The sequence below is a fragment of the Vallitalea okinawensis genome (assembly GCF_002964605.1).
Classification (GTDB): Bacteria; Bacillota; Clostridia; order Lachnospirales; family PQDH01; genus Vallitalea_A; species Vallitalea_A okinawensis.
Genome location: NZ_PQDH01000013.1, coordinates 1 through 57,671 on the forward strand (window position 1 = coordinate 1; position 57,671 = coordinate 57,671).

Genomic DNA, 57,671 nt, shown 5'->3' on the forward strand with positions numbered 1-57,671 from the left:
GTCCAACCTTCTTCCTCTAGGAATTCCTCTAGTTCTTCTTCGGTCCAACCTTCTTCCTCTAGGAATTCCTCTAGATCTTCTTCTGTCCAACCTTCTTCCTCTAGGAATTCCTCTAGATCTTCTTCTGTCCAATCTTCTTCCTCCATGAACTCCTCTAGATCTTCTTCTGTCCAATCTTCTTCCTCCATGAACTCCTCTAGATCTTCTTCTGTCCAATCTTCTTCCTCCATGAACTCCTCTAGATCTTCTTCTGTCCAATCTTCTTCCTCCATGAACTCCTCTAGATCTTCTTCTGTCCACTCCTCTACCTCTATCAATTCCTCCAGTTCTTCTTCTGTCCAACCTTCTTCCTCTAAGAATTCCTCTAGATCATCTTCTGTCCAATCCTCTTCCTCTATGAACTCCTCTAGATCTTCTTCTGTCCAATCTTCTTCCTCTATCCAACCTTCTTCTTCAATCAAATCGTCTTCTTCATATGACTCTTCTAAATTCTCTGCTAATGCTTCTTCTGCTATATTTATCAGTTGATATAACTCATCTAGTACTATTTGGATTTCATTAAATTCGTTCTCCTCATTTATAAGTCCATTATCCATTAATTGAATATAATCAAAGATATCTTTAGTTCTTTCATAGTCTCTTCTATCTAATGCATCTTCTACTTGTTCTACTCTGTTTTTAAGCCTCTCAATCTCTTTATCAATTTCATTAAGCCTCTGTAAAACTTCAGCATCAATAATTTCAATAGCCTCGTTATCTTCTAGATTTTCTTTAATCTCTTCTTCCTCGATTAAAGTTGTTACCCTTTCTTTTTCAATTGTACTTTTGTCAATCTTATTATTACTTAACTCTATTAATCGATACTTTCCTATACTTAATCCTAATTCTTCTGCTGTTTTAAGATCTTCCTCATCTGCATCGATGAATATAACTTTAGTATTTTCATAAATTGGTTCTTCTTCTATTGCAATGAGGACTCCGTCTGTAATCCCTTTATGTATAGTTTCATCTTTATTATTCTTTAAGTTAACAGTTGATATTAACAAGGCATTATCTGATTCTAATGCATAACCTGATTCTTCTACATCTGATAAAATCTCTGAAACAGCAACTGTTAGTGGTTGACCAATCAGATTAGTATTCAGGATTGATTTGCTTTCTTCATTTTTTGCATTGATCTGAACTACATTATATGACTCATTAATTCCTAATTCAAAACTAGGGTTTATATCAATACTAATTATGGCATATAACGATTTAGTATCTCTCATAAATGAGCTATTTAGAATTATTGCAATTACTATACATGCTGCCAGAGTAGCTATTACCTTCAAATAATTTGGCCTTCTCTTACCTTCTTGTACTGAGTAAATAATATCTTCTTCTAGGACAAATATTTTTTGCCCAACATACATGCCTTCTCTATATTTAATCTTAATAAATTCAGCGTCATCAGTTGCAATGAGTGCATAATTATGATTCAGTTTCAAGACCATACCTTGTCTCATCATGATGAACACCTCTCTCTATCTTTGTATATCCATTGCTTTAGCAGCACTAAGTTCTTCGTTAAAATAACCACTGAGGCTATTATAAATTTTTTACTTCTAGTAATAATTTTTTTTGTTGTTTTAAATTTAAGGGTAACTTTGGCGATCGGTAATCTATATTTTTTATACATATGATTAACAATTTCGCTATCATCACTTATTTTTTTAGATAAATCTATGGCATTATTTCTGGTGTCAGTATGTTTAGGTAATTCATCAACTAATTGCTCCAAATCAAACCCAAATTTCCTTAAAATCGATTCCCATCTATTTATTTCATTTGCTACTTCGTTTTCAAAATTTACTTCACTTATTCCAATTCCTTTTCCATTTACCTCTGTCATTTGTTCAAGAGAAATTACCTTAGCCCTGTTACGTTCTTTGTTTATGAAATCTTTTATTCGACTAGATATTACTAGTCTTGCAAAACTTAAGAATGTACTACCACGATCCTTATGATATTTTGACATTGCCTCATCAAATGCAATAAGCCCAATACTTAATTCTTCACTGTTTTCTATTTCTACATAGCGTCCTGTGACTTGGGTTATCGTGTGAATGATAAATGGTAAATGATCCTCTATTACTTTGCTTTTGTACGCATTTTCTTCCTCAGGATTAGTACGTATATATTCAATGACGTCTTCTACTTTTTCTACTTTTACTTTTACTGTCATATAAACCCCTCCAGCAAGAATTGGGATGCCAAAAAACAGGCATCCCATACACTGTACTTATTTACGATTTTTATTTATCGTCATAGTCTTCCCAATCACCTTCATACTCTTCGTCTTCGTAGTCTTCCCAATCACCTTCATACTCTTCATCTTCGTAGTCTTCCCAATCACCCTTCATACTCTTCGTCTTCGTAGTCTTCCCAATCACCTTCGTACTCTTCATCTTCGTAGTCTTCCCAGTCACCTTCGTACTCTTCGTCTTCGTAGTCTTCCCAGTCACCTTCGTACTCTTCGTCTTCGTACTCTTCGTCTTCGTAGTCTTCCCAGTCACCTTCGTACTCTTCGTCTTCGTACTCTTCGTCTTCGTAGTCTTCCCAGTCACCTTCGTACTCTTCGTCTTCGTACTCTTCGTCTTCGTAGTCTTCCCAGTCACCTTCGTACTCTTCGTCTTCGTAGTCTTCCCAATCACCATCATACTCTTCGTCTTCGTAGTCTTCCCAGTCATCTTCGTACTCTTCCCAGTCACCTTCAAATTCTCTAAAATAGTCATCTAAGACTTGATATAATTCATCGATCTGTTCTTCTAGCTCCGAGATTCTATCATAAAGGTATTCATTTTCATCAGACGTTTCTTCATCTAATTCTACTTCATTTTCTTGCCATTCATCTTTGTCGTACCACTCTTCTTCGAATTCTTCATATAATATGTATAACTCTTCATATAATTCCTCTAATTTGCCTTTAATATTATTAGCTTCTTCTTCGCTGAGTTCCTCATTATTAAGTTTTTCTTCTAGTTGAGTAATCTGCTCTAGTAGTATTTCACCTTCTTCAATCATTTCATTTCCTATGACTTCTTCATGATTTACCAGAATTGTCTCCAATGATCCAATGCTACTTTCCATTTCATCTTTATTGTTATTAGCATAAAGAAGCGTCATGAAGCTTTTTTCCAAATTCTCTTCTAATTCATCGATAAGCTCTTCATCGGCATTATCATCAAGTGAAAGATACAATTCCATAGAATCGTTGATTAGTATACCTAATTCTTCTTTTAGATTAATTTCTTCAACAATAGCCTCATCATTTTGAGCGTTAACTACCTCAGCTGCTGATACCGGTTTACTAGCAAAAGTTATCATGGCACTAAACATTAACAGTAATACTAAAATCTTTTTCATATTTCTCATCCTTTCTTTGATTATAATACTATATACGACCCAAATATCTTTTTTTGGGATCCATTTGATAAGAAATATAAAAAATTTTATTTATTTGTAAAAGTCTATATATTTTTGTCATTTCATTAAGTAACTTAAGTACGCTATTAAATTTATCGACAAAAATATATCTTTTAATAAACTTTGATATATGTTAATATTTTAACCAATTTTTATCTTAGTACATTCTTTGCTCAAAAAAATCTTAGCTTAGAGATAAGGAATACAGTATAATGTATACAATAATTAGTGTTTTGGTAGTGTTGCATAAAAATAAATGAAGTTTTCCCTACTATTCGTCAAATTATATATTGACAATTATTTAACAAGAATATAAAATAGACTTGTAAGATAGTTAAATTATTAACGATATTTAAGGAGGTTTCATCTATGAGCAAAAAAGCTGAAACAGTAAAAGCTAAAAATAACGAAGTAGATGTTAACGTAATGATAGATACAATGGTAACTAAAGCACAGAAAGCTTTAGAAGAGTACATGGAACTTAATCAAGAAGCAATTGATAATATTGTTAAAGAAATGGCTCTTGCTGGACTTGATGAGCATATGTATCTAGCTAAGTTAGCAGTTGAAGAAACACAACGTGGTATTTATGAAGATAAGATTACTAAGAACATGTTTGCAACTGAGTATGTATACCACAGTATTAAGTACGACAAGACTGTTGGGATCATCAATAACAATGATGAAGAGGATTATATGGAAGTTGCGGAACCTGTTGGTGTTGTTGCAGGTATTACACCAGTAACTAACCCAACTTCAACAACAATGTTTAAGGCACTTATTTCTGCTAAAACACGAAATCCTATCATCTTTGCTTTCCATCCATCAGCACAAAAATGTTCTGCTGAATCTGCACGAATATTAAGAGATGCTGCGATTAAAGCTGGTGCTCCTGAGAACTGCATTCAATGGATCGAGTTACCATCAATCGAAGCTACTAATGGATTAATGAATCATCCAGGTGTTGCATTAATCTTAGCCACTGGTGGTTCAGGCATGGTAAAATCAGCATATTCAGCTGGTAAGCCTGCTTTAGGCGTTGGTCCTGGTAACGTACCGTGTTTTATTGAAAAGACTGCTCGTTTAGAGAGATCATTAACTGATCTAATTCTTTCTAAGTCATTCGATAACGGTATGATTTGTGCATCAGAACAAGCAGCTATAATCGAAGAACCTATTTATGATGCTGCAATTAAATTCTTTAAAGAAAACAATTGCTATGTGGCATCTAAAGCAGAAACTAAGAAACTTGAATCTGTTGTAATGAATTTAGAAAAAGGTGCTGTTAATGCAGCTATCGTTGGTAAAAGTCCTTATGAGATTGCTAAATTGGCTGGTGTCAAAGTTCCTGAAGACACAAAAATCTTATGTTGTGAAATTGATGGTGTAGGCCATGAATATCCATTATCAAAAGAAAAATTATCACCTGTACTTGCTATTATTAAAGCTAAGAATGCGGATGAAGGTATTGCACTATCAGAAAAAATGGTTGAGATCGGTGGTTTAGGTCACTCATCAGTATTACACACTGAAGATGATCAAGTTATTAAAGATTTTAGCGATCGATTAAAAACTGGACGTATCATCATCAACTCACCTTCAACTCATGGTGCCATTGGTGATATTTATAATACAAACATGCCATCACTTACTTTAGGATGCGGATCATATGGTAAAAACTCAACTACTTCTAATGTAACTGCTGTTAACTTAATCAATAAGAAAAGGGTGGCGAAGAGACGCGTGAATATGCAATGGTTTAAAATCCCAGAAAGAATCTACTTTGAGCCAGGTTCAATACAATATTTAAGCAAGATGCCAAATATCACTCGCGCATTCATTGTTACTGACCCTTTCATGGTTAAATTAGGTTTTGTAGATAAAATTCTCTATCATTTAAGAAATCGTTTAGATTATGTTCATTGTGAAATTTTTAGTGATGTTGAACCTGATCCATCATTAGATACTGTTATGCGTGGTGCTGAAGCAATGAATAAATTTAAGCCTGATGTGATTATTGCTCTTGGTGGTGGTTCACCAATGGATGCTGCTAAAGGTATGTGGATGTTCTATGAGCATCCAGAGGCTGATTTCAAAGAAATGGCTCTTAAATTCATGGATATCCGCAAAAGAGTTTATAAATTCCCTAAAATGGGTGATAAATCTAAGTTTGTTGCAATCCCAACAACTTCAGGTACAGGTTCAGAAGTAACATCTTTTGCTGTTATTACAGATAAATCTAAAGGCATCAAGTATCCTTTAGCAGACTATGAATTAACTCCAGATGTAGCGATTCTTGATCCTGAATTAGTTATGACTGTACCAGCTGGTGTAACAGCTAATACTGGTATGGATGTTCTTACTCATGCAATTGAAGCATATGTGTCTGTTCTAGCTTCTGATTATACAGATGCCTTAGCAATGAAAGCAATAGAACTTGTTTTCGAGTATCTACCAGGTGCTTATAAAAACGGTTCAAATGCTGTTGCTCGTGAAAAAATGCATAATGCTTCATGTATAGCTGGTATGGCTTTCACAAATGCATTCTTAGGAATCAATCATTCATTAGCTCATAAATTAGGTGGTGAATTCCATATTCCTCATGGTGCTGCTAATGCTGTATTATTACCATACGTAATTTCTTATAACGGTGAAAGCTCTCCGACCAAGTTTGCTTCATTCCCTAAATATGAGAAATTTGTAGCTCATGAAAAATATGCAGAAATTGCTAAGCATTTAGGCTTACCAGCTACTACTCCAGAAGAAGGTGTAGCATCACTAGTGAAGGCAGTAAGAGACTTAATGAAACAACTTGATATGCCAATGACTATTAGAGAGTGCGGCATTGAAGAAAAAGCTTTCTTAGCTAAAGTTGATTATCTTGCTGATAAAGCATTTGAAGATCAGTGTACCACAGCTAATCCAAGATTACCATTAGTAAAAGAATTAGCTGATATTTATAAAGTAGCATACTATGGTGAAGAAAAATAGTTAATAATTACTCCGGAGCAAAAGCCACCTAAGGGTGGCTTTTGCTTCATACTTCTTTAGACATAATAAATTTTTCAATAACTTCTTCTATAGCATGTTCATTATTACTTCTTGATGTTATATATTGAGCAATTTGCTTCACTTCATCTCTACCATTAGAAACAGTAATACCAAGACCTGCCATCTCAATCATGTAGAAATCATTATAGCTGTCTCCAACGGCTATTACATCTTCTTTTTTGATATTTAATCTCTCAGCTAATTTCATAACTGCTATTCCTTTATTAGTCTCCAAACTTATGAATTCTAGTAGATGGTCACGTGAAAAGAACATATGTAAATGCTCATCTAAATGATTATGTTCTTCTTCATAGAGTACTTTAAGACGTTCATGGTCATCATTCATCAACAGTTTTAATGCTCCCTGTCCTATATGCTCCTTTAGGTCATCTACTATTATTGCTTTTACTCCTGTTAGCTCTTCATACTCTTTTATCCTATCAGTGAATTTTTCTACAAACATGTCATCACCTATATACAGTTGAATCCCTAAATCATACTTTCTTCCATACTCAATAATCCTTTTCGTAAGATCAGGATCAAGATTTGCCTCATAGATTTTGCTATCATCATGAGCCTTCCTTATTAGTGCTCCATTAAATGATATATAGTACTCTCCTTCTTTATCTAACCCTAAGCTATTTATGGTTTTATGCATCCCTAGACTTGGGCGCCCAGAGCATAAAACTATGGCTACACCCTCTTCTCTAGCTTTTTCTATTGCACATATGTTTTCTTTGCTGACATCGCCTTCTTCATTCAAAAGTGTATCATCTAAATCTATTGCAATCATTTTATACATAGTAATTCACCCCTAATCAATATTAACTTCATCTTTAGCGTGCTCGTGAAATCATTAGGATATTCATTCAATAGGATTCATTTTATACTTGTCGATCAATCAGTCATTTTTTCTGATCTATCTATAATAAGTCTAATTTACTATAGCATCTACTGTTTATAATATATTCAATATCCTTAACATTTTTTCCTCTTGCATTAATCATAAGCATCCCATGGGAGTCACCATAACAATTGCCATAAGAATTGGTTGGTCCACAATCTACCTGTTGAAGTAACCCTTCAACCTTATTACTACTATAAATATATACGTCTACATGATTTATATAATTATCCATAACTTTCACAGGATATCCTTTTGATTGAAGTTCAGCCATTAGTTCTTCTAGACCACTTTGTATACCTATAATCATAAAACTACCTCCTTAGCAATATTGTTACCAAGTGAAGTAGTTTTTATAAAAGTGTTAGATTGCTTTGCTTAAAGATTCCATTTCTTCTTCTGATAGTTTGTATTTACTCTTCCCTTCTTCTACAGGTTTTGCGTATATGTATGACCCTTCACGACTATGTAATCCGTTTAAGATAATACCATTATTATATGCATCCAGTAGAGTAAGTACAAAGCAAAAATCACCACCCATATTTTCAAATGGATTATAGCGTGTCACATTGACTTTTTGAATGCAAAGTTCCTGATTTTGTCTTAATTTACTTAGATCATGCTTCAGTTGATTTTTATCGACCTCTAGCATTTTTAATTTATCAACCCACTCACTCAGAATATCTTCTACATTGTCACCACTACTTCCTTTCATAAAACGCTCATACTTTTTTGAAAGGATTTTAATTTTACGGTTAATCACAATGATGTAAATCATTAAGATCATCAATAGTATAGCCATTGCAAGTATAATATATATACTATAAGGTTGCATTATACTTACTATATCATTCATTTTTCCCACAGAAATCATCGCTCCTCATTTTGAATCTCCTGTAGCAAATTAGAGATTTCAATGTTATTTCTATTGTTCTATTAAGTGAATAATACGTTCTAAGTCGTCTACGCTATAATATTCTATTTCAATTTTACCACCTTTACTCCCCTTATGAACGATGTTGATTTTAGTACCCATAACTTCTCTAATTCGTTCTTCGAGTTCTTTAAAGATTGGCTCTAGGCTATTATTCTTAGTGTTCTCATTAACCTTCTTGGGTTCTTCTTTTAGCTTCTTAATAATTGCTTCTATTTGTCTTACACTTATATCTTCATCCATGATTTTAATTGCCAAATCATACTGTAACTGTGGATCATCTAATGCTAATAAAGCCCTTGCATGTCCACTAGTTATTGATCCTTGAATGATCAACTGCTGTACTCTTGCATCCAAATTGAGTAATCTCAATGTGTTGGCAATTGCAGACCGACTTTTAGATATCTTTTTAGCTAACTCTTCTTGTTTCAACTTGAATTCATTTAATAAGCGATCATATGCTTTAGCTTCTTCTATCGGATTCAAATCTTCACGTTGAATGTTTTCGATTAAAGATACCTCGAGTATTTCTTGACTAGTGAGGTCACTAATTATTACTGGAACTTCTTTTAAAGATGCTTTTTTGGCTGCTCGCCATCGTCTTTCTCCAGCAATAATCTCATAATAATCCCCTTTTTTTGTGACAATAAGAGGCTGAATAATACCATATTGAGTAATTGATTCTGATAACTCTTCTAATTTATCATCATCAAACATTTTTCTTGGTTGGAATTTATTCGGTTCAATATCATTGATTTTTACCTTTAATACACTACCTTCATTTAGTTGTTCTTCTTTTGCTTCGACTTTAGGTAAATCTACAACATTTTCAGATATTAATGCATTTAGCCCTTTACCTAATCCTCTACTCTTCATGCTCTAACCTCTTTCTATAAATTCCTTAGCAAGTTCCATATAACTCTCTGCTCCTTTTGAGCGGTTATCATATTTTATTATCGGCAACCCATAACTTGGTGCTTCTCCTAAACGAATATTTCTTGGAATCATTGCATCGTAAATCTTATCGCCTAAATGATTTCTGACTTCTTCAACAACTTGTAAAGATAAGTTCGTACGACTGTCATACATTGTAAAAACAATTCCTTCCAGCTCCAAATTGGGGTTCAATCTTTGTTTAACCAGATTAACAGTATTAATTAATTGTGTTAATCCTTCTAAAGCGTAAAACTCACATTGTAAGGGTACCATAACAGAATCAGCTGCTGCTAACGCATTGATAGTCAGCATATTGAGAGATGGTGGACAATCAATTATTATGTAATCGTAATAATCCTTAATGGGATCTAGAACTTTTTTTAAAAGAAATTCCCTATGCTCCACACCGATAAGTTCTATTTCTGCTCCTGCTAAATCCATACTTGACGGTATTATATCCATTTCGCAACACTTTACAGGCATCTTACATTCGAATATATCTACTTTTCCTAAAAGCAGTTCATAAACCGTATTATCTAGCTCTGTCTTGTCTATTCCTAGCCCACTTGAAGTGTTGCCCTGAGGATCAATATCAATTGTCAATACCATTTTCCCTAATTCCGCCAAGCATGCAGATAGATTTATAGCAGTTGTAGTTTTTCCTACTCCACCCTTTTGATTAGCGACAGCTATTATCTTCGCCATATTGACACCCCTTTATCCTTTCTCTTCTACAAGTCCTATACCATAGTTAAATATTTCGTAACAAAAAGTTACTTAATATCTGGGACAAGTATATTCATTATATCATACTCTTATCTATTCTGAAATAGAATACAGCTAAAAATGTTTCACGTGAAACATTTTTAGTGTCCAATTCATAAGATGTGGAGTATGTATCTTTCATTATACTTTGCTTTATATGATAATACCTGAATATTAATACACCTTTTTTCTCTTTTAACATCATAAAAAAATTTATACTCACTTAAATACTCTCAGTTATATTTAGATGTTTCACGTGAAACATCTTATAAGTATGATACTATATATAGAAACAATCAGAAAGTTTATCAAATCACTTAAAATAATTAAGTCATTAAATACAAAAGTACCAGGTGTGTAAACTAGCGATTTACATACCTGGTATTCACAATAAACTCATTTCTTATTTTCTATTTGAAAAAACCTTTATTCCTTTATGAATGACTTTAATATCAATAGGTAGATCCGGTCCACTTTCACCATCCATATCTGTTTCATTAAATATCTCACCGAAATTATCTGATTTAATTTGAATTCTATTGCACTGCTTATAAAGAATACTACGATCATTAAGATGATCCCCTTTTATCAACTTCATTAGCATCCTAGGAAAATCTTTAATCGATGTTGAAGCTTTAATAGCAATCAACTCCATAAGTCCATCTTTTATATCAGCAGTCGGATTAATATGATAAAAACCGCCAGCTCCAACAGAATTCATTACAAGGAATAGATAAAAATCATCATCAAATGACTCATTATCAATATCTATACTTAGATGAACAGGCTTGATGTTGTATATCTGCTCTGCACCTTTTAGATAATAAGCCATTTTCCCCAGTGTGTTTTTTAGATCTATATCAATATTCTGTGAAACAGTAGTAAATAAACCACCACAACATATATTGATAAAATAACGATCATCAGCTTTTCCAATATCAATTTCTTCAATATGCATATTGGATAAAGCCTTTACACACTCTTCATAGTCATTTGGAATATTTAATGCTTTAGCGAAATCATTAGCCGTTCCTGCTGGAATAATACCTAAAGGTACATTGATGTTATTTTTCATCATGCCATTGATTACCTCATTCACCGATCCATCACCACCAGCAATGAAGATACCGTCACAATTATTAATCTTAGTTGTAGATAAATATTCTTCCATGTCACCCTTATAGCAACTTCTTAATACATGAACTACATAGCCCTTTTTTGAAAAAGCTTCTATAAAAGTATCTACATGAAATCTGAAGCTGGTATCACCTGACTTTGGATTATACATCAAAATAACATTCTTCACTATCATTCCCCCTATACATTAAGAAAGAGTCACAGGTATGATTACATCTTCTCTGGTGCATTTATACCAAGAAGATCCAGTCCATTCTTAATTACATTTTTAACTATATAGGCAATAGTTAAACGTGCTTGCTTAAGTTCTACATCGTCTACAAGTATAGGATTCTCATGATAAAACTTGTTGAAAGCTTGAGCCACATCTACAATATATCGTGTTATTATAGAAGGTTCTAATTTATCAGCAGCTTCTCTAACTTTGGAAGGAAACTTTTCAACTACTTTTAAAACATTTATAGTATATTCATCTGTTAACTTACTTACATCTATATTCTTATTAAGTTCAGTATATTCACCTTTTCTCAATAAACTCGAAGCTCTAGCATGAGTATATTGAACATAAGGTCCCGTCTCTCCATCAAAATTCAAAACTTTATCCCAAGAGAATATAACATCCTTGATTCGGTTATTATAAAGATCATTAAAAATAATTGCACCAATACCAATATCTTTTGCTATAGCTTCTTTATTTTCTAGATTAGGATTTTTATCATTAATAACTTCTTCAGAACGTTGGATAGCTTCTTTTAAAAGCTCTTCCAATAAAATAATCTGTCCTTTACGTGTCGAAAGTTTACCGGATTTTAGGCTTACAAGACCATAAGGTATATGATGTAATTGATCTGCCCAATCATACCCCATCTTTTCAATAACCTTAAACCATTGAGCAAAATGAAGTTTTTGCTCTAGACCAGTTACATAAAGACATTTATCAAAGTTATAAGTATTTTTTCTATAGATTGATGCAGCTAAATCTCTTGTAGCATAAAGAGAACTACCATCTTTTTTAGTTATGAGTACAGGTGGCATATCACTATCAGAAAGATCCACAATATTTGCTCCTTCACTCTCTTCAAGTAGGCCTTTTTCACGTAATTCATCAACAACAGGTTGCATTTTGTCATTATAGAAACTTTCTCCTGCGAAAGAATCAAAGTCTACTCCAAGGAGATCATAAACTCTATTAAAATCTACCATACTAATTTCTTTGAACCAGTTCCAAAGTTCTAAAGCTTCCTCATTGCCGTTTTCCATTTTAGTAAACCATTCTCTTGCTTCATCATTAAGAGCATCTAGCTTTTCTGCCTCATCATGGAACCTAATGTACAATTCCATAAGACCATCTATACCCTTACTCTTGATATCGTCTTTTGAACCCCATTTTTTATAAGCCACAATAAGCTTACCAAATTGAGTTCCCCAATCCCCTAAATGATTAACACGAACAGCTTTATATCCAAGTGCGGTATGAATCTTTGCAAGGGCATTCCCAATTACAGTTGTTCTTAAATGACCAATATGAAACTGTTTAGCTATGTTAGGTGAGGAATAATCTAAAACTACCGTCTTTCCTTTAGAGTCCTCAGATGTTCCGTAATCTACATCTTTATCGCAGAAGCTCTCAAAAATATTTTTTGCTAAATACGCTTTATCAACAAATAAATTTAAATAGCCCCCCACAACTTCTACATTGTCAAGCATAGGCTCGTCTTTTAAACCCACAGCAAGTTCTGAAGCAATAATATTAGGCGCTTTCCTAAACACTTTAGCTAATCTGAAACATGGGAATGCGAAATCCCCCATGTCAGTATTAGGCGGTACCTCTAAAATCTCTTTAATATCATCGAGAGGTAGTTCTTTAACTTTACTATTTATAAGTTGAGCTATTTGATTATATACTTTCACTTTGTATCCTCCTTATATTAACGGTGAATAATTATTCATGTAGATCTTTATCAAATCAATAAATATACATATTAAAAAGTCTTAAATTCACCTTTTAAGACTATATTTCTTAGTACTAATTCTTAATAGATCTGTTTACGTTATTCAAGTCTTTCCTACTCTAGCTTAAATGACGATGAATCAATCTCAACAAGAAAACTCTAATTTAAACGAATTTCCAATTAAATAATATTATACAGTATACGATTTCTCTTGTCTATATTTAAAGCTTCTTAAAAGACTCTAATAATTTACTTTTTTATATTGAAATTTATCAAAATATATTAGATAATATATTATAGGTCAATTTATACATGATTCATAACAACGTTGGGATATAATTATTAATATTAGTTTCTCAAATAAAGCCGTATTTTATTATGGACAATTGCTTTAAATAAAAAGAATTATAAATACTTAGAGATTTTGATCCAATTGATGATATAGGGTTTTAGTTGTATAATATAACTGCAAGCTATGATTTAGCGTAAGAAAATGATGATTAATATTAATTCTTACTTCAAAATCTTAAAAGTTAATATATTAGATGCAAGGCTTATAATAGATTTCTTAACACCTTTAAAATGCACTCTAATAAATATAATAGATGAAAGGGTAATTTGCATGAATAATTCTTCATTAAAAAAGAACGCCTTAAATATTTTATTAGGTACAACCATATCACTTGGCTCGATTGCTCTTTTAAATAAACTTGTTTTTGTAAAAGCTGCTAAGCAGAATATACTTTATGCAGAGCAAAAAGACTACTATCATTGGCGTTACGGTAATATATTTTATACTGTGAAAGGATCAGGTTCCCCTATATTACTCATACATGGTATAGGAATAGGAAGCTCCAGCTATAACTTTAAAGAAATTTCTCAGCAATTAGCGGAGAATCATACAGTTTACGAAATTGATTTATTAGGGTTTGGTCGTTCTGATAAACCAAAAATAACTTATACAGCATACTTATATGTTCAGTTAATTTCGGATTTTATTAAGAACGTAATTAAGCGCCCAACTGATGTTATCGCAAGTTCATTATCAGGTGCATTTGTGACAATGTGTTGCCATCAAAATGAAGATCTATTTAAGAACATTATGTTGATTAATCCATCAAGCATACAATCATTAATCAAATATCCTAATCGATTATCTAATCTTAGTAGAAAGCTATTAGAATCTCCTTTAATAGGGACATCTATATATAATTCAATGGCATCTAAATATTCGATTAGAAAATTTCTTCAGGAAAAAGGTTTCTATAAGAAAGAGAAAGTTTCATCTAAGATGGTTAAAGTATTTCATGAATCTTCACATTTAGGTCATGTTAATAATAAATACCCATCAGCTTCATTCTTGACACATTATATGAACATTGATATTAGAAATGCATTTGCGGCTATAGATAAGAGCATTTATATTGTATGGAGTAAAGATAATCAATTTACTAATGAACCTATTATACAGCAGTATAATGAACTAAATCCATCAATAGAATATAGTACAATTGATGATTCAAGACTATTACCACACCTAGAAAAACCTCAAGAATTCCTTAATATTTGTGATATCTTTTTTTAGAATTACTAGCATGTATATCCATTAAATTAAAAGCATATAACCCTCTTACAGTTGGGTTATATGCTTTATTAATATATTAATAACTACTCCTTCTTATCTACTCCACTTCTCATTATATACATTTTGGCTTTCTTAACCAGCATTTAGAAATTGACTACTTTAAATATTTATCCACATATTATTTCAATAACTAAGCCTTTGAATTGATTTTTTAGTTGTGTATAAATCCATGAAAATAATTTCAGTGTATTATCCACATGTTAATAACCCCTTAATAAGTCGCATAATCTAAGAGCTAAACTTAACTCTGAAGTAAAAAAAGAGCAATAAAAAACCTTAAGCATGTTCTGCTTAAGGTTTTATTCATCCACAACATCCGCCTACGTCACGGTCTCTTTTCATATGGATATGATCTATACCCGCTTCATCAAAAATGTCACCATAGGCTATAAATCCTAGTTTTTCATAGAACTTTTTTACAGATAACTGGGCATGTAATTGGACCTCTTTTGCACCTTCATCGAATGCTTTTCTAACCATCATCCGTACTAAAAAGTCACCTATACTCTTCCCCCTATACTCTCTTAGAACAGCTATTCGTCCTAACATAAAAATAGAATCATCTGTTTCAAAAAGTCTGCCAGTAGCCACGGGTTGATTACCTTCATAGATGATAATATGGTCAGCTTGGCGATCATATTCGTCATATTCTAATTCTTGAGGAACATTCTGTTCTTCAACAAATACTTTTTTACGTATTTCAAAGGCTTCATGTAAATTATCCGTTCCTTTTTTCCAAACACCTTTTATCATTGCCATCACCTTCATTATCATTCATCAATATCTAGTTAAGTAAGTAGTAAGTAAAATAAATTTTATATTATGGTATTTAAGTAATTATATTCCATAATAATAGGTGCCATGATTAAATCATCCATATCAAATAAAATAATATTAATTAACAGGAATTTTAATGCTTATCTCATAAAAATCCTCACCTTTATTAACATCATAATTAATATCGACACCTGAATCCTTCATCACATCTACTGCTTTTTCAACTGTATTTGTAAATAATCGTATATCCTTAATAAATCTTCTAATTTTTCTCTTTTGCTTACCTTGTTCTTCTTTGGAATCCAAAATGTCATCCATAACTCGTCCAATTAAATCCTCTGTTTTTGCTACGTTTAAATTCCGATCAGCTATCATCTTAATAACCTTTATCTGTAGCTCCTCATTCGGTAATTTTAATAAGGCTCTAGCATGCCTCTCAGTTAATTGGTGCTCTGCTATTTCCTTTCTTATATCGCTACTAAGCTTTAATAAACGAACCTTATTAGCGATGGTCGATTGACTCTTACCAACTTTTTTTGCCACGTCTTCTTGGGTCATACCGTAATCAGAAATGAGGTTGACAAAACCTTCAGCTTCCTCAAAGTAGTTAAGATTTTCTCTTTGCAGATTCTCAATTAAAGCTAAAACCGCACTATCTTGATCAATTACCTCCACTAACACAGCCGGTATGGTATCTAATCCAACCATCTTAGATGCTCTTAATCGTCGTTCTCCCGCAATAAGTTCATAACTATCACCAGTTAATTGACGTATACTTATAGGTTGCATAACGCCATACTCACGTATTGAATTTGCTAAATCATTTAACGCTACCTGATCGAATACACGTCTAGGCTGGTATGGATTTGGTCGTACACGATCTAAAGATACATTCAATATTTTTAAATCTTTGCTCATCCTACTCCCCCCCTTGTTCTTCGGGTTTTTCATTTGTTACAGAGGTCTCTTTTTAATTTTACTTGGTTTTCTTGGATATTTCAATGGTGTTTCATTAACTTTATTAATAATGACTAAATTGTGTTTAAGATCACTGAAGGGTATGTCTATATATTTAATTTCTTCGATTTCCCCTCCTAAAATCTGGATTGCGTCTCTAGCATTATTTATTTCCTCGGAAATAGAAGGACCTTTTAACGAGATAAATTTACCACCGGTTTTAACGAAAGGTAAACAGTACTCTGTTAACACAGCTAAATCAGCTACAGCTCTCGATACACTTAGATCAAACTGTTCTCGATATAGCTCATTCTGTGCTGCATCCTCAGCTCTACTGTGTACGCACTGAACTTTTTCTAAGTCTAATACTCTAACGACCTCATTGAGGTAATTAATACGCTTATTTAATGCGTCAATAGCTGTTAACTCAATTTTAGGATGTGCAATTTTTAATGGAAAACCAGGAAAGCCTGCTCCTGTTCCAACATCCACTACTTTTAAAGATTGATTAAAATCATGCCCCGCGCAAACGCTTATAGAATCTAAGAAGTGCTTAATATAGACATCTTCTAACTCTGTAATGGCTGTTAAATTAATTTTTTCATTCCATTCAACTAAAAGTTGATAATATTGATGAAACTGTTTCACTTGATCATCACTTATAATAACTTCTAAATTTTTGCATCCCTCAACTAAAATATCTTTATGATTCATACTATCCCTCGTCTTTACTTTTTCTACGTGATTGCTCCATATAAACAAGTAATACTGAAATATCTGCTGGAGATACTCCAGAAATACGAGAAGCTTGACCTACAGAGCGTGGTCTCACCTCACTGAGTTTTTGACGGGCTTCAATACGTAGTCCTTGGATTGAATGATAGTCAATTATCTCAGGTATATATTTTCGCTCAAGCTTTTTGAATTGCTCCACTTGCTTCATTTGACGGCTAATATAGCCCTCGTATTTAAGCTGAATATAAACTTGTTCCTTTACCTCATCAGATAGTTCCACTCTGTCTGGATCAATAATAGCAATTCTTTCATAGTCCAATTCAGGACGCTTCAGTAGTTCAGCCAAAGTGGCTCCAGACTTCAATGTAGAGCTTCCTTGTTTTTCTAAAAATTGCTGTACCTCTACTGTAGCACCAATGGTCTTTTTCATTAAACGTTGTATTTCACCATTAATTTGACTTCTTTTTTCTTCTAATTTTGAATAACGCTCTTCGTTTATTAACCCGACCTCAAAACCTTTTTCAGTTAATCGAAGATCCGCATTATCTTGTCTCAATAAGAGACGGTATTCTGCACGTGATGTCATCATACGATAAGGTTCATTAGTACCCTTTGTAACTAAATCATCAATTAAAACACCAATATACGCTTCTGAACGGTCAAGTACTAATGGTTCTTCCCCTTTAATCTTCAAAGCGGCATTTATACCTGCAATTAAACCCTGCGCAGCTGCTTCTTCATAACCTGAGCTACCATTAAATTGCCCAGCACTGAATAAACTATTGACAGTTTTGAATTCAAGGGTTGATTTCAATTGCAATGGATTAATACAGTCATACTCAATGGCATAACCAGTTCGCATGATTTCACAATTTTCTAAACCCGGTATAGTTCTTAACATATCTCTCTGCACATCTTCTGGTAAAGAACTGGACATTCCCTGAACATAATATTCATTCGTAAACTCGCCTTCTGGCTCTAAGAAAAGCTGATGACGATCTTTATCAGCAAACCTAACGATTTTATCTTCAATAGAAGGACAATAACGTGGTCCAGTCCCTTCTATATCACCACCGTATAGAGGAGAACGATCTAAATTATTTCTAATAATCCTATGGGTTTCATTGTTTGTATAGGTTAACCAACAAGGAATTTGATCACGCATGATATCTTCTGCTTTGTTAGTGAATGAAAAGGGAACTATTTTTTCATCCCCTTCTTGTATCTCCATCTTGGTAAAATCAATGGTACGAGCATCAATACGAGCTGGGGTTCCTGTCTTAAATCGATACAGTTCCAATCCTAACTCTCTAAGCGATTCTGATAGGTTATTAGCAGCTTGTAAACCATTTGGACCACTATTAATACTAACCTCTCCGTAGATACAACGAGCTTTTAAATAAGTCCCTGATGCTATAATAACAGCTTTACAAGGATAGAAAGCTCCTGATATGGTCTCTATGCCAATCACTTGATCCTCTTCAACAACGACCTTTGATACTTCACCTTGACGTATATAAAGATTATCCGTATTTTCTAAAACCTGTTTCATTTCTTTTTGATAAGCGAACTTATCAGCTTGAGCTCTTAATGAATGAACAGCAGGTCCTTTACCTGTATTCAACATACGGGATTGTATAAAGGTACGATCAATATTTTTACCCATTTCGCCACCTAGGGCATCTATTTCTTTAACCAAATGTCCTTTTGATGTCCCTCCGATACTAGGGTTACAAGGCATCATGGCAATACTATCTAAGTTTACAGCAAAGACAATCGTATTAAGCCCCATCCTTGCAGTTGCTAAAGCTGCTTCACATCCTGCATGACCTGCACCAATAACAACAACATCGACTTCTTTATCTTTATAAATCATGTTATTTCCCCTTATTCTATATCTATGATTTCAGGATCATAAGTAAATTTCATCTTATTTCATATAGCATATAGTATTCGATTGACTTTTGATACCTAAATCATCTATTGAACTAAATGAATGTTAATCACCTATTTACCAAGACAGAACTGACTAAAGATCTGATCAATAATACTATCACTGACTGAATCCCCAGTAATCTCCCCTAGAGATTCATAGCAATTCTTTAGATCAATAGCAAAACAATCTTCTGGCATTCCTATAACAATAGAGTCTAACACATTCATCAAACTCTCTTTAGCCTTTAATAACGCATCCTTATGCCGTACATTGGTAATGTATGTGTTTTCATTAACATCAATATTTCCCATCAAGAACATGTCTTTTAATAGGAAAGAAAAATTATCAAGACCAACCTCATCTTTTGCTGAAATTTCAACATAGGATGCATGGTGTAATTTTGACTTAACCATCTGTAAATCCAGTTGACGCGGAAGATCACTTTTATTAAATACTATAATGGATTTTTTATCCTTAATCAACTCCATTATGGTTAGATCTTCATCTGTTAACTTTGATGATAAGTCCAACACTAGAATAGCTAAATCTGCTCTATCAACATATTCTTTAGATTTCTCTACACCTATTTGTTCCACAATATCCTCTGTTTGACGTATACCAGCTGTATCGAAAATCCTTAGTGGGACGCCATCGATATTAACAAATTCTTCTAGAACATCCCTTGTTGTACCAGGAATCTCAGTAACAATAGCCCTTTGTTCTCTTAATAAAGCATTCATAAAGGAAGATTTACCTACATTGGGTTTACCAACTATAACTGTTATAATTCCTTCTTTTATAATTTTTCCTGAATCAGCTGTTTTTAATAAGGTATCAATAGATTCCATAAGCTGTCTTGAATCCTTATCTATTTTATCCTCTGTCAAGTGTTCTATATCATACTCAGGATAATCGATAGAGGCTTCAATATGTGCTATCATTTCTATCAATTGACTTCTTAAGCCATTGATTTTATGGGTTAAGCTACCTTCTAATTGACCAACAGAGGTTTTGAGTGCTAAATCTGTTTTAGAATTAATAATATCCATGACAGCTTCAGCCTGAGATAAATCAATTCTTCCATTTAAGAAAGCTCGTTTGGTAAACTCACCTGGTTCTGCCAATCTCGCTCCATAACGGAGAAGTAATTGTAAAATATTCTGAATGACGATCATACCACCATGACAGTTAATTTCAATGACATCTTCTCTGGTATAGGTATGAGGTGCTTTCATTAGCATGACTAAAACTTCATCTATTATTAAATCTTCTTCTGGATCTTTGACATGACCGTAATATATTCTATGGCTAGAAAGCTCCTTAAGTAGCTTATTTTTCTTACTAATAAATATCTGATCAACAACTTCTATAGCTGTATCACCTGAAACACGTACTATTCCAACACCTCCTGATCCTGCTGGAGTTGAAATACCAACTATTGTATCACTCATCAAAATAATCACCTTCATATCTATTGAATTTAATATTTGATACAATTTTTTGTTTATTATTCTATTATTTCATTATTTACAATTTACCTTTTGCTAAGAAAGAACTACATATTTTGTTGTCTATTCATAAAGTGCTATTTTTATATTATTCGAAATTTACTACTATTCTATAAGAGAAATAATACTTTTGTGTTAAACATTTAAGTAGCCCGCATCGTTATTATAATTTCATAATAATTTTGCGGGCTAAATTATTATTAACATTTACACTCGTTCACTAACTTACTACCTGTTATAACCAACTAGATCCATTGAACCTCACTTATTTATAAGCAAATTCAACTTAAAGTCTATTTTCTTCTAGCAGGTGTAATGATAACACGTCTATAAGGTTCGTCACCTTCACTATGTGTATCAACACCCCTATCATTTTGTAATGCTGAATGAATAATGCGTCTCTCAAAAGGATTCATAGGTTCAAGAGAAACTTTCTTACCTGTAGTTTTTACCTTCTTTGCTAAACTTTTTGCTAAATTTTCAAGTGTTTCTTTTCTTCTACTTCGATAGCTTTCAGTATCAATCTTAACACGTATATAACTCTTCGTTTTCTTATTAACAACTAAGCTAACTAAATACTGAAGGGAATCTAATGTACTACCTCTTTTACCAATAAGAATTCCCATATTATCGCCACTAAGGTCAATAAAAAGCTGGTTCTTTTCATCAAATTTACTATCAATTTGAACAAATAAACCCATTTGTCTAAATATGTCTTTCAAAAAAGCTTCCGCAATTTCTTTAGGATCAGCTTTCTTTGATACTCTTACAATTGCTTGCTTAGCGCCGAATAATCCTAAAATACCTTTTGAACCTTCACTAATAACTTCAATATCAACTTGATCACTTGTAGTACCTAGTTGAATTAATGCTTCCATTATTGCATCATCAACGGTACGACCAGTCTTTTCAATATAATCCATTCACATTAACCCCCTTAGTGTAACCACTACTCTTGGTTAGATGGCTTTTTATCTTCTTTATTAGTAGTATCCTTATTACTTTGTGCTTTATCTATCGGCTTTTTATTTTGATTACTTGATGGCTTTTTCTTATTATTTGATCCCTGAGGATTCTTTTTCTTTTTAGCTCCTGAAGACTTTGTAGCATCTTCAGCTAATTTACGTTTACGAGCTGCTGCTCTCTTTGCTTTCATTTTACGCTCTTGTTCAAGTCTTTCTTCTTCCTCTTTGTCCATAATTTTATTGATAATAGCTTGTTGAACAATTTGGAAAACGTTACTTGTAATCCAATATACAGATAAACCTGCTGGTGTTGTCGCTGAGATAAAGATCATCATAACAGGGAATACCATGTTCATAATTTTTTGAGTTTGTTGAGCTGTATCATTCTCAGGTTGCTTTGCATTCTTCGCCTTTGAACGTGCCATCATCAATCTCGATTGTAGGAAAGTTGCTCCACCGGCTATTAGGGGAATGATAATACCTGGGAATCCCCATCCTGGGGCAACAGATAAATCAAAAATTCCTAGAGTCAATGTGATTTGCTTAGCATTAACTAATGCAGTTTCAATTTGACCTTGTAATGCAGGGAATGAACCATAGAACTCTGCCCACTGATCAGGAGTAAACTGATAAACAACATCAATGATCTTCGTCGCCATTGCAGGATCAAAATCCTGAACATATATACTATAAGTCTCTTGCATTTGTTGAATTAATGCTGCACCACCATCTGCACTCAAAATAATTTCAGCAATATTTGTATAGATCATATTCAGTTGATCAATATAAGCTGGTGCATATCTAAACAATTGATACAATGCTAGGAAGATTGGAAACTGGATAAACAATGGTAAACAGCCACTAAAAGGACTGGCATTATTCTTTTTATAAAGCTGTTGCATTTCCATTTGCATCTTTTGCTGAGATTCAGGATCTTTTTTATTTTCATATTTCTTTTGCAACTTTTGTATTTTCGGTTGTATCAACTGCATTTTACGCATTGATTTTTGCTGCTTAATCATCATTGGCATCATTAAGAACTTAACTAACAATGTGAAAACAATAATCGAAATAGCCAATGAATTAGCTGGCGTTAGGGAATAAACCAAATCAAAAATAAAATTCATAATGTATGCAAACACATTTGCAATTGGACCAATTAGAAATGAGTCCGACTGTGTTAGCATTGCTACGGGCAACATAACGTTCACTTACCTATTCCTCCTCATGTAAAATCAAAGATGTAATCCTTACTATTATATCATATAATCCAGCATTTACCTAGGACAAACTCCTCTCTCCTTAAAAAGTGAACCTTTCACTTCATTAAGGTACAGGATCATATCCTCCAGGATGAAAAGGATGACATTTTAATATTCTTTTTACAGCTAAATAACCACCCTTTAACGCACCATGCTTAGAAACTGCTTCATACGCATAGTGTGAACAAGTAGGTTGAAACCTACAACTTGGCGGTTTATGTGGTGAAATACACTTTTGATAAAATTTAATTAAGAACAAAAAAATCTTTTTAAGTATCTGTTTCATGAAATCACCTTTTTTGAATGCTCATCGATTTATAAGACCATGTCTTCTTAATAAATGTATTAAAGATTTAGAAATATCATGATAGCTTTTACCTTTAGAGTTGACTCGAGCTATGACAACTAAATCATATCCCGTATTAATCAGATCTTCATTTAAGCGATAACTTTCACGAATCAATCTGGTTACTCTGCTTCTAACAACACTATTACCGACTTTTTTGCTTACCGATATACCTAATCGATTATATGTATTGTCATTTTTTAAAATATACATTACTAGATTACTATCTGCTAAAGAGCGACCTTTTCCATACATGCGACGAAAGTCTTTCCTTTTTTTTAATGATTCAGTCTTTTTCATTACTAGCTCCAAATCCTCTTCAAATAAAGTGATTAGTTCTAAAAGTAGCGAGATAACTTTTAGTGTTAATCATAAGTAGTATCTTCTAAAGTTCTTACTTGATTACTAATATATATTTATTCAATACTCCCCTATTTTATAGTTCACAAGAATATGCTCTCTATATGAATTATTTCATAAACCCAATGTTTTTAATCGAAATTAATTAAAAATATGTTAGGAAAGTCTCATTTACATCATGCATACAAATGATCATATGCTTACGGCTAATCAATTTTCATATAAATATCTTTGAATTTTATAATAAAGTTACTTAATTATTATAAATTTCGTTTCACTACCTTGATCGAATAAGTTGAACATTACTGGACTATAATAGGCTATATATCATTCATGATAACTTATCCAGCATCAAATTAACATAGAATTCAAATTAAAGCAGGAAAATATAGTTACTAACTATATATCTTCCTGCTTCAACTTATTCATCTCAAACATATAATTAGGTAGAAACTCGATTTTTGCTTCTAATAATACAAAAGACCACATTGCTGCGGCCTAAGCTGACAATACTTTTCTACCTTTTGCTCTTCTTCTTGCTAGCACTTTTCTACCGTTAGAAGTTCTCATTCTTTTTCTGAAACCGTGTTCTCTTTTTCTTTGTCTTTTTTTAGGTTGGTAAGTTCTTTTCATTCAAGGCACCTCCTTCAACCGCAAGTATTCTCTATTTATATATCTTATTAGCCTAATGAGCACTATTTTTATTATAGTAAATAAGCTTCTCATAGTCAAGAAAATGTTTTACAATTTCCATAATTTTTAAGTCTATTTTATCCTAACCACTTTATTGTCTCATAATACCCTCAAAAAAATACATTAATCTAAATGAGTTTTACTTATATAATTAGGTTCAATTTTTATTGCTTAATTAACAAATTATATGAGCAAATAACAGGGTGAAGTATAAAAAATTTCTAAACTATACGAGGATTCTTCTTAATTTATCAAATTACCCCACCTTTATACACACATTTTTATTGTTAATAACTTTTAATCCCTATTGCTTATCCACAGAAAATTTGATATTATATATAAAGGTATGTGGATATGTATATATCCTTTTTTTATCCACAAATTGTGTATAACTCTGTGGATATATTTTTTTGACTTAAAAATAATGCGCTTATATAAAGAAATTATGTCTCTTAATAACTTTATGCACAGTATTAAGATTCTTATGCGCACTTAATGCCCTTATTTTGACCCAATTTTGACTATGAACATAAAAGATACAAGTTATCAACAAGTGTTAATAATATGTGCATAAGTTATTAATACTATAGAATGATTAACTCTCGAAGAGTACTTTGATGAACTTCTTTTGCACTTTTTGCGTTTAATCATATAATAATTAATCCTTTTAGGGGGAAACGGGATGAAAGACATTAATACAATATGGAGTAATGCTATGGAAGTATTACAAGAAGACCTAACTAATGTTGCTTTTAATGCCTGGTTTAAAGATTTAAAGCCTCTAGATCTTTCAGATAATACATTGATTATTGAAACAGGTAATGAACTAGCCAAGGATGTCATACCAAATAAATATAGTGACAAGATCCTGGAGATTTTACAAGAGTATGATGGCAACATTAATAATATTTCTATTGTATTAGAAGGTGAGTACCAAAAATCGACTGAAACCAAACAGACGTCTATTAACTTCAATAGACAAATAAATAATGTCAATCCTACGCTTAATTTAAACCCAAAATATACTTTTGATACCTTCGTAGAAGGTAACAGTAATCGATTAGCCTATGCAGCGTCAATAGCTGTTGCTGACTATCCTGCTCGTGCATATAATCCATTATTTATATGGGGTGGATCAGGACTTGGAAAAACTCACCTCATGCAATCAATTGGTCATTATATTTTAGATGATGATCAATCTAAAAAAATTCTTTATGTTTCTGCAGAGACATTTATGAATGAGCTAATTGCCAGCATAACCAAATCAACGAACTCCAAGTTTCGGGATAAATATCGTAAGATTGATATTTTACTTATTGATGATATACAGTTTCTAGGTGGTAAAGAAGGTACCCAAGATGAATTTTTTCATACCTTCAATACTTTATACGAAGCCAATAAGCAAATTGTCATATCAAGTGATCGACCACCTGAAGAAATAGAAAAGTTAGAAGAGCGTATACGATCTAGGTTCAAATGGGGTCTTATTGTTGATATTCAACAACCTGATTACGAAACCCGTGTGGCTATTTTAAGAAAAAAAGCAGAGCAAGATAACTTAACTGTAGATCCTGCTGTGTTTGATTATATTGCTACTAATGTGGTTTCCAATATTAGAGAACTTGAAGGTGCACTAACTCGCATACTTGCCTTCTCCAAACTAGTAGGACCTGGTCGAAAAATAGATCTTGAGTTAGCAATGGAGGCCTTAAAAGACTTTATGTTTAATGATGCACACAAGGCAATCACCGTTGATCTTATTCAAAAAGTTGTAGCTGAGCGTTACAATTTAAAATCAGAAGACCTTACTTCGAAAAAAAGAACGCGAAACATTGCCTTCCCAAGACAGATTGCAATGTACCTCTGTCGCCAATTAACAGAACTCTCATTACCTCAGATCGGAAAAGAATTCGGAGGTCGTGATCATACGACAATTATCCATGGTAACGAAAAAATTACGACAGATATGAAGGACAATGTAGAGCTTCAGAAGATTATTGAAGACCTAACCAAACAAATTACTGGCAAATAATTCATTAAAATTCAATTATCAACACGGCTATGTTAAATGACAGTTGATAGACCTGTGGACAAAAAATAATGAATGTTATATATGTTAACATTGTGGATAAGTGAATAAATAAAAATTATACTATCCACAATGTTATTCTTATGCACATTTCCACAGTTTATCGCTTTTTTTTGACTTATTCACAAATTAACAGGCCCTACTACTACTATTACTATAAATAACCTTTATAAATAACTATTTTTCTATGGAAGGAGTTACTCACAATGAAAATCATATGTGAAAAATCTGCTTTATTAAAAGGAGTTAATACTGTATTAAAAGCTGTATCCAATCGAACAACTTTACCAATATTAGAATGCATTTTATTAAGTGCAGAATTTGATCACTTTAAACTTGTTGGGAATGATTTAGAATTAGGAATCGAAAGTAATGTTGCTGCTGAAGTAGTTGAAAACGGTTGTGTAGCCTTAGAAGCTAAAATCTTTTCAGAGATCATTCGTAAATTACCAGATTCTAAAGTAGAAATAATCGTTAATGAAAAAAATATTACAACGATTAAGTGTGCTCATTCTGAATTTAAGATTGCAGGTCAACCAGGAGATGAGTTTCCTTTACTCCCAGAAGTCAATAAAGATAAAAAAATCATCATGTCTCAGCTTCTTTTGAAAGATATGATTAGACAGACAATTTTTTCAACTGCAAGTGAAGAGACACGAAAAATCTTAACTGGTGAACTTATCGATATTCATGGTACTTCATTGAATATAGTTGCTGTTGACGGCTATCGTGTATCATTACGCAGAACCCAATTGTCAATTGAGAATGAGAATATAAAAGTTGTCGTTCCAGGAAAGACACTTAGTGAAATAACTAAAATTTTATCAGGTGAAGATGAGGCTGAAGTAGCTTTATACGTAACAGATAAACATATTCTTTTTGAGTTAGGCGATAGTATTGTCGTATCAAGGTTATTAGAAGGTGAATTCTTAAAATACGAGCAAGCCTTCAGTTCTGATTTTGAAACCATGATAACAATCAATCGAAAAGCGTACTTAGATAGTATTGAGCGTGCTGCCCTTATTTCTAGAGATAGTAAGAATAACCCGGTTAAAACAGAAATTAAAACTGATAAAATGATTATTACATCCAATACTGATCTTGGTACAGCCTATGAAGAAGTGGATATCGAGATGGAAGGTAATGAAATGGTTATTGCATTTAATCCAAAATACATCATTGATGCCTTAAAAAATATTGATGATGAAAAAATTAGAATCACCTATACTTCACCACTAGCCCCTAGTGTCATAAAACCAGTAGAGACTGATGCATTTAAATATCTCATCTGTCCAATTCGTTTTAACGGGTAAGTCTATGAATGAGAAAGATTTTAGAGAGACCATTGAATTAAATTTCGATGGTCTTTTTTAGAATCTTTTTTTGTCTTACTATCGGGTTTATGTTATAATAAAATTTAGGGCACAATATAAATAATAAGAAAATCTCATATAAGTGTTATCAACTTTTATGTTAATTATTAGTTGGATTAATTGAGATTCAGTGCATGAAGAAACAATAGTAAGAGGATTAGAGGCGATAATATGCAAGAATTAAAAATTGATACAGATTTTATAAAATTAGGTCAAGCATTGAAGCTAGCCGCCATTGTTACATCAGGTGTAGAAGCAAAGTTTATGATACAAGAAGAACAAGTCATGGTTAATGACGAAGTCGATGCGAGAAGAGGCAGAAAGCTTTACGAAGGTGATGTAGTATCAGTGGAAGGCTATGAATCCTTTAAAATTGTAAAATAACGGTGAGCATACGATGTATGTAAATAATTTAAAATTAAATAACTATCGCAACTATGAAAGTTTAGATATTGAATTTAAAAAAGGTATTAATATAATTTATGGTAATAATGCCCAAGGTAAGACCAATATACTTGAAGCCATTTATTATTGTGCTACAGCAAGATCACATCGGACCAATTATGATAAAGATTTAATCTTATGGGGTCAGAATGAAGGGCATATTAATCTTGAGGTACAAAAGAAAAATAATGAAATTATCGATATTCATTTTAGAAAAAGTGGTAAAAAAGGTATCGCTGTGAATAAATATCCCATACAAAAATTGAATCAGCTGTACGGAACTCTTAACGTTATACTTTTTTCACCAGAAGATTTATCCCTTGTCAAAAAAGGTCCATCAGAACGTAGAAAATTTATAGATATCGAATTATGTCAAATTGATAAAATTTATCTTTATAATCTTCAACAATATCACAAAGTACTTAAACAACGAAATAATCTATTGAAAGCTGTAGCCTATGGTAAAGGTGATAAAGCTACCATTGAGATATGGGATGAACAACTAATAACATTTGGTTCAAAGCTTATAAAAGCACGTTATGATTTTATTAATGAACTGAAAAATTATGTTATGGAGATTCATGAGCAGATAACCAATGGTAAAGAAAAGTTGATCATCAAGTATGAAAAAAATTGTGAAGAACAATATTTTTCAAATCTTTTAAAAAAGAATGTAGATAAGGACATCAAATTTGGCAATACTTCAATTGGCCCCCATCGTGATGATTTAGCTTTTAGAGTTAATGATATTGACTTAAGAACCTTTGGTTCTCAGGGACAACACCGAACGGCGGCGCTATCTTTAAAGCTGGCAGAAATCGATTTGATCAAGCAAAAAACCAATGATTTACCAGTGTTATTATTAGATGACGTCTTATCTGAATTAGATGATTCACGTCAGAAACATCTCTTAAGTACCTTGGAAAATATTCAAACCATTGTTACATGTACTGGTGTTGAAGATTTTATTCATAAAGGGATGGAAGTCGATCGCATGATAAAAATAAGTTCTGGAGTTGCTGAGATCGTTAAATAACTATAAGTCGTTGAACCAATAATTTAGCAATGGGGAGAAATTTCATGTGTATATATTAGCTTTATTGGTGCAAGGTACCGGTTTCTATAAAGTAAAAGTGAGTTATCTTGTGCAGAAAGCATCAAAGTAAGTGAATAATTTCAGAAATGATGAAGCCAAATGGTTAATTTACAGAATATTGAAGAATTAACAACTTGAAGATATTGATAATTTAATGTATAATAGATATGTTATGCTATTATTAGGATTGGAGTGATCCTGTATGTTTTTGCACATTGGTGCAGATAAGGAAATATTAGTGAAGAATATTGTAAGTATCCTCAGTATGACCTATGCAGCTCAATCCGAAATAACAAAAGAATTCATAAAGATGGCGGAAGACGATGGCTTTGTAAAAAGAATTAGTGATGATGAAGCTAAGTCCGTAGTCGTTGTTGATGAAAATGGACAATATTATCTCTATTTTTCGCCCATTAATTCGGTGACACTACAAAATCGTTTATACGCCAATGATCAAATAAATTTGCTTAGCAATAAGCACATGATGTAGGAGGGATTTGGGATGGCAGCATCTGACTATAATGCATCACAAATTCAAATATTAGAGGGTCTTGAAGCGGTTCGTAAGAGACCGGGTATGTACATTGGTAGCACCTCTTCTAAGGGGTTACACCATCTTGTTACAGAGATCGTCGATAATGCAGTAGATGAAGCACTTATGGGCTTCTGTGATAAAATTATTGTTAATATTCATAATGACAATTCCATTTCCGTTCTCGATAATGGACGTGGTATTCCAGTTGGACTTCATCCGACAAAGGGAATTCCAGCCGTTGAAGTTGTATACACCATTCTCCATGCAGGTGGTAAATTTGGTGGAGGCGGTTATAAGGTATCTGGTGGTCTCCATGGTGTAGGTGCTTCAGTTGTTAATGCCCTATCAGAATGGACAAAAGTTCAGGTTTATCAAGATAATAAAATACATGAACTGAACTTTGAAAGGGGTAAGACCCTGCATCCGCTTAAAGTAGTGGGTACCACTGAGGTAACTGGTACTTTCGTCCACTTTAAACCCGACGATGAAATATTTGAAGAAACAGTATACAGTTTTGATATCTTAAGACAACGCTTACAAGAAACAGCTTTCTTGACTAGAGGTTTATATATTGAGTTAAATGACTTGAGAGAAGGCGAAGAAAAAAGTAAAACATTCCATTACGAAGGTGGTATTAGTGAGTTTGTTACATACCAGAACAAAAACAAAACACCACTTTACGGAGATGTTTTTTATGCTGAAGGCGACAAAGATGATGTACATGTAGAAATTGCATTTCAACACAACGATTCCTATGTTGAAAATGTTTTTACCTACGTTAATAATATTAATACACCTGAAGGTGGTACTCATCTCAGTGGATTTAGAACTGCGTTTACGAAGACATTAAATGATTATGCACGTAAAAATAAAATTCTAAAAGAAAATGATAAAAACCTTGCAGGTGAGGATTTAAGAGAAGGTATCACTGCCATTATTAGTATAAAAATTGGTGATCCTCAGTTCGAAGGACAAACAAAGCAAAAACTAGGTAGTAGTGAAGCAAGAAGTGCTGTTGATAACATTTTATCTGAAAGCTTGACTTTCTTCTTAGAGCAAAATCCAAGAGTTGCTAAAATAATTCTTGAAAAGGCAGTTATGGCTTCTAGAGCTCGCGAAGCGGCAAGAAAAGCTAGAGACTTAACAAGAAGAAAAAGTGTACTTGAAAGCACTAGCTTACCTGGTAAGCTTGCCGACTGTTCCGATAAGGATCCAAGTAATTGCGAAATATATATTGTCGAAGGGGATTCTGCGGGTGGTAGTGCTAAATCCGCAAGATCACGACAAACTCAAGCTATTCTACCTCTAAGAGGTAAAATCCTTAATGTAGAAAAAGCTCGATTAGATAAAATTTTAGGTAATAATGAGATTAAAGCTATGATTACTGCATTTGGTGCTGGTATATCTGATGATTTTGCTATTGAAAAATTAAGATACCACAAAATTGTTATTATGACCGATGCCGATGTGGATGGTGCTCATATTCGTACATTGCTACTCACTTTCTTTTATCGCTATATGCCACAGTTGATTGAAGGTGGTTATGTATACATTGCACAACCTCCACTATACAAGGTTGAGAGAAACAAAAAGTCTTATTATGTCTATTCAGACCGTCAATTAGAAAAGTTATTAAATGAATTAGGTCGTGATAAAAATAATAAATTACAACGATACAAAGGTCTTGGTGAAATGGATGCAAACCAATTATGGGAAACAACCATGGACCCAGAGAAAAGAACTTTATTAAGAGTTGATATGGAAGATGCAGCTGCTTGTGATGAAGTATTCACAACACTTATGGGTGATAAGGTTGAACCAAGACGTGAATTTATACAATCTTATGCAAAGTATGTTAAAAACTTAGATATATAATACCTCCAATGGCTATTTAAAAGTGTTGTAAGATACAATCATGTAAATAGGAGATGAAAGGAGTAGCATCTCATGGAAGAAAGTCAATTTGATATGATCAAACCGGTCAATCTTGAAGAAGAAATGCGAAAATCGTATATAGATTACGCTATGAGTGTTATAGCATCCAGAGCCTTACCAGATGTTAGAGATGGTCTTAAGCCTGTTCAAAGACGTATACTCTATTCAATGAGCGAGCTTAATTTGACACCAGATAAACCATACCGTAAATCAGCTCGTATCGTCGGGGATACAATGGGTAAATATCACCCACATGGTGATAGTTCCATCTACGATGCAATGGTACGTTTAGCACAAGATTTCTCCACTCGTTATGAATTAGTTGATGGACATGGTAACTTTGGATCCGTTGATGGGGATTCAGCCGCAGCCATGCGTTATACAGAAGCGAGAATGAGTAAATTAGCACTGGAAATGTTAAGAGATATTGAAAAAGAAACAGTGGACTATCGTCCAAACTTTGATGAATCGCTTAATGAACCAATTGTTTTACCAGCTAGATACCCTAACTTATTATGTAATGGTGTTACAGGTATTGCCGTAGGTATGGCTACAAGTATCCCACCACATAATTTACGAGAAGTAATCGATGGTGTTGTTCAAATTATTAATGACCGAATTGATAATAAAGAGACAACTATTGACGATATACTTAAAATTATTAAAGGACCTGATTTTCCAACTGGAGCTACAATTTATGGTACAAGAGGCATTGATGAAGCTTATAGAACAGGTAAAGGTCGTGTCAAAGTAAGGGCAAATGCTGAAATTGAGCCAATGGCAAATAATAAACAGCGCATCGTTGTCGATGAAATTCCATACATGGTTAACAAATCTCGTTTAATCGAGAAAATTGCTGATCTTGTAAAAGATAAAAAAATTGAGGGTATTACCGATTTAAGAGATGAATCTGACAGAAATGGGATGCGCATTGTTATTGAATTAAAAAGAGATGTTAATGCCCAAGTTATTTTAAATCAGTTATATAAAAATACTCAATTACAAGATACATTTAGTATCAATATGTTAGCACTTGTCAATAATGAACCTAGAGTACTTAATCTTCAGCAGGTACTTGAACATTACTTAGAGCATCAAAAAGATGTTATTACAAGAAGAACCAAATTCGAACTTAACAAAGCTGAAGCTAGAGCTCATATTTTAGAAGGTTTATTAAAAGCACTTGATCATATTGATGAGATTATTAAGATTATTAGAGGATCTGAAAACACAGCACAGGCTAAAGAACGCTTAATGGAGCGTTTCCAATTCTCTGATCGTCAAGCTCAAGCAATTGTAGACATGCGTCTGAGAGCATTAACAGGCTTGGAAAGACAGAAGTTAGAAAATGAATACGCTGAGCTCATCGAAAAAATTAAAGAATTAAAAGCTATATTAGAAAACGAAAATGTTTTATATAGTTTGATTAGAGAAGAAATTCTCGTTATCAAAGAAAAATTCGGTGATGAGAGAAAAACAGCGATCACATTTGATGCTGGAGAGATTGACATTGAAGATCTTATCAAGAAAGAGAACAATGTTATCACTATGACTCACCTAGGATATATTAAACGTACTGCAGTTTCCACCTATAAGAGCCAAAATAGAGGTGGTAAAGGAATTAAGGGTATACAAACTAGAGATGGGGATTTCGTTGAAAACCTATTTATTACATCCACACATCACTATATTTTATTCTTTACGAACAAAGGTAAAGTATACCGCCTAAAAACATATGAAATTCCTGAAGCTAGTCGTACATCTAGAGGTACAGCTATTGTTAATCTATTACAGATTGACCCAGGGGAAATTATCACAGCAGTTATACCTGTTAAAGAGTATACTGAAGATACATTCCTTCTTATGGCTACAAAACGTGGTCAAGTTAAGAAAACTGGTCTTATGGAATATACCAATATCCGTGTAGGCGGCCTAATTGCCATTTCTCTAAGAGAAGATGATGACCTCATTGAAGTTAAACTGACTGATGGTGATCAAGAAGTTCTCATTGCTACACGAGAGGGACAATGTATTCGCTTTAGAGAAACAGATGTTAGACCAACAGGTAGAACATCCATGGGTGTAAAAGGTATGACCATTAATGAAGAAGATGAAGTTATCGGTATGCAGCTTGTATCACAAGGCGAAAATATATTAGCAGTAACTGAAAATGGTATGGGTAAACGTACATCTGTAGATGAGTTTACTGTTCAACACCGTGGAGGTAAAGGTATTAAGTACTATCGTATAACACCTAAGACAGGTATTATCGTAGGCTTTAAAGCGGTTAGAGATACCCAAGATATCATGCTGATTACTAACGAAGGTATCATTATTCGATTAAGAGTTGATGAAATATCACAAATAGGCCGTGTAACATCTGGTGTTAAATTGATGAACGTTGGCGATGACATTCGAGTAGTTAGTATTGCTAAAGTAAGAGAAGAAGATCAAATAGATGAAGACGAAGAAAAAGAAGAGGAAGAATCTGAGTAATCTCAGGTTTTTCTTTTTTTTTGCCTAGTAATGCCTCCATATATCAAAGTATGTTATAATAGAAGAGATTTTATGAAATATTTGATTGGATTCAGATAAGTTAAATATATTAGGATGAGTCGAATGAAAAAATTATTTATGGGGTTAATGATAGCATTAACAATGGGGATTGCTTATATGTTATTAACCTTTCCACTAAATTTATCAGAAGCAACAAGTAATCAATTAGTCGAACAACCCCCAAATAGTGGTATAACGCAACTAGAAGAGATTCCAGATAGCAATAAAAATACATTCGATGTGTATAGGTACGATACAAAATCTAAGCAGTTTTCTTCTCTTGAAGAAGCTATTAACTATGCAGAGGATTATACACGAGCTTATATCATACAAGATAATCAAGAAGAATGGATCTGGGATAACTTCAATCCCTATATTGTATATAGTGAAGATACATATTTGAAGGACTTCATTACCTTTCAGGAAGCGTATGAATATGCCAAAAACTTTCAAAGCGGCATCATTACCTATGAAGATGAATATAAAAGGGTTTGGATGAGGGATTATGATAAGCGTGGTAGCAGTTATATGGAAGTACCAAAACTTAATCAATATCCGGAATTGCCTCGTGGTTGTGAAGTAACATCTTTAGCGATGTTAATGAATTACAATGCTTTAAATGTGACTAAAATGCAATTGGCAGAAGAAATAGTCAAAGAACCAGGATTATACTGGAATGATAGCCTATTATATTATGGGAACCCTCATCAAGGATTTGTGGGAAGTATGTACAGTTTAAGTCAGTTTGGATTTGGTGTATATCATGAACCTATTAATCAGTTGGTAAAGGCATATGCACCAGCTGATACCTTAGATTTTACAGGTACCTCTTTTGAAGAAATATACTTCTTTTTAGATCATGGTATGCCCGTTTGGGTTATAACCAATACTCTGTATAAAGCCTTAGATGACAATTACTTTAAAACATGGAAGACCGAAGAAGGGGATGTTACAGTTACAAATAAACAACATGCAGTAGTGGTTGTAGGTTATGATGAAGAATATATTTATATCAATGATCCTTTAAATCGAAGGACGGCAGTTAAAAAAGAAGAGTTCATAGCAGCATGGGAGCAGATGGGTAACCAAGCCATAACGATGAAGTACATTGCTGGATAAATACTGAAAATTCGGTTTGTAATCTATATTTAACTTTATACAATGTGAATATTTGGTATAATAGATAGTAGTAAAGGGGGGGAAGGACATGAAACGACTCGCCACAATTATACTTGTAATTTTATTGAGCACATCAGTTGTATATGGATATTCCGCAACGGACAATACTATTCAATATATTAATAATATTAGAGAACACGTTAAAGTAACGGAATTAAAAGCGGATAATAATTTATCAAAAGCAGCTGAAAATCACAGTGTCTATTTGAATACTTATGAAAAAAATTCCAAAAATATTACAGGAAAACATACACAGGATAGCGATAAAGTACTTTTTGCAGGGATTTATCCATGGGATAGAGTTGGATATTTTAATTATGATATTAATTCCAATCCTTATACTAATGAATTAATATATCTATCGGATGATTCACCAGCAAATACAGTAACTAAAATGATAGATAATCCTTATTATAGAATAGAGCTTCTTAATCCTAACTACCAAGATATAGGTTATTACAAAGAAGGTGATAAGTTTGTTGTTGAACTTGGTGGAGAGAAAGCCAAAACAACAGAAGTTACATATCCATTTAATCATCAAGAGAGGATACCCTATCAGTGGATAGATGAGGACAATAATGTATATGGTTACCCTATAACATATTCAATTTATGCACCAATGAAGATTGACAAAATTGAGATAATAAAAATAGAATTAGTAAATAAAGAAAATAGTAAAATAATTGAAAATGAAATACGTAATCCTGATAATGATGAGATATTGACTAATTCAATTATCATACTGCCCAATGAACCATTTGATGCTAACACAGAATATGAGGTATCAGTCAATATTCGAGTAACTTATTCAAGTGGATCTATAGCTAATAAGAATAAGACATGGTCATTTGAAACAGGTGGAAAAACTTCAACTTTAAATTATATCAATAAACGTGATAAAATCACTAGACAAGAATTTGCAGAAAATATTGTTTCAGAGGCTGATCTTGTGTTAAGCAGGAATTATGAAGTAACATTTAAAGATGTACCTAATGAAAGTATCTATACACCTTATATTTATACTTTAAAAGAGTTAGGTATAATGCAAGGATATGACACAGAAACTTTCGGATACGATGATAATTTAACGAGAGAACAAGCTTTTGCAATCATCATGCGGCTATATAATTATTTAAATGAGATAGATTTTTATGACACAGTCATTAATAAAGAACCAGATTTTGTTGATATGGATGAAGTAAGTCCATGGGCTATAAATGCTATCAGAGCAGCTTATAATCTTAATATTGTCTATGGTACTACTGACAATGAATTAATTCCAAATGAAGATTTAACTTTTGAAGATGCCGAAAGAATTACGAATCGTGTTATAAATAAATAAATCAGCTTTACCCTTCATACAGCTTCGTGTATAATTTGATTATATACGAAGCTGATTTAGGTTATGAAAGGTAGGTGAAGTTGGTAGTACATTCTGCCAACGAATTTTATGCAAGCAAAAGAGAGAGTAAGAACACTACAAAAGATTATGAGAGAAAAGGGCATGGACGTATACATTATACCAAGCTCAGATTCTCATCAAAGTGAGTATGTAGCAGATTATTTTAAATCAAGACAATTTATTTCTGGATTTACTGGATCAGCAGGTACTGTTATCGTGTCCTTAGAACATGGCAATGGTTTATGGACCGATGGAAGATATTTTATCCAAGCTGAAGAAGAAATTAAGGGATCTTCAATTGACCTTTTTAAAATGGGTGAAGAAGGCGTGCCTACTATCAACCAGTGGCTGAAGAAAAATTTAGCTGATGGTGCCACAATTGGTTTTGATGGTCGACTATTTTCAGCTAATTATGTAACAAAGATGAAGAAAGAATTGAAGAACAAAGATTTTAATTATCAAATAAATGATGACCTCATTGATTTAATATGGATTGATAGACCAGCGATGCCAGCTGAAAAGGTTATTGAACATGATCTTAAATTTGCTGGTAAGCAATCACGTGACAAAATCAAAGAAATTAGAGAACTTATGGTTGAAGAAGATGCAGACACTTATGTTATTGGTTCACTAGATGATATTGTCTGGTTATGTAACATCAGAGGAAATGATATGCAATACAGTCCTGTTGTCTATGCTTATGCTATGATCACGATGGAAACAACATCACTCTATGTGGATCTAAGTAAAATATCTGATGGCATAAAAAATACATTATTAGGTGAAGGAATTACAGTTAAGACCTATGATGCATTATGGGAAGATATTAACAACTTGGATGCATCTAGAAAAGTTGCTCTTGATTCTAATCGTATTAATAGTGCATTATATAGCAAGGTAAAAGAACAATGTAAAGTAAGAGAGATTAAAGAGATTTCTGCACTTTTAAAGGCTAAGAAGAATGAAATAGAGATTGAAAACCTAAGAAAATGCAATATACGTGATAATGTAGCAATGGTTAAATTCCTTTATTGGCTTAAGAGTAATATAGGTAAGATAAAAATAACAGAATTGGATATAGAAGATAAACTCTTAGAATTAAGAAGCCAGATGGAAAATAACTTAGGCGCAAGCTTTGCAACGATAGCAGCATATGGCGAACATGGGGCGTTAAATCACTATAAAGCAAGTGAAGAATCACAGAAAACCCTTGAACCAGAGGGGTTTGTACTTATTGATTCTGGTGGACAGTATTATGATGGAACAACGGATATAACAAGAACCATTGTTTTAGGACCTATTACTGAGGAGATGCGTAGAAACTACACTTTAGTTTTAAGAGGTAACATTAATTTAAGTAGAGTAATCTTCCGACAAGGTACTAAAGGATGTAACCTAGACGCATTAGCACGTATGCCACTATGGGAACATGGTTTAGAATTCAAACATGGTACAGGTCATGGACTAGGTTTCTTCTTAAACGTTCACGAAGGACCGCATAACATTTCACAACATCTAGTTGATGTACCACTTGAAGTAGGGATGGTGGTAACCAATGAACCTGGTTACTATGTAGAAGGAGATTACGGTATTCGACTAGAAAATGATATTCTAGTAGCCCCTCAGAATAAAACAGAATGGGGTCAATTCCTTAAATTTGAGACATTGACTTATTGCCCCTTCGACTTAGAAGCAATTGATACTTCACTATTAAAAGATGAAGAGAAGCAGTGGTTAAATGAGTATCATAAAAAGACTTATGAATTATTAGCACCATACTTAAATGAAGATGAGAAAGTATGGTTAAAAGAGAATACAAAAGAAGTTTAGTCTAAAGTGGTATAGGGAATGTTCCTATACCACTTTAGTTTACTTTTATATGTTCAGTATTGACAATAAAAAATTGAAAAAGTAAAATAAATAATAGAATATATGTTAATAAATGTAAATATAATACATATGAAAAATCTCTACTGATTCAAATAAAGAGTTTTAAAATTTAACCGAATAGGCTGGTGAAATAATGAGGAGAATGGGGATTACTATAGTTTTAGTGATAATATTAATGCTAATGCCTATGACATCAGTTAAAGCTTTTAATTTAGGAACTACAAGTGGTACGGCTATCATTGGAATGGATGAATGCTTTTTATATCCAGGTGGAACATATTCAACACAAACGAATTTCAATAATCAGACAGGAAAGAACTGTACTATTACAGCAATTGAATTAAAAGAACATAGTGATGGGTGGGCGCATATCAGTGGTAATACTCTGAATGATGAAATCAAAGAGGATTTTAGAAAATGGGTAAGTTTATCTATCTATGATAGTAGCTATTCAAAAAGTGAGGGAGGTTATTACTCAGGTAGTTTTAATGATCTTGTTGGAGAAATAAAACTTCTTAACCATCCCATCACATTAACTACTGATAGTAATGGAGCTTCTAAGCCTGTAACAATCGATGTAGACTTAAGTCCAGAAGCAGATAATGGCGTTGAAGACATAACCTATAAGTTTGATCTTATTGTTTATTTTGAAGGAGATTATAATGAGCCAGACCCACCAGAAACAGATGATCCAGAAAAAGATCCTCCTAGAAAGGGGACTAATAATACTCCACCAGAAATAACTTTAATAGGTAATAGGGCATATATTATTGATCAAAATGCAGTGTATAATGATCCAGGAGCAACTGCTTATGATAAAGAAGATGGTGATATTACAGAGGATATCGTTATAACCATAAATGGAGAAGATATGTCAACAATTGATACATCAATTATAGGACAATATGATTATGTATATAATGTTGAAGACTCCGAAGGAGCAAAAGCTGAACCTGTCAAGCGTGTAGTTGCGGTCATACCAATCACATCAAAACCTGTAATCACTTTAATCGGCGAACCATATATAGAGATTGAGCAAGGTACCGAGTATATAGATGGAGGGGCAATAGCATATGATAAAATAGATGGGGATATTACTGATAAGTTAATCATTAAAATCAACGATACTTATGAACCTATAGATACAAGTTTAGTTGGTATAAATACATATACATATAATGTAACCAATTCACAGGGAGTTGCCGCTGATGAGGTAATAAGAACAGTTAAGGTAATACCAGTGAGAGCAATTGATCAAGAGGTATATTTAGTTGATACTGGACAGAGAATACCTTATATTAACTATTTTATTGGTGGAGGATTGATTGTAGTAGGTGTCGTATTATATATTAAAAAGAGAAGGATAAATAATGCATAAGAAAAATTTTATTGTGATTCTCATCGTACTTGGTGTAGCTATTATTGCTTACCCTACTTCGGAATCTCTTTATTATGGATATCAACAGAAGAATGTAATTGAACAAATTAATAGCTTAGAACGAGTTTATGAGCAAAGGGTTAATATAGAAAACTCAGGAGTTGATGAAGGAGAAGTAGATAATACCAATAGTCATGATCATAGCTTAGATAATGAAAAGGATAATGGCACTAATGAGTTAAGTACGATACCCGTAGAAGATATTATAGGAATCATTCAAATTCCTTCCATAGAATTATATTTACCTCTTTTTAGTAAGATAGATGATTATTATTTGCAGATTGGTCCATGTAAAATGGAAAGCACATCTAATATAGGAGAGATAGGGAATTGTGTTATTGCTGGCCACCGGAATTATCGGTATGGAGATCAATTTAACCGTTTGAACGAACTTATGGAAGATGATATTGTCATTATTGAAAAAAATGGTGAGGAGTATAGATATACTATTGAAGAGAAATTTATAGTTGAAGCTAGTGAGATGTGGGTAACTGATGATATTGAAGGAGATAAAGTATTAACTCTAATAACTTGTCATCCCATTGATACAGGTGAAAAACGTTTAATTATTAGAGGAAGACTACAATAATTATTGAGGGTAGGTGTTAATCATCTACTCTTTTATAGTTTGTTATTAGGAATGTTAAGCTATGATTTAGCATAGAATTTCTTTAGATAAGTCAAATATAAGTTTAATAATTTGATGAACATATTATAAGGAGAGTTAATGGATATAAAAAAAGCATTTAGTTACATACTATTATGCATGGTCATAGTTTTATTAGCCGCAATGTTATTATGTATATGCATCAGTAGTTATTTTATAAATGGTAAGGGTAATGAACTAAATTATATATTAGGTGTTAGTCTAATAAACGTAACAACAGGAGGAATGGAGCCAGTTATCCATCAAGGCGACCTTATAATCATTAATAATAGACACATCAATAAAGTTGATATAGGTGACATTGTAATTTATAGACCTAATGAAGATGAACTGGTTACTCATCGAATAGTTAGCAAAAAAATAGTGGATGGAAAAATAATTTTTCAACTGCAAGGTGATGCAAATAATTTTCCAGACCTTGAATGGGTACCACAGGAGGACATACTTGGAATTTATCAATTAAGGTTACATAAACTAGCTTATATAATAGAATATTTAAGAAGTCCTTTGTTATTAATTACCATACTTGCTTTATTAGTAAGTAATCGAGTATCAATTCTATTAAAGAAAAAAATATATGTAATAAGAATAAAATATAAAAATATAAAAAAATAATAATTACCATAGTTTGCTTTTCATATCCTTTACATTCGTTACAGATTGAAAGAGCTATTTGAATTCACTAACAGTGTATGTTAATATTTAGTTAATACTTTGTATCAATTCATTAAGTGAATTAAGAATAAAAGGAAGAAGGGTATCCATGTTAAAAAACTTTACGGTAGAGATGGATGATGGGGTACATATACATGTCAATCATTGGTTAGATGATAAAGAATCTAAAGAGATTTTAATCATTCTTCATGGTATGGCAGAACATTCATTACGCTATGCAGAGTTTGCAGAATTTTTAGTTAACCATAACTATGAAGTTTATGCTTGGGATCATAGGGGGCATGGCCAAACAGGAGAAGCAGTAAATGAACTGGGCTATTTTTATGATACCAACGGGTGGCAGAGAGTTGTAGATGATATTAAAAGTATAACTAAGTGGATTAATAAAGAACATCAAGGTAAAGACATCATCATCATGGGGCATAGTATGGGGTCATTGTTAGCACGAACGGCTCTTCAGCAATATGGTGAAGAGTATAAAGGTGCCATTATATCAGGTACCACCTTAGGTGGTAGTATAGCTAAGCAAAAGATCGGGCGGCTATTTACCCAGCATTACATAAAAAAACATGGTACAAAGAAGCAGGCTGACCTATTGGACAAAATGACATTCGGAAATTTTAATAATCAATTTAAACCTACAAAGACATCATTTGATTGGTTATCCAGGGATGAAAAGCAAGTAAATCTTTATGAAGAAGATTCTTTATGTGGATTTATCTGTTCTTCAAGTTTTTTCTTAGATTTAATAGACGGAACAGGTATAACCAGAGATAAAAAAGAGATTGAGAAGATTCCAAAAGATATACCTATTTATCTATATGCTGGTGATCAAGATCCAGTAAGTCAAGGTGGTAAAGAAGTGAAAAAGCTTTACAAACTATATAAGGATATAGGTATAAAAGATGTAGAATTGAAACTTTATGAAGACGGACGACACGAAATGTTAAATGAAACAAATCGTTATGAAGTCTATGAAGATATATTACGATGGTTAGAAAAGCATCAGTAGACTTACTTAAACTCTACCTAAAAAGGTAGAGTTTTTTCTATTTAGATATACATAAACTAAGGTGAATATAGTATAATAAATCTGAATGAAGTCTGAACTAAAATTAAGTTTTATAAAAAAAAGTTCAGACATAATGTTAAATGAATTTAGAAGATTATAGATATTATTATATTAAGAAAGGGTCAGATAAATGGATATTAAAGAGAAAGCACTAAAAATGCATGAAAAATGGAATGGTAAGCTTGAAATTACAGCAAAAGCAAAAGTCAATAGTAGAGAAGACCTATCCATTGCTTATACGCCGGGAGTTGCAGAACCATGCAAAGCTATTCATGAGGATCCAGAAAAAGCTTATTTATATACAATCAAGAGGAATGCTGTTGCAGTGGTCAGTGATGGATCGGCTGTCCTTGGATTAGGCAATATTGGACCAGAGGCTGCTATGCCAGTAATGGAAGGTAAAGCAGTACTATTTAAAGAGTTCGCTGGAATAGATGCCATACCAATCTGTCTAGATACCCAAGAGACAGATGAAATCATTAAAACAGTCTCTTATTTGGCACCTACATTCGGAGGTATCAACTTAGAGGATATTTCTGCACCACGTTGTTTTGAAATTGAAAATGCTTTAAAAGAAAAATTGGATATCCCTGTATTTCATGATGATCAACATGGAACTGCCATTGTTGTATTAGCTGGGATTATTAATGCATTAAGACTAATAAAAAAAGAAAAATCTGATCTTAAGGTAGTAGTTAATGGAGCAGGATCAGCAGGCATAGCTATATCCAAATTACTTCAATTTTATGGGATTAATGATCTAATCTTATGTGATCGTGATGGGATTCTTTCAGGAGATAAAAATATCAATTGGGCTCAGAAAGAGATTTTACAATCAACTAATCCAAGAGGAGTAGAAGGTGGCCTAAAAGAGGCATTAAAAGGTGCCGATATTTTTATAGGTGTTTCTGCAGCAAATATTGTTTCGAAAGCAATGGTTCAGAATATGAATGAAGATGCTATTCTTTTCGCTATGGCTAACCCAGTGCCAGAGATTATGCCCGATGCTGCCAAAGAAGCAGGAGCACGTATAGTAGGAACAGGAAGAAGTGATTTTCCCAATCAAGTCAATAATGTATTAGCCTTTCCTGGAATATTCAAGGGTGCATTAGAAGCTAGAACTCAAATAACTGATGAAATGAAAGTAGCAGCTGCAGAAGCTATTGCAAGCATGGTCAGTGCTGATCAGTTACATGAAGATTGCATATTGCCTCAACCTTTTGAAAAAGGCATTGCAGATGAGGTAGCTAAAGCAATTGTACAGTGTGCTTATCAAGGTAAATAGTCAAAGAAATAATTTCACATAAAGAGTTTTCACGTGCATAGGATCATTCTTGATTCTATGCATTTTTTTTGTCTCAAAATGTATGTACACATCTTTGAAAATAGGTTTCAAATTATTCAAACGTACTGTTTAAACGAACATCTGAGTGTTGTTGGGTTAAAGAGAAATAAAAACGAACATACATTTGCATAACATCCTGTAAATATGGTATAATATTTACAGGTGATGTTATGATAGAAAATGCATTAGATAAACTAAAAATATTAGCAGATGCAGCTAAATACGATGTGTCCTGTGCATCCAGTGGTGCAGATAAAAAGAATAATGGAAAGATTGGTAACAGTATTGCAGCAGGTATCTGCCATGCTTGGTCAACGGATGGAAGGTGTATATCTTTACTAAAGATTCTTCTGACCAACTATTGTGTCTACGATTGCTCATACTGTATTAACCGTGTATCCAATGATGTTCAAAGAGCTAGTTTTACACCCGAGGAAGTTGCAGACTTGACCATCCAATTTTATAGAAGAAATTATATCGAAGGGTTATTTCTAAGCTCAGCTATTGAAAAAAATCCCAACCATACAATGGAGAAAATATATCGCACACTTTACTTGTTAAGAGAAGAACACGGATTCTCTGGCTATATCCATGTGAAAACCATACCTGGTGCTGATCCTATGCTTATACATAAAACTGGTCAGTTGGCTGACAGAATGAGTGTTAATATTGAGTTGCCAAGTACCAAGAGCTTAAAATTATTGGCACCTCAAAAAAGTGTAAAAAAATTAATGGAACCGATGGAGCAAATTAATAATGGTATTATTCAATACAAAGAAGAGAAAAGACACTTTATACATTTACCTAAATTTGTTCCTGCTGGACAATCAACACAAATGATTATTGGAGCTACCAAGGACACAGACCTATCCATTATTCATACAACGGAAAAGCTTTATAACAGCTTTAATCTAAAAAGAGTTTACTTCTCAGCATATGTACCAGTTAATACGGGAAGTAATTTACCATCCCTTGCAACTGAACCACCACTAAAAAGAGAGCATCGACTTTATCAAGCAGATTGGTTATTACGCTTTTATCATTTCAATGCTGAGGAACTGTTGGATCCAAGTCAACCTAACTTTGATATGGAATTCGATCCGAAGATGACTTGGGCTTTTAGAAATATGGAGACATTTCCAGTAGAAATCAATAAGGCACCTTATGAAATGCTTCTTAGAGTTCCAGGGATTGGTATGACCTCAGCTAGACGTATTATTAGACAACGTCAGATAGCTAACATAAGTTATGACCATTTAAACAAAATTGGTATTGTAATGAAACGAGCTAAATTTTTTATAACGTGCAATGGCAAGTTTCATGGTCAATTGGACATGAATCCAGAAGGCATAAAAGAAAAGTTGGCACCCAAACCGAAATTCGAGCAGTTAAGTATTTTCTCATGAGGTGGTAAGATGATTTACTTATATGATGGTAGCTTTGATGGATTTTTAACTGTTATCTATGAACATTATTATAGTGAAAAGGCGACGGCTATCTATCGAAAAAAAGACTATCAAATAGGACTAATCGATGAGAGTAAAACGATTGAAGCGGATTCAGTTAAATCAAGAAAAGTTCATGAAGCTCTCATTAATAAATTCTCTACTGAAACTTTAAATAACATCCAATATACATTCTTATCATGTGATAGGAATAAGGATACTTATCTTTTACACTATATTGAGTACGGGTTTAGAATAGGGAAAAGATTGGATTTTGATCATACCCATGAAGTCGTGTTACCTGTACACCAACTTGGAAAAAGAGTTAGTTTTGAGGTACATCGATTTCTGGGATTATTAAGATTTCAGGAAGTAGGTTCGGTACTTTATAGCGCCATTGAACCTGATAATGACATCATAACATTAATGGTCAGTCACTTTGCAGATCGTTTAAAGACAGAAAGGTTTATCATTCATGATAAAAAGCGTAAGCAGGCAGTTATTTATGCAGATGGTCATTGGTATTTATCAGACTTTCACATAAAAGAGGAATTACAGATATCTGAAAAAGAGAAATATTTGAATGCATTATGGAAAGGCTATTTCAAGCAAATAGCAATTAAAGAAAGAGAGAATTTAAGACTACAACAACAGTTTGTACCCAAGAAATATAGACGCAATATTATTGAATTCACATAATATATGTAACATGTTATAATAGATATAAATGGAAAAAAGTATCATTCCTATAATGATATTGGTGATAACAAGAGTATATTTTGGGGAAATTATAATCTATGAAATATTCTATAACCAATATATATAGGAGGTTTAATGTGAAACTAGTAAAGTATTATACCATAGGTTTAGTTTTTTGTTTACTTATATACTCTTTGTATGGATGTACATCAAATGAGTCATTTGAATGGGGATTCATTGATAAAACAGGTACTATAGTTATTGAGCCCCAATATGCTAATACGACAGGTTTTTATGAAGGATTAGCAGGCGTACAAGTAGGTGACACGGAAACAGGAAAGTGGGGTTTTATTAATTTTTCAGGGGAAATAGTTATTGAACCTGAATATGACTTTGCTTATTATTTTAATGAAGGCTATGCTCCTATTCGAGTAGGGGACGAAGAACAAGGGCTCTGGGGATACATTAATCAGAAGGGCGAAATAACAATAAAGCCCCAATATAGTTATACAAGGGGTTTTAGTGAAGGCTTGGCGCCAGTACGCATTGAAACTAGTGAAAATGTTTATCAATGGGGGTTTATTAACACTTCTGGCGACATGGTTATTGAGCCTAAATATTACGATGCATCAATATTTAGAGATGGTTTGGCTCCAGTATATATTTCTAATGAAAGTTATAATGGATGGGCTTATATTGATCAAACAGGTGAAATAGTTCTACAAACGGATTATTATATTGTATCCATATTCAGTGAAGGTTTAGCTAACATAAAGAATGGGGATGAAGAATCCGGAGCGTGGGGTTATATTAATACAAAAGGTGAAGTAATTATTGAGCCCCAGTTTGATGTCTATGCTCATTACTTTTCAGATGGATTGGCTAAATATGTTGCTGAAGTCATTAGTGATGAACAAGCAATGTGGGGGTTCATTGATCAAAGAGGAAAAGTTGTTATAGAACCTAAATATTACAATGCAGGTGAGTTCATAGATGGCTTAGCCCCAGTCAATATAGATGGCAATTGGGGATATATCAATAAAACAGGTGAAAACGTTATTGAAGCTCAATTTATGGCTGCAGGAAATTTTGGAGAAGGCTTAGCACCAGTTATTCAGAAATAATGGAATAATTCTTGGGTTAAAACATATATAACGAAAGAGAACAACATGTAAAGGAGAGTGTACTTATGAAAACTGCTTTAGTTTTATCTGGTGGAGGGGCAAAAGGTGCTTACGAAATTGGTGCTTGGAAAGCATTTAATGAGTTTAATATTGAATTTGATATTTTATCAGGAACATCCATAGGAGCCTTAAATGGCTTATTGATGGCTACAAAAACTTATGAGTATGCTAAGGAAATGTGGTTTTCCATAGAAGAAAACTTAGCTGAGTCCATGTATGCGGATATGGCTAAGCTTTCAGAAGATGATATGGATACTATCAATCGTGTGTTCAAAGAGCCTCATTTAGTAAATGAATTAGTCCATATTAAGGGAGCTCTTAATAACTCCTATTTATCAGAGCTAATTAAAACAACCCTTAAGGATTGCAAAATAAAAAAAGATTTTTATGTCTGTTCAGTCATCGTCAATGAAGAACCTGAACCCCATTATTTTAATTTAAAAGAGAAAGACCATGAATTCGTTTCTAAGGCAGTTATCTCATCAGCATCCATTCCTGTCATCAGTGATGCTGTTGAAATTAATGGAGCTTACTATTTTGATGGTGGTATTTTGCAAAACACACCAATAACCCCTGTTCTTGAGCATGACTGTGACCTTATCATTACTTCGTTACTGAAGACAAAGGACCTGGACCATTTAAAGGTGTTTACTCATAAACCAATTTTACCACTTCTACCTTCAGAACATTTAGGGGACTTCAAAACAGGTACCATGAATTTTTCAAGGAAAGCAGTAGAACTAAAAATGGAGTTAGGTTATAACGATACTTATAAAATGTTAAAAACATTAAAGGCATTATTCTAAATTTTAAGAGCAGATAACACTGTTCTTTTTTTGCAAATAAAAGACTATCAGAGTTTGCTGATAGTCTTCTAATTCTTATAGTATTTACTATTTAAAGGACTTCTTTACCCTTTTTAGATAGTGAGGCGATTGAATGGTGGTAGACCATTTAGTTAATCCTTCTATAGTTCCTATATCTATATTTCGGTCAACAAAAACTTGGATCATACGTTCCCGCCAAATTCTAAGTTGTTTAGGAACATCATTGTCATCAGATGTAACTAAATTATACAACTCCTTTGGATCTTTTTTTAGATTAAATAATTGTTCATTACCTGTGCGAGGAAACCATATGTATTTCATCTTGCCATCTGTTAAGTATTGCATTTCTTGTTCAGGTGAATAACACTCAGTATGCTCACCATGGATATACTCACGTTCAATTTCTCCCCCTCTTATAGCAGGTAATAAATTGAGTCCTTCTACAGTATCAGGTATGTATAAATGACATGTTGATAAAATAGTAGGCATTATGTCCTGCAATAAAACAGGCTGAGTCACTCTAGGCACATGGTTCTCTTTTGCATTGGATGGTAACTTTATTAGCAGAGGAATATGGGCTGAGCCTTCATAAGCATATGTCTTACGCCATAAGTGATGATCTCCTAACATATCACCGTGGTCCGAGGTGAAGATAATCATAGTGTTATCAAGTTGACCAGCACTTTTTAAATATCTGAATAACCTACCTAATTGATGATCGATATGATTGATATTACCATAATAGCCTGCACGGGCACGATGAGTTTCTTCGTCCTTATGTTTTCCACGCCAAGAATCTTCATCATAAAGTTCAGTACAAATGGCATTTTCTTCTGCCCATTGACCCACCCAAGGCTCAGGTAACTCCTTATTGTTATAATGGTTAAAATAATATGGAACAGCATCATAAGGTGAGTGAGGTCTTGCGAAAGATACCTTTAAGAAAAATGGTTTACTAGGATCTCTTTGATTAAGAAATTTAAGAGCTTCATTAACTGTCCAATTGGTAGGATGTAGATATTCTGGAGCATGATATGGTCTTGCCATCCAACTGTTCCAACCTATTCCATGATCTACAGCTTCATAACTACCATTTTTGTTCTCATGAAACCATTGATTATAATCGGATACAAAGTTATCATCTTCAACTCTTCCAGACTCATCAAGCACCGTGTTATGGAATCCGTTAAGAGCACGTTGAGGATAAAAATGCATTTTACCGATACCTTGAGTATGATATCCAGCTGAAGATAATTCACCAGGCAAAGTATGCTTAAATCCAACCCCCATTGGACCTTGACCAGTACCCATACCTAGAATTCCAGTACTCCAGGTACTCATCCCTGTTAATAGACAGGCTCTCGCTGGGATACAAGAGGGTGAAGGGGTATAAGCCTTTTCAAAAACCGTTCCTTGAGATGCCAGCCAATCTAAGTTAGGTGTTTCAATCTCTACATTACCATAACAACCCAAGGTATCGAAGCGTTGTTGATCAGTCATAATCAGTAGTACATTAGATGGATTCATTTTTATCATCTCCTCATGAAATATACTTAGTCATTTCCATCTATTAGTTGTTAAAGATGATTTTATTATATCAAAATTTTACAAATTATAAAATGTCTACTGGTACTATATTGTATGTGGTAATATTTTCTAATTAAGAACTGTATTGATGTATTGGGTTTAAAAGTGATACAATATAGTACAAGATTTCAATGGATTAATAAAATGTTATAGTGGGTGAATAGAATGTTTGAATACCAAAACACTAATACCGACATATATTATTTTGAGAGTGGGGAACAAGTATGTATACCTTCACATGATTATGGACCAGCCGTAAGAGATTATTTTCTCATCCATTATATTATCAAAGGTAAAGGTATATTTAGGACAAAAGATAGGGAGTACGAACTTCAAAGTAAACAAGGATTTATCATACATCCTAATAAAGTCACTTATTATAAAGCTGATAGAAAAGATCCATGGCATTATATTTGGGTTGGATTCAATGGAAAGCGTGCAAAAGAATATTTAAAATTAGCTAATTTATCTGAGAAAAATCCGATATTTACATATGACTTAGATGATGAGGTATTAACTACAACTATCAGAAAGATGACAAGACTAGGTATACAATTAAGAGATAATGATTTTGAATTAATGGCTCATCTATACATGTATTTATCAATGTTAGCTGATAATAATTGCCACCACCTAAAAGTTGATAAATTATCGAACAAAGATAAATATTTACAGCAGTCTTTTAAATATGTACAAGCTAATTACTGGCATGACTTAACGGTTGAAGATCTTTCAAATCATCTCAATCTTAATCGAAGTTACTTATATACCATATTCAAAGAAGAGTTGAACCTATCACCTCAACAATATATTATTAACTTTAGAATAAATAAAGCAGTAGAGTTATTGAACAATCAGGAATTAACTATAGCAGAAGTTGCTAGATCGGTAGGTTATCAAGATCAATTTATCTTTTCAAAGACCTTTAAGAAGCAAAAGGGATTATCACCAAAAATTTATCGATTAAAGAAAATAGAAAAACACTAAAACGTAAGAGTATCTATTAAAAGTGTTGAGATAAAAAATAAGCTATTAAAGAAGAGGGATATTATGTTTCATATAAAGTCTATACGAACAAAGCTTATTCTTGGATGTATTATTTTGAGTATTGTCCCAATCATTATCGTAACTACAGTTCTCTATAATATATCAGGCAGAATAATACATGAAAACACAGCTGAGGCTATTTTACTCAATTTAGACAGCTATGCAGAAGAGATTGACGACATTTTTATGAGTTTATATTATGATACTGTTGAGATGGCTTTCGATAAGCAGTTACGCAGTATGATTAAAGAAGATGATTCTATGGGTATATCTAACTATTTAAGAGATTATCTACGGAATCATGCTTACATTGATTCTATTTATTTTTTTGATAATGCCAATAATGATGTTATTACCTCGGATGAAAATAAACAAATAGTGAAAGTTGAAAATATACAAAATATTGACAAGCGTTATGACAAGAAAAATGGCAGTTATCTTATTAATGTCATTGAACGATTTGATTATTTATCCAATAAAAACTATTTCACTATTGAAAAAGCGCTGTATGATAGCGAGGGGGGAGAACTTCTAGGATATATTCAAGTTAATGTAGATGAAAGAACCCTTTATTATGATCTACTAAACGATATGATTCGTTTAAATAATGGTGATGTTCTCATGATCAATTCTGATAAAGTTATTGTTAGTTCAAAGAGGCAAGAAGATATTGGGGACATACTTTCCAAAGAAAATGATATCGATTTTATTACCACATCTAAGGGGTATTCTTTAGAAGAAGTAAAAGAGGAATCCATATTAAAGGTATATTCCGTTAGTAAAGTAACAAAATATAAGCTAATTTACTATATACCTGAGGCTGAAATCATCCAAGATGTTAAAAAAATTAATTATATCGCTCTATACAGTATTGGCATATCCGTCATTCTTATTGTAGCCTTATGGTATTTTTATACTGCAGATCTTTACACGCCTATAGCGCAACTAAAGGATCAGATGTTAAAAGTTGGTGAAGGTGATTTTGATATTTACCTTGAACATGATCGAGAAGATGAGATGGGGATATTGATCAACGGTTTTAATGACATGATCGCTAAAGTTAATTACCTGTTCAATGAGGTATTCCGAACAAAGTATCAGAAAAAAGAAGCAGAGTTAAAAGCGCTACAGTCTCAAATAACACCTCACTTTCTGTATAATACATTGAACTCTATACGCTGTGTAGCCATACTTCATGAGGACAATGCCGTCAGCCAAATGTTAGAATCATTAATTGACTTATTGCGTGCAACTGCTGGAAATAAGAATGTATTTATTCGACTAGAACAAGAATTATCCCAGGTAGAAGATTATGTTGATATTATTCGTTTTAGATATAATGATGCTTTTAAGGTGATTTATGATATTGAACCAGAGGCTTATCCCTTAGATGTGCCAAAACTCATTATTCAGCCTTTGGTAGAAAACAGCATCCAACATGGGTTAGATTTAAGAAGTAATGAAGGAGAAATTTACATTAAAGCATCTAAGGATGGAAATAATTTAGTAATAAAGGTCATTGATAATGGGAGAGGTATATCCGAAGAAGAAATTCATGCTATACAAAATAATGAAGAAGACAAGTCAAAGAACTTAAGTGGTATTGGTGTCTATAACGTGGACGAACGCATCAAGCTTTATTATGGGGATGAGTATGGCTTGGCTTATCAAGCACATGAAGGTGGAGGAACAGAAGCAATTATTACTTTGCCATCAACGGTTAAAAGGGGGGAAGTAAGTAATGATAAAGGTACTTATCGTAGATGATGATTTTCCAGTAAGAATGTTATTTAAGCAAATTATAGATTGGAATGAAGAAGGATTTGAAATTGTTGGAGAAGCTATCGATGGAGAAGAAGCCGTTAATAAGGTAGCAGAGCTGAAACCAGATCTCATTATTCTAGATATTGAAATGCCAAAGATGAATGGCGTTGAAGTGATTAAGGAGATAAATGCCAGGGGCTATAAAGGTAAAATTATTGTAATTAGCTGTCACGATGATTTTAAGTATGTTAAAGAGGCTTTAAAGCTAGGGGCTACTGATTATCTTCTTAAGAACAATGTCAACAAAGATAAGTTAAAAGATGTTATCCATATTATTAAAAGAGATTTAGTCCAAGAGAAGCAGAATAAAATAGAATACAGTACCATGAAGAGATGGGCAAATAAAGGCTTACACATCATGAAGCAAGAATACCTTAAGAATCTTCTTTTAGGTGTTAATATACTTGAAGAAGATATTCAGGTAAATATAGAAAAACTGAAATTAAACATTAGTGAGACAAACAACATGATTATAGCAATAGAAATTGATCGTTATACGAAGCAAGTAACCAAAATTGGTTCTCAGAAAGATTATGAATTGTTTAACTTCACTATCCGAAACATCATTGAAGAAATTCTCAGTGAATCCATGAATGGTGAATTAATTAATTTAAAGCAGCGTTTTTATGTCATTTTGAATATTGAAGAATGGGTAAGTGAGAGTAAATTAAGAGAGACGGTCTATGGGTTAGTTAAGCGTGTAAAAGATAGCTTATCAAAATACTTGGATATTTGCACAACGATTATGATTTTTGATCAATCCTGCAGCTTAAAAGATGCTCAAGCAGTCTACAAACAATTAAAAAATGCTTTGAAGATAAAATTTTATGAAGGCAATAATAGGATTTATTACTTCAGTCAAACAAAGCCGATTAAGAATTACCAATTGAATTTTGATAAACAGAAAGATATTCAAATGCAAGAGTATATTAAAAACAACCAAAAAAATGAGTTAGATCAATTATTGAAAGAAGACTTTCAGTATATTAGAAAAAATTATATAGATCCAGATAAAGTATATACTTACTTCTCAGAAATTTATTTATCTCTAGAAAAAGTTTGTAAACGAAATAAGATTGCCATGGAGCAGTTTGTACAGATTCAAGATAACTACTACGACACTATTCGCAGTATGGAAACATTTGATGAAATTGAAAAAACGGTATTAACCATACATGATAAGATTTTTGACAGTCTCAAAAATAACATTGAAAGTTCCAACGAAACAGTGAAACAAATTGTCAAATATATGACTCGACACTACATGGATGATATATCCCTCTTGTCTGCTTCTGAGTATGTTGATATGAATATGACCTATGTCAGTCATCTCTTTAAACAAGAAATGGGAGAAAGCTTCACAGAATATTTAAAGGGAATAAGAATTCATCGAGCTAAATATTTGATTGATACAACAGATAAACGTATTAATGAAATAGCTGATTTAGTAGGCATTCCAAACAAAAAGTATTTTGCCAAACTGTTCAAGGAAAAGGTTGGAGAAAGTCCATCCAAATATAAGAAGCTAAAAAATTTGTCCTAATACAAAAATTTTATACCTTAAAAAAAAGATGATACTCCTCCATAATAAGATTATAAGAAAACGAGAGTAACCGGTTACGTTTCTTTTATCCATCAATTAAGATTTTTTTAATGTAGGATATCTAATCCTTCAAAAGGAATTATTCTTTCTACATTAGTATTAGAAAATGTTTTAAAGGGTGTTTCACTACAAAAGATTAGAAGTATTAAGGAGCTTGCTTAAGTTAAGGTATTTAGTTTTTATTAATTGAGGGAGGTTTATTTTCATGAGAAGATTAATGGCGATTATGTTAGCGTTAGTATTAGTTGTAGGTGCTTTTACAGGTTGTACAGAAGCAGATGACGGTGTAATTGATATTGGAGTATCAATCGCAAACTTTGATGATACATTCTTAATGTACATGAAAGATGGTATGGATGCATATGCAAAAGAACTCGGTGCAGAAGTTAGAGTTGAGTATGTAGATGCTAAAGAAGATATGGCAAAACAAATGGATCAAGTTGAAAACTTTATCGTACAAGGTATGGATGCTATTGTTATCGTACCAGTTGATACAAGTGCAACTGAGCCAATGACAGAATTAGCTGTTGAAGAAAATGTACCTATGGTATATGTAAATAGAAATCCTGGTAACTTACCTGATGGTATTTACTATGTAGGTTCTGAAGAAATCGTTGCAGGTCAACTTCAAATGGAATTCTTAGCTGAGCAACTTGGCGGAGAAGGCGACATAGCGATTTTAATGGGTAAACTTGATAACGAGGGTGCTCTTAAGAGAACTGAAGGTGTTGAAGAAATTGCTGCTGGCTATGATGGAATCAATATCGTTGACAAACAAACTGGTAACTGGCAAAGAGCAGAAGGTATGACAGTTACAGAAGACTGGTTAAACCGTTTTGGTGAAGAAATCAAAGCTATTGCAAGTAATAATGATGATATGGCATTAGGAGCTATTCAGGCATTAAAAGATGCTGGTAGAGAAGATGTTATGGTTATTGGTGTAGATGCTACACCTGATGGATTAGCGGCTCTTGAAGCTGGTGATTTATCAGCAACTGTATTCCAAGATGCAAGTGGTCAAGGTGCAGGTGCTATTGAAACAGCTTACAAAACTGCTCAAGGAGAAACTGTAGATCAAGAAGTATGGATTCCATTCCAATTAGTTACTCCTGAGAACTTAAGTGATTTTAAATAGGATAGTATAAATTTATAGTGGGGTGATTTTTCACCCCACATTCAAAGAGAAGATTAAACCTGGAGGTGAAACAATGAGTGAATACATTTTGGAGATGCAGAATATTTCAAAAGTATTTCCAGGAGTCAAAGCTTTAGATAAAGTACAATTACAGTTACGTCCCGGTAAAGTCCACGCTTTAATGGGTGAAAACGGAGCTGGAAAATCAACCTTAATGAAATGTCTAATAGGTATTCACCCACCAACAGAGGGGCAAATTATTTATAAAGGCGAAGTTGTTACTATGCCAGATACAAATACAGCCCTTAACATGGGTATATCTATGATTCATCAAGAGTTAAGCCCTATTTTACACCGTAGTGTTATGGAAAACATTTGGCTGGGTAGAGAACCTAAAATGGGTGGATTCCTGGTTGATCACAAGAAAATGTATGATATGACAAAAGAGTTACTTGAAGATTTGGAATTAGAACTTGACCCAAAAGAAAAGATGGTTAATTTAACAGTCGCAAAAATGCAAATGATAGAAATCGCAAAAGCAGTATCCTATAATTCAGAAGTTGTTATTATGGATGAACCAACATCCGCCCTTACAGATCGCGAAGTAGATCACTTGTTCAGAATAATCAAAAGATTAAGACAAAACGGAACAGCAATTATTTATATTTCTCATAAAATGGACGAAATCTTCCAGATATCTGATGATATAACGATACTTAGGGATGGACAATATATTTCTACGCATTTAGCTGAAGATTTAGATACCAATAAATTAATCTCATTGATGGTTGGCCGTGAATTGAATGAAATGTTCCCCAAAATTGATTGTGAAATTGGTGAAGAGAAAATCAGAGTGGATAATCTCACAGTTGAAGGGGTATTCAATGACGTCAGTTTTAATGTAAGAAAAGGTGAGATTCTAGGTATAGCTGGCTTAGTTGGTGCTGGACGTACGGAAGTTATTGAAACCATATTTGGAATGCGTAAGAAAACATCAGGAAGTATTTATATTGATGACAAGGAAGTACAAATAGATTCACCAGAAGATGCTATTGCACACAAAATAGCACTCTTAACTGAAGATAGAAGACATACTGGGGTATTCCCAATGCTATCTGTTAAAGACAATACTAGCATCGCTAATATGAAAAATTATGTTAATAAATTTGGGTTTTTGAACCATAAAAAAATCAAAGAAGATTGTGAAGAGTATAAAAAAGCAATACGTGTTAAGACGCCAAGCTTAGAACAAGCCATTCAAAATCTAAGTGGTGGTAATCAACAAAAGGTACTCGTTGCTAGATGGCTTTTAACAAATCCAGAAATTCTCATCCTTGATGAGCCTACAAGAGGTATTGATGTAGGAGCGAAGTCAGAGATCCATAGTCTAATTACCAGCTTAGCAAATGAGGGTAGAACCATTATAATGATTAGTTCAGAATTGCCAGAAGTACTAGGTATGAGCGATAGAGTTGTCGTTATGCACGAAGGTAGAGTAACGGGTATCATTGATCGTACTGAAGCTAATCAAGAAGTCGTTATGAAGTATGCCACAAATAGTATGAATAAGGTTTCATAAAGGAGGTTTAAACATGGCACAGGTTGCGACAACAAATTCAAATAAAAATAGCGAATATAAAAGACTGTTAAGTAAATACGGAATCGTTTTAGTATTTATTTTCATGGTTATATTAATGAGTATATTATCGCCATCCTTCTTAAGTTATCGAAACTTAATGAACGTGGTAAGACAAATTTCAGTAATTGGTATTATCTCATTAGGGGTAACACTTGTCATAATATCAAAGGGTATTGACCTTTCATCAGGCTCAGTTTTAGCATTAGCAGCTGTAATAGCTGCCAGTTTCGGTCAAACAGCTGATTGGGCAGCAAAAATGTATCCCAATATACCAGAATTACCAGTGATCATCCCAGTGTTAACAGCTCTTCTAGTTGGTGCACTTTGTGGTACGATTAACGGTACTTTTATTGCCAAAACAGGTATACCACCATTTATTGCAACTTTAGGTATGATGGTATCTGCAAGAGGTTTAGCACTTCTTTATTCAGATGGACGACCAGTGAGTTCATTAACAGATAGCTATAAATGGTTTGGCCAAGGTTATGTATTAGAAATGGGTAGTTTTAAAGGAATACCAGTACCAGTTATTATTTATATCATTATGATAGTAATCACATGGGTGATGCTTACTCAAACTCGTTTTGGTAAGAACATATACGCCATTGGTGGTAATGTTCATGCCGCAGAAGTATCCGGTATTAATGTTAAGAA

General features: G+C 33.1%; 48 protein-coding genes (1 of these 48 running past the window's edge). 27 read left to right on the top strand and 21 right to left on the bottom strand.

The window, feature by feature from the left end; translation table 11 throughout:
* The 3 genes from C1Y58_RS22845 to C1Y58_RS26800 all read right to left on the bottom strand — a co-directional run.
* Positions 1-1,511, bottom strand: a 1,511-nt coding sequence (locus C1Y58_RS22845) for an anti-sigma factor domain-containing protein (protein WP_157950249.1), incomplete at its 3' end; no start/stop codon positions are given.
* Positions 1,508-2,227 (bottom strand): sigma factor, encoded by a 720-nt coding sequence (locus C1Y58_RS22850; protein WP_157950250.1) that lies wholly within the window; start codon positions 2,225-2,227, stop codon positions 1,508-1,510. The genes C1Y58_RS22845 and C1Y58_RS22850, both read right to left, overlap by 4 nt.
* 167 nt (positions 2,228-2,394) lie before the next feature.
* Complete coding sequence (locus C1Y58_RS26800; protein WP_207655805.1) at positions 2,395-3,408, bottom strand: hypothetical protein; 1,014 nt, start codon at positions 3,406-3,408, stop codon at positions 2,395-2,397.
* A gap of 429 nt (positions 3,409-3,837) precedes the next feature.
* On the opposite strand from C1Y58_RS26800, the gene adhE reads away from it, so the two are divergent.
* The gene (adhE, locus tag C1Y58_RS22860) at positions 3,838-6,459 is read left to right on the top strand and encodes a bifunctional acetaldehyde-CoA/alcohol dehydrogenase (protein WP_105619175.1); all 2,622 of its coding nucleotides are present in this window, start codon (positions 3,838-3,840) and stop codon (positions 6,457-6,459) included.
* Positions 6,460-6,505: 46 nt separating this feature from the next.
* On the opposite strand, the gene C1Y58_RS22865 is transcribed toward adhE, so the two are convergent.
* The 7 genes from C1Y58_RS22865 to argS form a co-directional block, all read right to left on the bottom strand.
* A complete protein-coding gene (locus tag C1Y58_RS22865; protein ID WP_105619178.1) occupies positions 6,506-7,321 on the bottom strand; it encodes a Cof-type HAD-IIB family hydrolase in 816 nt (271 codons plus the stop codon).
* Positions 7,322-7,442: 121 nt separating this feature from the next.
* Positions 7,443-7,733 (bottom strand): YkuS family protein, encoded by a 291-nt coding sequence (locus C1Y58_RS22870; protein WP_105619180.1) that lies wholly within the window; start codon positions 7,731-7,733, stop codon positions 7,443-7,445.
* 54 nt (positions 7,734-7,787) lie between these two features.
* Positions 7,788-8,279, bottom strand: a complete 492-nt coding sequence (locus tag C1Y58_RS22875) for a DUF4446 family protein (protein ID WP_242985459.1) — start codon at positions 8,277-8,279, stop codon at positions 7,788-7,790.
* 69 nt (positions 8,280-8,348) lie between these two features.
* Entirely contained in the window at positions 8,349-9,233 is an 885-nt protein-coding gene (locus C1Y58_RS22880) for a ParB/RepB/Spo0J family partition protein (protein ID WP_105619184.1), read from the bottom strand.
* Positions 9,234-9,236: 3 nt separating this feature from the next.
* Positions 9,237-9,998, bottom strand: a complete 762-nt coding sequence (locus tag C1Y58_RS22885) for a ParA family protein (protein ID WP_105619186.1) — start codon at positions 9,996-9,998, stop codon at positions 9,237-9,239.
* 463 nt (positions 9,999-10,461) lie between these two features.
* On the bottom strand, positions 10,462-11,364 hold the full coding sequence (locus C1Y58_RS22890) for a diacylglycerol/lipid kinase family protein (protein ID WP_157950254.1): 903 nt from the start codon (positions 11,362-11,364) through the stop codon (positions 10,462-10,464).
* Between the two features lie 41 nt (positions 11,365-11,405).
* Positions 11,406-13,106: an arginine--tRNA ligase gene (gene argS / locus C1Y58_RS22895; RefSeq protein ID WP_105619190.1), complete on the bottom strand. Its 1,701-nt coding sequence runs from the start codon at positions 13,104-13,106 to the stop codon at positions 11,406-11,408.
* Between the two features lie 663 nt (positions 13,107-13,769).
* Between argS and C1Y58_RS22900 the strand changes: the two genes are divergently transcribed.
* Complete coding sequence (locus tag C1Y58_RS22900) at positions 13,770-14,732, top strand: alpha/beta fold hydrolase (RefSeq protein ID WP_157950255.1); 963 nt, start codon at positions 13,770-13,772, stop codon at positions 14,730-14,732.
* A 363-nt stretch (positions 14,733-15,095) separates the two neighbouring features.
* On the opposite strand, the gene C1Y58_RS22905 is transcribed toward C1Y58_RS22900, so the two are convergent.
* The 10 genes from C1Y58_RS22905 to rpmH form a co-directional block, all read right to left on the bottom strand.
* Complete coding sequence (locus tag C1Y58_RS22905; RefSeq protein WP_207655806.1) at positions 15,096-15,545, bottom strand: GNAT family N-acetyltransferase; 450 nt, start codon at positions 15,543-15,545, stop codon at positions 15,096-15,098.
* A gap of 141 nt (positions 15,546-15,686) precedes the next feature.
* The gene (noc, locus tag C1Y58_RS22910; protein WP_105619196.1) at positions 15,687-16,487 is read right to left on the bottom strand and encodes a nucleoid occlusion protein; all 801 of its coding nucleotides are present in this window, start codon (positions 16,485-16,487) and stop codon (positions 15,687-15,689) included.
* A 36-nt stretch (positions 16,488-16,523) separates the two neighbouring features.
* Entirely contained in the window at positions 16,524-17,240 is a 717-nt protein-coding gene (gene rsmG / locus C1Y58_RS22915; RefSeq protein ID WP_105619198.1) for a 16S rRNA (guanine(527)-N(7))-methyltransferase RsmG, read from the bottom strand.
* Position 17,241: 1 nt separating this feature from the next.
* A complete protein-coding gene (gene mnmG, locus C1Y58_RS22920; protein ID WP_105619200.1) occupies positions 17,242-19,137 on the bottom strand; it encodes a tRNA uridine-5-carboxymethylaminomethyl(34) synthesis enzyme MnmG in 1,896 nt (631 codons plus the stop codon).
* A gap of 131 nt (positions 19,138-19,268) precedes the next feature.
* The gene (gene mnmE / locus C1Y58_RS22925; protein WP_408646612.1) at positions 19,269-20,648 is read right to left on the bottom strand and encodes a tRNA uridine-5-carboxymethylaminomethyl(34) synthesis GTPase MnmE; all 1,380 of its coding nucleotides are present in this window, start codon (positions 20,646-20,648) and stop codon (positions 19,269-19,271) included.
* 350 nt (positions 20,649-20,998) lie between these two features.
* Positions 20,999-21,628: an RNA-binding cell elongation regulator Jag/EloR gene (gene jag / locus C1Y58_RS22930; protein ID WP_105619204.1), complete on the bottom strand. Its 630-nt coding sequence runs from the start codon at positions 21,626-21,628 to the stop codon at positions 20,999-21,001.
* 26 nt (positions 21,629-21,654) lie between these two features.
* Positions 21,655-22,872 (bottom strand): YidC/Oxa1 family membrane protein insertase, encoded by a 1,218-nt coding sequence (locus tag C1Y58_RS22935; RefSeq protein WP_242985460.1) that lies wholly within the window; start codon positions 22,870-22,872, stop codon positions 21,655-21,657.
* Positions 22,873-22,996: 124 nt separating this feature from the next.
* A complete protein-coding gene (gene yidD / locus C1Y58_RS22940) occupies positions 22,997-23,218 on the bottom strand; it encodes a membrane protein insertion efficiency factor YidD (RefSeq protein ID WP_105619208.1) in 222 nt (73 codons plus the stop codon).
* 21 nt (positions 23,219-23,239) lie between these two features.
* Entirely contained in the window at positions 23,240-23,578 is a 339-nt protein-coding gene (gene rnpA / locus C1Y58_RS22945) for a ribonuclease P protein component (protein ID WP_105619210.1), read from the bottom strand.
* A gap of 558 nt (positions 23,579-24,136) precedes the next feature.
* Positions 24,137-24,271 (bottom strand): 50S ribosomal protein L34, encoded by a 135-nt coding sequence (gene rpmH, locus C1Y58_RS22950; RefSeq protein WP_105619212.1) that lies wholly within the window; start codon positions 24,269-24,271, stop codon positions 24,137-24,139.
* Between the two features lie 742 nt (positions 24,272-25,013).
* On the opposite strand from rpmH, the gene dnaA reads away from it, so the two are divergent.
* The 19 genes from dnaA (at position 25,014) to C1Y58_RS23045 (ending at position 48,161) form a co-directional block, all read left to right on the top strand.
* Complete coding sequence (gene dnaA / locus C1Y58_RS22955) at positions 25,014-26,363, top strand: chromosomal replication initiator protein DnaA (RefSeq protein WP_105619214.1); 1,350 nt, start codon at positions 25,014-25,016, stop codon at positions 26,361-26,363.
* A gap of 263 nt (positions 26,364-26,626) precedes the next feature.
* Positions 26,627-27,733, top strand: coding sequence for a DNA polymerase III subunit beta (gene dnaN / locus C1Y58_RS22960; protein ID WP_105619216.1), 1,107 nt, complete (start codon positions 26,627-26,629; stop codon positions 27,731-27,733).
* A gap of 231 nt (positions 27,734-27,964) precedes the next feature.
* On the top strand, positions 27,965-28,177 hold the full coding sequence (locus C1Y58_RS22965) for an RNA-binding S4 domain-containing protein (protein ID WP_105619218.1): 213 nt from the start codon (positions 27,965-27,967) through the stop codon (positions 28,175-28,177).
* Positions 28,178-28,190: 13 nt separating this feature from the next.
* A complete protein-coding gene (recF, locus tag C1Y58_RS22970) occupies positions 28,191-29,273 on the top strand; it encodes a DNA replication/repair protein RecF (protein WP_105619220.1) in 1,083 nt (360 codons plus the stop codon).
* Positions 29,274-29,535: 262 nt separating this feature from the next.
* Positions 29,536-29,823: an extracellular matrix regulator RemB gene (gene remB, locus C1Y58_RS22975; RefSeq protein ID WP_105619222.1), complete on the top strand. Its 288-nt coding sequence runs from the start codon at positions 29,536-29,538 to the stop codon at positions 29,821-29,823.
* A gap of 12 nt (positions 29,824-29,835) precedes the next feature.
* Complete coding sequence (gene gyrB / locus C1Y58_RS22980; protein WP_105619224.1) at positions 29,836-31,743, top strand: DNA topoisomerase (ATP-hydrolyzing) subunit B; 1,908 nt, start codon at positions 29,836-29,838, stop codon at positions 31,741-31,743.
* A gap of 72 nt (positions 31,744-31,815) precedes the next feature.
* The gene (gene gyrA, locus C1Y58_RS22985) at positions 31,816-34,299 is read left to right on the top strand and encodes a DNA gyrase subunit A (RefSeq protein WP_105619226.1); all 2,484 of its coding nucleotides are present in this window, start codon (positions 31,816-31,818) and stop codon (positions 34,297-34,299) included.
* A gap of 123 nt (positions 34,300-34,422) precedes the next feature.
* Positions 34,423-35,478: a C39 family peptidase gene (locus tag C1Y58_RS22990; protein ID WP_157950256.1), complete on the top strand. Its 1,056-nt coding sequence runs from the start codon at positions 34,423-34,425 to the stop codon at positions 35,476-35,478.
* An 88-nt stretch (positions 35,479-35,566) separates the two neighbouring features.
* Positions 35,567-36,880 (top strand): CAP and S-layer homology domain-containing protein, encoded by a 1,314-nt coding sequence (locus C1Y58_RS22995; protein ID WP_105619230.1) that lies wholly within the window; start codon positions 35,567-35,569, stop codon positions 36,878-36,880.
* A 108-nt stretch (positions 36,881-36,988) separates the two neighbouring features.
* Positions 36,989-38,770: an aminopeptidase P family protein gene (locus tag C1Y58_RS23000; RefSeq protein WP_105619232.1), complete on the top strand. Its 1,782-nt coding sequence runs from the start codon at positions 36,989-36,991 to the stop codon at positions 38,768-38,770.
* Positions 38,771-38,972: 202 nt separating this feature from the next.
* Entirely contained in the window at positions 38,973-40,208 is a 1,236-nt protein-coding gene (locus C1Y58_RS23005) for an immunoglobulin-like domain-containing protein (protein WP_170311674.1), read from the top strand.
* Positions 40,201-40,857, top strand: coding sequence for a class D sortase (locus C1Y58_RS23010; protein WP_105619236.1), 657 nt, complete (start codon positions 40,201-40,203; stop codon positions 40,855-40,857). The genes C1Y58_RS23005 and C1Y58_RS23010 overlap by 8 nt, the downstream gene beginning before the upstream one ends.
* Positions 40,858-40,995: 138 nt before the next feature.
* Positions 40,996-41,550 carry a signal peptidase I gene (locus tag C1Y58_RS23015; protein WP_105619238.1) on the top strand — a complete coding sequence of 185 codons (555 nt, stop codon included), beginning with the start codon at positions 40,996-40,998 and terminating at the stop codon, positions 41,548-41,550.
* 148 nt (positions 41,551-41,698) lie between these two features.
* On the top strand, positions 41,699-42,622 hold the full coding sequence (locus C1Y58_RS23020; protein ID WP_105619240.1) for an alpha/beta hydrolase: 924 nt from the start codon (positions 41,699-41,701) through the stop codon (positions 42,620-42,622).
* 190 nt (positions 42,623-42,812) lie between these two features.
* Positions 42,813-43,967 (top strand): NAD(P)-dependent malic enzyme, encoded by a 1,155-nt coding sequence (locus C1Y58_RS23025; protein ID WP_105619241.1) that lies wholly within the window; start codon positions 42,813-42,815, stop codon positions 43,965-43,967.
* 230 nt (positions 43,968-44,197) lie between these two features.
* Entirely contained in the window at positions 44,198-45,433 is a 1,236-nt protein-coding gene (locus tag C1Y58_RS23030) for a putative DNA modification/repair radical SAM protein (protein ID WP_105619243.1), read from the top strand.
* 9 nt (positions 45,434-45,442) lie between these two features.
* A complete protein-coding gene (locus C1Y58_RS23035) occupies positions 45,443-46,171 on the top strand; it encodes a TIGR03915 family putative DNA repair protein (protein WP_105619245.1) in 729 nt (242 codons plus the stop codon).
* Positions 46,172-46,308: 137 nt separating this feature from the next.
* A complete protein-coding gene (locus C1Y58_RS23040) occupies positions 46,309-47,295 on the top strand; it encodes a WG repeat-containing protein (RefSeq protein ID WP_170311675.1) in 987 nt (328 codons plus the stop codon).
* A gap of 65 nt (positions 47,296-47,360) precedes the next feature.
* The gene (locus C1Y58_RS23045; RefSeq protein WP_105619249.1) at positions 47,361-48,161 is read left to right on the top strand and encodes a patatin-like phospholipase family protein; all 801 of its coding nucleotides are present in this window, start codon (positions 47,361-47,363) and stop codon (positions 48,159-48,161) included.
* Positions 48,162-48,248: 87 nt separating this feature from the next.
* On the opposite strand, the gene C1Y58_RS23050 is transcribed toward C1Y58_RS23045, so the two are convergent.
* Positions 48,249-49,709: an arylsulfatase gene (locus C1Y58_RS23050; protein ID WP_105619250.1), complete on the bottom strand. Its 1,461-nt coding sequence runs from the start codon at positions 49,707-49,709 to the stop codon at positions 48,249-48,251.
* Positions 49,710-49,934: 225 nt separating this feature from the next.
* Between C1Y58_RS23050 and C1Y58_RS23055 the strand changes: the two genes are divergently transcribed.
* The 6 genes from C1Y58_RS23055 to C1Y58_RS23080 form a co-directional block, all read left to right on the top strand.
* On the top strand, positions 49,935-50,756 hold the full coding sequence (locus tag C1Y58_RS23055) for an AraC family transcriptional regulator (RefSeq protein ID WP_105619252.1): 822 nt from the start codon (positions 49,935-49,937) through the stop codon (positions 50,754-50,756).
* 63 nt (positions 50,757-50,819) lie between these two features.
* Positions 50,820-52,583, top strand: a complete 1,764-nt coding sequence (locus tag C1Y58_RS23060) for a sensor histidine kinase (protein WP_105619253.1) — start codon at positions 50,820-50,822, stop codon at positions 52,581-52,583.
* Positions 52,558-54,183, top strand: coding sequence for a response regulator transcription factor (locus C1Y58_RS23065; protein WP_105619255.1), 1,626 nt, complete (start codon positions 52,558-52,560; stop codon positions 54,181-54,183). Before C1Y58_RS23060 ends, C1Y58_RS23065 begins: the two co-directional genes overlap by 26 nt.
* A gap of 265 nt (positions 54,184-54,448) precedes the next feature.
* Positions 54,449-55,378, top strand: coding sequence for a sugar ABC transporter substrate-binding protein (locus C1Y58_RS23070; protein ID WP_105619257.1), 930 nt, complete (start codon positions 54,449-54,451; stop codon positions 55,376-55,378).
* A 73-nt stretch (positions 55,379-55,451) separates the two neighbouring features.
* Entirely contained in the window at positions 55,452-56,957 is a 1,506-nt protein-coding gene (locus C1Y58_RS23075; protein WP_105619259.1) for a sugar ABC transporter ATP-binding protein, read from the top strand.
* 13 nt (positions 56,958-56,970) lie between these two features.
* A protein-coding gene (locus tag C1Y58_RS23080; protein ID WP_105619261.1) for an ABC transporter permease crosses the window boundary here: on the top strand, positions 56,971-57,671 show its 5' portion. The gene runs 325 nt beyond the window's last position; 701 of the gene's 1,026 nt are visible here — the first part of the coding sequence; the start codon lies at positions 56,971-56,973; its stop codon lies off the right edge, out of view.

Excerpts from the sequence above, each read along its gene's own strand:
- C1Y58_RS22850 (WP_157950250.1), bottom strand. The coding sequence starts at position 2,227 with ATGACAGTAAAAGTAAAAGTAGAAAAAGTAGAAGACGTCATTGAATAT.
- C1Y58_RS26800 (WP_207655805.1), bottom strand. The coding sequence starts at position 3,408 with ATGAAAAAGATTTTAGTATTACTGTTAATGTTTAGTGCCATGATAACT.
- adhE (WP_105619175.1), top strand. The coding sequence starts at position 3,838 with ATGAGCAAAAAAGCTGAAACAGTAAAAGCTAAAAATAACGAAGTAGAT.
- C1Y58_RS22865 (WP_105619178.1), bottom strand. The coding sequence starts at position 7,321 with ATGTATAAAATGATTGCAATAGATTTAGATGATACACTTTTGAATGAA.
- C1Y58_RS22870 (WP_105619180.1), bottom strand. The coding sequence starts at position 7,733 with ATGATTATAGGTATACAAAGTGGTCTAGAAGAACTAATGGCTGAACTT.
- C1Y58_RS22875 (WP_242985459.1), bottom strand. The coding sequence starts at position 8,279 with ATGAATGATATAGTAAGTATAATGCAACCTTATAGTATATATATTATA.
- C1Y58_RS22880 (WP_105619184.1), bottom strand. The coding sequence starts at position 9,233 with ATGAAGAGTAGAGGATTAGGTAAAGGGCTAAATGCATTAATATCTGAA.
- C1Y58_RS22885 (WP_105619186.1), bottom strand. The coding sequence starts at position 9,998 with ATGGCGAAGATAATAGCTGTCGCTAATCAAAAGGGTGGAGTAGGAAAA.
- C1Y58_RS22900 (WP_157950255.1), top strand. The coding sequence starts at position 13,770 with ATGAATAATTCTTCATTAAAAAAGAACGCCTTAAATATTTTATTAGGT.
- C1Y58_RS22905 (WP_207655806.1), bottom strand. The coding sequence starts at position 15,545 with ATGATAAAAGGTGTTTGGAAAAAAGGAACGGATAATTTACATGAAGCC.
- noc (WP_105619196.1), bottom strand. The coding sequence starts at position 16,487 with ATGAGCAAAGATTTAAAAATATTGAATGTATCTTTAGATCGTGTACGA.
- rsmG (WP_105619198.1), bottom strand. The coding sequence starts at position 17,240 with ATGAATCATAAAGATATTTTAGTTGAGGGATGCAAAAATTTAGAAGTT.
- mnmG (WP_105619200.1), bottom strand. The coding sequence starts at position 19,137 with ATGATTTATAAAGATAAAGAAGTCGATGTTGTTGTTATTGGTGCAGGT.
- mnmE (WP_408646612.1), bottom strand. The coding sequence starts at position 20,648 with ATGAGTGATACAATAGTTGGTATTTCAACTCCAGCAGGATCAGGAGGT.
- jag (WP_105619204.1), bottom strand. The coding sequence starts at position 21,628 with ATGGATTATATTGAAAAGACTGGTCGTACCGTTGATGATGCAATAATG.
- C1Y58_RS22935 (WP_242985460.1), bottom strand. The coding sequence starts at position 22,872 with ATGTTGCCCGTAGCAATGCTAACACAGTCGGACTCATTTCTAATTGGT.
- yidD (WP_105619208.1), bottom strand. The coding sequence starts at position 23,218 with ATGAAACAGATACTTAAAAAGATTTTTTTGTTCTTAATTAAATTTTAT.
- rnpA (WP_105619210.1), bottom strand. The coding sequence starts at position 23,578 with ATGAAAAAGACTGAATCATTAAAAAAAAGGAAAGACTTTCGTCGCATG.
- rpmH (WP_105619212.1), bottom strand. The coding sequence starts at position 24,271 with ATGAAAAGAACTTACCAACCTAAAAAAAGACAAAGAAAAAGAGAACAC.
- dnaA (WP_105619214.1), top strand. The coding sequence starts at position 25,014 with ATGAAAGACATTAATACAATATGGAGTAATGCTATGGAAGTATTACAA.
- dnaN (WP_105619216.1), top strand. The coding sequence starts at position 26,627 with ATGAAAATCATATGTGAAAAATCTGCTTTATTAAAAGGAGTTAATACT.
- C1Y58_RS22965 (WP_105619218.1), top strand. The coding sequence starts at position 27,965 with ATGCAAGAATTAAAAATTGATACAGATTTTATAAAATTAGGTCAAGCA.
- recF (WP_105619220.1), top strand. The coding sequence starts at position 28,191 with ATGTATGTAAATAATTTAAAATTAAATAACTATCGCAACTATGAAAGT.
- remB (WP_105619222.1), top strand. The coding sequence starts at position 29,536 with ATGTTTTTGCACATTGGTGCAGATAAGGAAATATTAGTGAAGAATATT.
- gyrB (WP_105619224.1), top strand. The coding sequence starts at position 29,836 with ATGGCAGCATCTGACTATAATGCATCACAAATTCAAATATTAGAGGGT.
- gyrA (WP_105619226.1), top strand. The coding sequence starts at position 31,816 with ATGGAAGAAAGTCAATTTGATATGATCAAACCGGTCAATCTTGAAGAA.
- C1Y58_RS22990 (WP_157950256.1), top strand. The coding sequence starts at position 34,423 with ATGAAAAAATTATTTATGGGGTTAATGATAGCATTAACAATGGGGATT.
- C1Y58_RS22995 (WP_105619230.1), top strand. The coding sequence starts at position 35,567 with ATGAAACGACTCGCCACAATTATACTTGTAATTTTATTGAGCACATCA.
- C1Y58_RS23000 (WP_105619232.1), top strand. The coding sequence starts at position 36,989 with ATGCAAGCAAAAGAGAGAGTAAGAACACTACAAAAGATTATGAGAGAA.
- C1Y58_RS23005 (WP_170311674.1), top strand. The coding sequence starts at position 38,973 with ATGGGGATTACTATAGTTTTAGTGATAATATTAATGCTAATGCCTATG.
- C1Y58_RS23010 (WP_105619236.1), top strand. The coding sequence starts at position 40,201 with ATGCATAAGAAAAATTTTATTGTGATTCTCATCGTACTTGGTGTAGCT.
- C1Y58_RS23015 (WP_105619238.1), top strand. The coding sequence starts at position 40,996 with ATGGATATAAAAAAAGCATTTAGTTACATACTATTATGCATGGTCATA.
- C1Y58_RS23020 (WP_105619240.1), top strand. The coding sequence starts at position 41,699 with ATGTTAAAAAACTTTACGGTAGAGATGGATGATGGGGTACATATACAT.
- C1Y58_RS23025 (WP_105619241.1), top strand. The coding sequence starts at position 42,813 with ATGGATATTAAAGAGAAAGCACTAAAAATGCATGAAAAATGGAATGGT.
- C1Y58_RS23030 (WP_105619243.1), top strand. The coding sequence starts at position 44,198 with ATGATAGAAAATGCATTAGATAAACTAAAAATATTAGCAGATGCAGCT.
- C1Y58_RS23035 (WP_105619245.1), top strand. The coding sequence starts at position 45,443 with ATGATTTACTTATATGATGGTAGCTTTGATGGATTTTTAACTGTTATC.
- C1Y58_RS23045 (WP_105619249.1), top strand. The coding sequence starts at position 47,361 with ATGAAAACTGCTTTAGTTTTATCTGGTGGAGGGGCAAAAGGTGCTTAC.
- C1Y58_RS23050 (WP_105619250.1), bottom strand. The coding sequence starts at position 49,709 with ATGAATCCATCTAATGTACTACTGATTATGACTGATCAACAACGCTTC.
- C1Y58_RS23055 (WP_105619252.1), top strand. The coding sequence starts at position 49,935 with ATGTTTGAATACCAAAACACTAATACCGACATATATTATTTTGAGAGT.
- C1Y58_RS23060 (WP_105619253.1), top strand. The coding sequence starts at position 50,820 with ATGTTTCATATAAAGTCTATACGAACAAAGCTTATTCTTGGATGTATT.
- C1Y58_RS23065 (WP_105619255.1), top strand. The coding sequence starts at position 52,558 with ATGATAAAGGTACTTATCGTAGATGATGATTTTCCAGTAAGAATGTTA.
- C1Y58_RS23070 (WP_105619257.1), top strand. The coding sequence starts at position 54,449 with ATGAGAAGATTAATGGCGATTATGTTAGCGTTAGTATTAGTTGTAGGT.
- C1Y58_RS23075 (WP_105619259.1), top strand. The coding sequence starts at position 55,452 with ATGAGTGAATACATTTTGGAGATGCAGAATATTTCAAAAGTATTTCCA.